Consider the following 57,671-nt stretch of genomic DNA (forward strand, 5'->3'; position numbering starts at 1 on the left):
CGGCATTTTTTTTATTTATATCTTTTAGTAAAATGTCTGTATAGTATTGTTAATCAGAGGTAAAAGTTGCTCTATGGTTTTTTTAGAAAGGGTCATTTTTTTTAGTGCATTAAGCTGAGTCATATTATGCACGTCAGAAGCTACAAAGTCTATTAAACCACTCTCTAGAAGCTCCACGGCCATTTTTGGCACTTCTTTTCCGTAGTATTCACTTAGGGACAACAAATTCATTTGAAACTGTATGCCATTTTCTTTGTATTGATAATATCTTTTTTTTCTGTGATGTAAAAAACCATATCGTTCTGGATGTGCTAAAATGGGAAAAAATCGTTTAGAAGCTGTTTTGATAATAGCATCTTCAAAATTTATGGGCGGCTGTAAATAAGACATTTCCACTAATAAATAGTCTTTTTTCAAAGGCATAACACTTTCGTTATCCAATAAATATTCAAAATTATCATCAATCATATGCTCTGCAGAAGCTTCTACGGAAACATCTTTTAATCCATTTTTAATAAGTGCATTTTTTAATTCATTTAATGCAGTTTCTATAGTCTCTTTTGTATTTGGGTAGTAATTGGACATAATATGCGGGGTAGCAATAAAATGTTTAACTCCAAATTCAGAGAAAGCCTGAATCAGAGCAACAGATTCGTCTACTGTTTTAGCGCCATCATCAATGCCTGGTAATATATGGTTATGGACATCAATAAACCCATCAAGGTAATCGACCAGAAATTTTTTCTTATTGAAAAAGTGAAACATTTAGGTAGGTTTCGTTTATAACTAAAGAAGTATAACGGACAATGCCGGTATTTATGATACTTTGTTTTGTACGCTACAAAGATAAGTTACAACTTAAACAAACAAAACCAATTGGAGATTTTTGCTTTAAACCGAAAATAAAAAAGCGACAATATGATGAATTTTTCATATCGTCGCTATAGTCAAGTGATGTTAACTCTTAAAAATTAACAGATACTTTTCCTCTTAAATAAAACGGGATACCAGGTGTAAAGTGAATCTCTTCAGTAGGTTGCGCTTCATTGAACAATCTACTTTCAGTAGCAAATTGGGTTTCATTCCACTCCGTATCAAATAGGTTTTCAACTATTATACCTAAAGTCCAGTTCTTTATAGAATAGTTTAGGTTTAAATCGGTTACAAAGTAACCTTCAGCTACAATTGAGTTGTCTTCATTTGCAGGTCTGTCTTTTACATATTTGTAATTAATTCCACCAGAGAAATTCTTGACACCTATAAAAGATAGTCCGGCAGAAGATGTTAAATCTGGTGCGAGTGGAATTAAATCTGCTCCATCGGGCTCTTCAGTGCTTCTAGCGTAGGTGTAGTTAATATCTCCGTTGGCATATAACCAATCGTTAATTTGGTAACGCATACCAAAATCTACTCCAAGTCTTTTGGTTTTACCACTGGGCTCTACAATACCCGCATCGCCAACATAAACGAACTCTTGATCCAAGAACAAGGTCCAGAATGCAGCATTGACAACCAATTTATCTGTTGGTCTAATTATGGTTCCTAAATCCGCTCCATAAGCTAATGGTAAGATTTCCTCACCATTATTGGCTGTTACAACTCTAGTATCGTTTGAATGATAACCAATACCGGATTTTGCAAAAAGCTGTATGTCCGGTGTTGCAGCATAAATAACATTAAGCTTTGGGCCTAAAAATAATTTATTTTCACTTTTACTATCATAAGTCTCGGTTAGATTGTCAACATAATCAAACTTAAAATAATCCAATCGCAACCCTGCATTTAATGTCCACTTGTTTTTCTTGTACGTAACGTCAAAAAAGCCGTATGCATTTAATTCATCTACATCTCCGTAGGCGAGGCGTTCTAATAATTCTTGTCTATTTTTTGTACGGGATAACTGAACATCGTTAACATCATCATATCTAAATCCAATTCCAGATTCATATTTAAACTGAGAATCATGGTCGCCAATGTGGACTGAATGCTCATAACTAGTTTCTGCCCCAATAATAGTTCGGTCTTCGTATTGCCTAATCTGGTCTCCATTTATAGGATCTTCCAAGAAAAATGTAAAATTCGAAAAGAGCTCAAAATCATATTTGGTCAAGTAAGCTTTTGATTTCACTTTAGAATGCTCATTCAACTGTTTTGTGTGATTAAGAAGAATGTTGCTTCTACTTGTGTTTCCTCCTTCTGTATCATCAATGGCTCCGAACCGGCTTATTAAACCTGCATCAATAGCACGCTGTGGCACTTGCCCTGATGCGTCCCACTTACTTTGAAAGTGAGAGAGTGTAATACTTAAATCTTGGTCTTCGCGATTATTAAAAGTATATCTCCCCATAATGTTGATTCGATTAAAATTCTGAGAGGATTCAAATGGACCATCGGTTAAAACCAATTCTGAGGCTAAATAGGCATTGCTAAAGTCACTTTCTGCAACTTTAAACATACCTAACGTACGAATGGTGTTGAATTGACCAACTTCCGCTGAAATCAAATTTTTATCGAGCTTTCGCTTCGTTTTAAGATCAATATAACCTGCGGTATTAAAATTACCTTTGTTCGCGTAATACGGACCTTTGCCAAAATCAATATTATCAATGGTTTCAGGAATAATAAAGTGCATGTCCGAGTATCCTTGCCCATGGGCGTGAGAAACCATGTTTACAGGAAGTCCGTCTACATTGATTGCTAAATCCGTTCCGTGGTCAATATCAAACCCTCTTAAAAAAATCTGTTCCGCTTTTCCTCCTCCTGCATGCTGGCCAATAATAAGACCGGGAACCTTTCGTAAAATTTCTTGTGAAGATTTCACAGGATTTGCCTTAACATCTACGTTAACAAAGTTGCTTAAAGCATTTACTTTGGAGACTAGTACTACCTGGTCTAGAGATACGGCAGACTCATTAAGGACAACATTTATCTTGCCGTCCAAAAGGTTTTCAGAAATTGTAATCTGATGGTTTTTATACCCCAAACTATAAAAATAGATGATATCCCCAATTGAAATATCATCAAGTTCAAAATAACCGGATACGTTGGTGTATGTATATCCGCCAGTTGTTTTATTGTAGACGCCAACGCCTTCTAAAGCAATTTGGTCTTCGTTGGTAACTGTACCGCTTAAATCATGAGCTTGTACGCCCATGCAAAAAGCTAACAGTACTATATAAGTAATGTAGTTTTTCATCTTAGAAATATTAATAGTAATTTGAGCATACGAATGCATTTGCCACAAAAGCATAACTGTAAACGTTTGGTGCTAAGTCACTAATTGAAAATGTAGGTATTTAACCTTTTACGGAAATGGGGGAGTTGTCTTTCCGGGGAGGTTCTTCTAAGATGGAAATATAGCCTAGAATTAGGCTGTTTTTAACCGATTTAAAGTTTTGAGAAAGTACATCATAAACTACGAAGGAAACGTTAGCATAGGTAGTAGTAAGATGCTTATCAAATTTAAAGTCCGTTAATACTTTATCTTGCGATGAATTATCGGTATCGGAGTTGTTAAAAATAGCATCTATTATTTTAATGAACTTGTGTTCATGGGCGGTATTTAAACTTAGATGTTCATGGGCAGTATGTACTTTATTCTTTTCGAAAATGGAGCTATGCCCTACAACTGTATCCGGCATCTCTAAAACGTGAGAAACCTCATGAAACAAGGTATTTAACTGTTGATGCAAGGGGTTAAAAATGTAACATACGGCAATTATTAAAGCCAGATACTTAATAAGCCCTGGTTTAATAGAATTACGATTATGTTGTTTCTTTTGTTGCATACGGTTCTACTTACGAAAACAATCCATTGAAGGTTTTATTTTTCTAAAAGAGATGTTAATGTTTTTTCAATATAATTGGAATATTTTGCAATAGTAGGCATTTCAAATATCTTATTTAAGGGAAAACTATATTCTATTTCTTCGTTAATACGGGCGGTAACTCGTATTGCTGCAAGTGAATGTCCTCCAAGCGAAATAAAATCGTCGTGAACCCCAATTTTATTCAACTTTAGAACCTCTGCCCATATTTTTTCTACGAGTCCTTCAATTTCGTTTCTAGGTGCTGTATACGAAGTACTCATAGCTAATTGAGCCGATGAAATGGCCTTCAAACCTTTCTTGTCTACTTTTCCGTTTTTTGTGAGTGGTATTTCATCTACATGTTTAAATACCGATGGAATCATGTAAGAGGGGATTTTCTTTGCTAAGAAATTTTGAATATCGTTTATGGCTATATCTTTATTGCCTGCAAAGTAAGCAACTAATTTTGAGTTACTGTCCCACTCCGGATGAAGTGGTGTGTACCCAATTTCATCCATAATGCGCAATACTTCTTTCTCGTCAATTACCTCGTTGATTTCCTCAAGGCTCTCATCTCTTGTTTTGTGGCCCAACCGCACATCCCAACTATAGGGGAAAGAGTAGTTACTATAGCCCATATCTTTTTTATGTACATAAATACCTACTTGGTTTATAAGACAGTTGGTAGATCTTCCTGTGTCCGTAGGTCTTCTCCAGTCTGCCTTGTCTTTAAGGTATACTAACATTTCCTCTAGGCTAACATCACTAAACCTATAAAAATCCACAAACTCAACTTTTTCAAAAACACTTTCATCTTCAAAAATAGAAACGTCTAGAAGTCTTTTTACAGCATCAGATTCTTTATGATATAATTTTCTTGCTTCTAGGATAGTGTCGTCTATTTTGGTGGTATCTAGGTCATCATCCCAGAAGAGCTCTTCGGTAAGTCGAGTTTCAAAAAATTGTCCTCTGCTTAGACCGGTAACGATAAACGGAATTTTCTTTTCAAGAGCTATTTTAGTACTTAGCGTATAAATAGTTTTAAAACAGCCATTACAAACATTATGGTGTTGCTTTAAGCTATCTACGAATATTTCGTTCATATGAGGGGTTTTCCCATAAACATGGTCTACACCAAGCTTTTTTACAATACGGTCTACATTACCTTTTGCTTGTTCTGATATATAACCGTTATCCATAGTAAAAGCCAAAACTTTTAAGCCCATATTTACTAGTCTTGCTAAAACATAAGTACTATCTTTTCCGCCACTTAATAATGAAATACAGTCGTAAGAAGCATTTTGGTTCCTTTTGGATGATAAAAGGGCTACCAATTGTTCATCGTTCTTGAAATAGCGTTCTGCTTTTTCTTTATAAGTTTCAAACGCTGTGCACAGATGGCATACACCATTCTCATCAAAATCTGCTTTTGGATAGTTGGAAGGTAAACCACATTTGGTACAGTTAACAATTTCGTTTTCTGGAACCGTTTTATTAGAATCAATTAAAACTACGGCACAGTTTTCGATATCTGGATATTCGGTGAGGTTGTTTTCTATCTCAGCTAATTCAATTCGGTGACCTCTTAATTTTACCTGCTCATCCTTTCTGCCTATATACTCAAAATCTCCGGCCTTGTTAATTCTAGCCAAATCTCCCGTACGATATAATCTTATGTCATCCGCAAATGAGTTTTCAATAAACTTCTCCTTAGTAAGCTTAGGGTCATTTATATAGCCATCTGAAAGTCCTATACCACTCAAATAGAGCTCTCCAATAACCCCTTTCGGAACTTTGTTGTTGTAATCATCTAAGATATAAGCGGACATATTTTTAATTGGTAATCCTATAGGTACGGTAGATTTTATATGAATAGCTTCATTGTACTCCGTAACAATACAACCAACTGTGGCCTCGGTAGGGCCATATTCATTGAATATTCTTAGCCCGGAAGAAAATGCTTCTTTTACTGTTTTGCTAAGATTAACTTTCAACTCTTCCCCTCCTACAATTATAGTCCGGATGTAAGATGTCTTAAGATTTTTGCCTTTAAAAAGCGTTAAGTGAGATGGTGTCAACTTAATGCAATTCACCATATTATCATCAATAACTTGCAGTAAGCTTACATCTGGGCCATTTGTAGTTTCCCTATAGATATTCATTCTACCCCCGCTTATTAATGGTAATAGGGTAGTGGTAATTGTTAAATCAAAACCAATTGATGTGAATAAAGGGAAAATCGACTTCTCGTTAGTGCCATAATATTCCTTAGCCCAAAAAATGTAATTAGATAACGATTTATGTGAAATACGGACGCCTTTAGGTTTTCCCGTACTTCCTGAGGTGTAAAGTATGTAAGCCAAGCTATCTGGTTGTTGTTGTATCCCTAAATCTATAGTTGGCTGTTCCTCGATTACACTTTTTTCCTTTTGAATATCCAAAACTCCGATATCTGGAAGGTTTACTTTTGAAATAAGATCTTTTTGACTTAATAAAAGAACACTTCCTGAATTGGATATCACGTACTTTATGCGCTCGGCCGGTTGGTCTGATGCAATAGGAACAAAAGCCGCACCTGTTTTTAATACTGCCAATACACTTACGATATAATCAGAGCTTCTGTAAAAGTGGAGTGTTACTTTACTATTCTCATTGATACCTTTAGCTTTAAGATAATGAGCAAGCTGATTGGACTTTTTGTTTAGTAAGTTATATGTAAGTAATTCATTTCCATAATGTAAAGCAACCGAGTTGGGCTTTCTATCTTTGCAATCATGAAAACCTTTTAAAACTGACTGAAACGAAGGGACAGTTTTTTTTGTTCCTTGCTGCTTTTCCGCTGGCAATGTATTAGAAATTAAACTGGGCTTTTGAATTGGTTGTTCGTAATTCTGTAAGAAGGCATCCAAAAGATTTTGGAAATGAACTGGCATTTCTTCAGCTAATGTTTGGGAAAAAGTATGGGAATTGGTGTCAAAAGCTATTTTGAATTCTCCGCTTTTGTTCATGTCATAAACATGTGTGCGTAAATCATGGTTACTATCCATATGATCAGAATGTAACCATGCTGTATGAGTCGGAAATTCGTTGAAATCTGGAAATTCCGCATGGATATAATTTAAAATAGTATTGAAACTACTGTTCGATTGAGTGGTAGAACTACCCGGACCGGAGTTACGCAAATAGGTGTTGGTCTCTATCTTAACTCGATTAAAAAGACTAATGAAAGTATCTTCCTCATCAATTTCAATCACTAATGGTAATACTTCTATAAAAAGTCCTACTGTTTTTTGAAAAACCCTAGATGGTCTATTATGTGCAGGCGCTCCAACAGCTAATGTTTTTTGACCACTTACTCTGTAGATATATGTAAAATATAAAGTGAGGAATATATTGAAGAGAGTTAAATCTTCTGTCCATCCTTTAAATTCATTACGCTTAGCAATTTCTCTTAGTTGTTGGGATCGTTTGACTCCCAGATTTAAAGTTGTTCTAATTGCCGCCGTCGTATTATTAAGAGCTTCACCATATAATTTAGGTTTTTCCAGAATGTTATTTGTTTTCTCCTTCCAATAGTTTTGTTGGATTATATCTTTCTCCTCACTTTTTTGACTTTGCTCAAGTTGTATGTAATCTTGAAATGACGGGAAATTTCCAGGAATTGAAAAAGTACCTGAGATTTCATTCTGATAAAAGGAGTTCATCCTATTATAAAGAATAACATTGGATATGGCATCGGTTACTAAATGATGCAACTTTAAAAACCAAACATATGTATTAGGTGCGGTTTTTAGAAGAACAATATCAAACACTTGTTTGGAAATATTTATAAGCAACAAAGTGCGTTCATGGAGCCAATCTTTTAATTCTTCATCTTTGCTGTTATGAGTAAAATCAATGAATTCTAAAGAAAAATCTATCGTATCAACAAGGTGTTGACTTGGAATGCCCTGTTCTTCTGAAAAGACAGTTCTAAGGGCATCTGTTGAGTCAATCACTTTTTGAAATGATTTTTCAAATATGATTTTATCAATAGGTCCATTTATAGCAAAAGTATATACCACGTTATGAAGCGGGACATCCGGGTGCAAGCGCTGACCGGCCCAAAGGGCAGATTGACTTTTTGTAAGGGGCAGATATGTATTCTTTTGAACTCCCATTTTTATACTTGCTTCTCTTCTGAATTTTGCTTGCTCGCTATAAATTTTAAAATATGGTCAACGGTCATAAAATTGTTTATTATCATTTCTTCTGGAGCTACTTTTATTTGAGCTTCGGTTTCAATAAATAGAACTAATTGAATCATTCCAATAGAATCTACAAGCCCACTTTCCAAAAGATTTTCATATATATCTAATTCATCAATAGACTCTGTGGCCAAATTGGCTTTTATGTAGTTTAGAATCTTTTTTTTCATAGGTGGTGTTCTTCCAGTAGTTTGCCTAATTCTTTCCGGCTTATTTTACCTGAGCTGGTTCTAGGTAAATCTGCCATAACCTCAATAGTCTTAGGTATTGCATAGTAGGGAAGCTGTACTTTACAGAATTCCATTAGATGGGTAAGTATTATTGAAGCGTCTTTGCCAGGCTTAATAACTGCTGCTAGTTGTTGTGTTTCTTCATCTTTCCCCAAAACTAGTACGGCTACTTCCTCTACATCAGCGTACTTTAATAGGGTAAGTTCAATTTCGTCTAATTCTACGCGATAGCCTCTAAGCTTAATCTGTCTGTCATTTCTCCCTAAAAACAGCAAATCTCCATTACAGTTAAGTTGGGTTAAATCTCCAGTTTTATAATAAACATGATCATAGCCATCCGCAACCGTCACTCTATGAAAAGATTGTTCTGTAAGTGCTTTGTTATTCCAATAGCCCTGCATCATTGTTGCGGACCGTATAGCTAATTGTCCTGTTTCTCCCGGTAGAACATCATTATTATGGTCATCCAGTATTTTATATTCGGTATTGTTCCAAACGTTTCCAATGGGTATGGGTTTATCATTTATGGGAGGTTCGGGTACATGGTAATAGGTACACAAAATAAGCTCGGCAGGACCGTATAAATTACTAAATCTTGCATGAGGCCACTGCTTCATTAAAGCCCTTAAATGTTTGGTGATGAAAACCTCCCCAGCAAAAAGAACCCATCTAAGTGAGCTAAAATCGTTTTTGCCTAATGTACCGCTGTTCAAAAGTTGTATTAACATTAGGGGCACTGAATACCAAACTGTGATTTTTTCTTTTGCAATAAGAGCGCTAAGGCTAGCGGGCATTTTTAAATGGGCATCAGGAATAATTACCGTTGTTGCACCTATTAAAGGGGCTACAAAATATCCAAAAGTAGAGGGGTCGAAATGTAAAGGTGCCGGATTTCCAAATACATCATCTGAATTGAAATCATATGTGCTTGACGCAATCTTGGACAAACTTAGGGCGCTATAATGGGTATGCATAATACCTTTTGGCTTACCCGTAGATCCAGAAGTATATAAAATAAATGCCAAATCTTGTTCTAAAATGGGGGGAGGCACGAAGTCACCTACCCGTGTAGAAAAAATATCATTCCAAGAAACCGACGGGATAGTGCTTTTAATAGTGTCTCCAATTATTATGTTTAAAGAGCTTTGTTCTTTCAGTAGCTGGTTTACCTTTCTCCTTTTAGTTGTTGTGGTAATCAAACATGTAATTTCACAATCTTTGATAATACTAATCGTCTTGACCACCGGTGCCGATGTGTCAAGAGGAACATAGGCCGCTCCTGACTTTAATATTCCATAAACTGCAATACAAGTTTCAAGGCAACGGTTCATAAAAACACCAATACGATCTCCCTTTTTAATGCCGATAGATACTAAGTGAAAAGCTAGTTGGTTACTTTTCTCAAATAGCTCGCCATATGATATAGATTCTTCCAAATAGCGAAAAGCTTCACGGTCAGGTGATAGCCTTGCTACATTATCTATGAGTTGAGGAAGATTATAAGTTGATTTCAAATGAATGGTTTAGTTGATAACATACCACAAACCACAAGTATTTCGGTTGGCCCGAAACCTTCGTATTCATAGCATTGCTAATATATATGATGAAAATGAGCTAATCAAGTAAAAATGCAATCCAATAACAGATTTATAGGTCAGTCATCGAAAATTTGATAATATTTACAATGCTTGATTGAAAATAATGAATTTTAAGTCCTTGTAGATTGCTGTATTTATGACAAGAACAAATTTGGTTTTAGTTTGATATTGTTCCCATTTGTAATGTTAAAATAGTCAATTACGAAGCTCTTTTATACAGGAGAACGAATAAATAAAGTCAACTTTAAAATAATTTTCTATCTTCAACGCGCTATGAAAAAATTAATACTTTCACTTATTTTCGGTCTTTTTCTTTTGGCCCCATTAGTCACCTTTGGTCATCAGCCAAAGCAAAGTTTAATTTACCTCAGAATTTATGAGGAGGCGGGCATAGAAGGACGTTTTGAGGTTAATGCAAATGAACTCATTCATGTTTTTGGATTGGATGTAGGGCTTCATCCAAGTATAGAACAGGTTAGGCCTTATCAAGATAAAATTCAGGCTTATTTGTTGAAAAATGCAAAATTTTCTTCTGAATTGGGCTCTTATAAGATTGTTTTTACTGGGGAAATTACCAAATTGAATTTGAACTACGGAGATTTCATTAACTTCCATTTCCGTCTAGAAAATTCTAAAAACCTTCCGGACAGCCTTACCTTGGATTATAATGCCTTTTTTAATGAGGACCCCACCCATATGTGTCTCGTTGCTATGGAGTATAATTGGAAAGCGGGTCTTATAAATAACGAACATATTGTAGCTTTATATCTTTCGGAAGGAGAAAGAAACGGTACTTTCTCTATTAAGGAAACGTCTCTATGGAAGGGTTTTGTAGCTATGGTGCAGCAAGGAATATGGCATATCTGGATTGGAATGGACCACATTCTGTTTCTGGTAGCTTTAATTCTACCATCAGTGGTTAGAAGGCGTAAAAAAAATCAGGTTACAGGAGGTTTCGTCGAAAAAAGTAAATATAGTTTGTGGGGTTGGGAACCGGTTAAAAAGTTTAGGCCTGCTTTCATGTACATTCTTAAAATCGTCACTTTTTTTACCATTGCCCATACCATTACCCTAAGTCTGGCATCTTTGGAGATAATAAATCTTCCTTCTAGGGTTGTAGAATCTATAATAGCCTTTTCTGTAGGTCTTGCGGCTTACCATAATATTAGACCAATATTTAAAGGCGAGGATTGGGTAATTGCGTTTGTTTTTGGCCTTTTTCATGGTTTTGGTTTTGCTAGTGTTTTAGGAGATTTGGGTTTTAGGGGTGAGTATCTATCATTATCATTAGTAGGTTTTAATGTGGGCGTAGAAATTGGTCAGGTTGTTATTATTGCGGCTATATTTCCGATTTTGTATTTCATAAGGAATAATAGGTTGTACCCAAAGCTAATGGTATGGCTTTCCGTTCTTTTAATAATTATCTCGTCATATTGGCTTATAGAAAGAGCTTTTGATATTGACTTACCATTGGATGAAATGATCAATAGTAATATACTATATCCTATTGCACATTTTGTTGGTTTAAAGTAACTAACTCACAAAATTTAGTACTTGAAAGAAAACACGAAAAATAGTTCGCTGTTAAGCCGATGGAAAAATCGAGAGACTAAGGAATCTACCTCACTACAGATACCTAAGGCGCCTATTGATGCTAACATTCCGTTATCATACGGACAACAGCGTATTTGGTTTTTACAGCAGTTATATAGGGATAATCCTTTTTATAATTACTCGGAAGCAATCACCTTTGGGGGAGAGTTGGATATTGAAATATTAAAGGAAAGTCTTGATTATATTTTTCAGCAAAATCAAGTGCTAAGTACGTACTATCCCACTGTGCATGGGATGCCCGTTATTAAGGTTGATAAAGCCATACCTGTACTTAAAGTGTATGATCTTAGCAATTTTACTGAAATAGAGGCAAAGAAAGAGGCTGAAGTTTTAATGAAAAAACAATCTTCATTACCTTTTAATTTGTCTAAGCCCGGTTTGGTACGCGTATCATTATTCAAATATTCGAAAAGTAGACATATTCTTTTCTTTACAATGCACCATATTGTAATAGATGAATGGTCCATTGACATATTGAAACAACAAATAGCGGAAGCTTATTTAAAATTGCTCGCAGGTGAGCCATTAGTGCCTTCTCTTAAAGCCTTGCAGTATTCTGATTTTGCACATTGGGAACGAAACACTCCATTAGATGCTGAGCAGCTTCGTTATTGGAAGAAAGAACTATCTGGGGACATTCCTATTTTAAACCTACAAACGGATGCTTCCAGACCGGCAAGACCAGCTTTTAAAGGGAAACAACAAGCATTGCAGTTAGATTCAAATTTCTCGGCAAGTGTACTCAGTGCCTCAAAACAAATGGCTACTACTCCGTTTGTTTTTCTGCTCACTACGTACTATGTGTTTTTACATAAATATACGGGGCAATCAGATATTTTGGTAGGAACGCCTATTACAAATCGCGCTACGCAATCACTGGAGAAGGTGCTCGGTTTTTTCATAAATACGGTGGTGTTAAGAAATGCAATTAAGGATGATACTTCTTTTTCTGAATTGATTCTAGAAGTTAAAAAGAATACACTTTCTGCTTTTTCTAATAAAGATGTTCCTTTTGATACTCTTGTAAAGGAATTAAAAGTAGAACGATCATTAGCTGTAAGTCCGTTTTTTCAAGTGATGTTTCTATATCACTCATCTACTGCAACACCTTCATTTGGAGAGAATTTAAAATTGATAGACGAGACTGAGTTTGATACAGAAGTTTCTAAGTTCGATTTAACCCTGTCCATCTCTGAATCAAATGGAGCTTTGTCATTGGCTTTTGAATATGACACGGATTTATTTGAATCCGATACCATTACGCGTTTCTTAGAGCATTACAAAATGTTGTTGAAGGGAATAATTCATAATCCAAAGGAAACGGTTGCCGGTCTTCCCATGATGACTTCCAAAGAAGAAAAGATATTGTTTCCAAAGAAAGCTGTAAATAATAATCGCTTTGCATCTTATAATGGGATTCATCATATAATAGCAGATGTAGCGGAAACATTTCCACAGAACAAAGCATTGACATTTAAAGATCAGGTAATTACTTATGAGGAATTGGATGCGCGTGCCAATAAAATTGCCTTTGTAATTCTTCAAAAAACAAAGAAGCATAATGAAGTCGTAATGCTTTGCATAGATAGGTCAATAGAAATGATGGTAGCGTTGTTGGCCATCTTAAAAGCAGGTTGTGCCTATTTACCCATGGATCCAACATACCCCATGGAAAGGTTAAATTATATTTTAGAAGATGCGAGCTGTAATATCGTTGTTACTCATAGCAATTTGGTTGATGTTTTCAATGAAACAAATAAGACTGTCATCTTAAGTGATAAAGTAGTTGCTACTAAATGGGAAAACGTAAGTCTACCTAATGTTGAGGAGGATGATTTGGCGTATGTTATCTACACTTCGGGCAGTACAGGGAAGCCAAAGGGAGTGCCTATAACTCATAAAAATATTATTAATTCAACGGCAGGAAGATTGGACTTCTATCCTAAGAATCCTAGTGCGTTCTTGTTACTCTCCTCTATTTCATTTGATAGTTCAAAAGCAGGAATATATTGGACGCTGTGCTCGGGAGGGAATCTTATAGTTACTGAGAATAGGGTTGAACAGGATATTACTAAAATAGAGGATATAGTTCAGTCGCATAAGGTGAGTCATACGCTTATGCTCCCTTCTTTATATACGGTTATTCTGGAGCATGGTAATGCGTCCAGGTTAATGAGTCTCAATACGGTAATAGTAGCAGGAGAAGCTTGTAGTAATAATCTAAGAGAACTACATTTTAAAAATCTACCAATGGCATGTCTGTATAATGAATACGGGCCAACGGAGGCTACAGTTTGGTGCATTGCACACCAAGTAGAAATGAGCGATACTTCTGAAGTTGTTCCTATTGGCAAAGCTGTTGCCAATGCAGAAATATATCTTCTTAACTCATCTAAAGGCGCAGTTCCTTTTGGGGCGGTTGGAGAAATTTATATTGGAGGGCCTGGAGTTTCAAAAGGATACATAGGTAAGGAAAAACTTACGAAAAAGGTGTTTTTAGATAACCCGTTTTGGATTGGTTCCAATGATAAGATATATAAAACGGGGGATTTAGGCAGGTACCGAAATGACGGAACTATTGAGTTTTTGGGAAGAGCGGACCACCAAGTAAAAGTGCGCGGCTTTCGTATAGAATTAGATGAGGTTGAAAAAGTTATAGCAGAGCAGAACCCGGTAATTGCAGCTGTGGCCTTGGTTGAAAACAGTAAGCGCTTAATAACTTATGTAAGAGCTGTTGAAAAAGTTGTTGTTGAGGATTTAAAACGTGTTTTGAAAACCAAATTACCAGAATACATGGTGCCCGCTACAATTATTCAAGTAGATGAGTTTCCGCTATTGCCCAATGGTAAGGTAGATAAAGTAAGTTTATTGCAAGTAAAGCCAAAAGAGAAGCAAAGAGTTACGATAGTAGAGCAGCCTTCTTCAGAATTGGAAAAGAAAATGACAAATATTTGGAAAGAAGTCTTGGATTTACCTGCTGTTGGTCTGCACGAGAACTTTTTTGATATTGGGGGAGATTCTATATTGAGTATACAGGTGATATCAAAAGCAAAGGCAGTTAATATAAAATTGTCTCCCAATCAATTATTCGAGAATCAGACAATTTCAGAGCTTACACGTCATATTCAATCCATAGAAATAAAGGAGACTAAGGTTATTGATAAAACAGAATTCAAACACCTCGTTCCCATTCGCCCCAATGGCGCAAAGCCTCCTTTGTTTTGTTTGCATTCCGGAGGAACGCACTTTTTTTATTATAACCAGTTTGCAAATCATTTAAAAGAAGATAGGCCTATATATGCGCTTCAAGCCTCAGGACATGAAGATGAGCTTGTTTTACATAGGAGTGTCAATGAAATGGCAGTCAGCTTTGTTAGGGAAATTAAAAAAGTACAACCGCATGGGCCATATCATTTTATTGCCTATTGCTATAATACGGCAATAGGTATGGAGGTGGTAAGATTATTGGACGAAACTGCGGACAAAGCAAATCTTATCGTAGCGGATACCATGGCCAGTTATCTTAGTTTGTTTGCGGCATCTAGAACCAAAGTGCGGACAGCTGCTTTTTTTGAACGGTTTAAGAAGAAGCCGGTTTATACTTTGAAACGCTTAATTAAGTCAAAACTAGTCTATCCCCTTAAAGAAAAATATAAAACCTTTGCCAGTAGCGGAAGTCAAAAATTGATTAGAATCCTTCATGAAAATCATATTAAAATTTATGAAAAGTATGATTGGAAGCCTATTAGAAGCGATATTCGTTTGCTTTTGACTGAAAAGCCAGGTACCGATTTTAATGGTAAGGTAATTAATTCCTGGAATAAAATGACAACTAAAGATGTGGTGATTGTTCCTGTAGAAGGGCATCATGATAAGCTTTTTGAAGATTTAAAAATGGTGCGTAAAACCGCTATTGCTGTAGATTCTTGTATGACGGAGTTTGAAACTAGTCAGGAAAAAGGTTAATTCATCCCCTATGAAATTAACCGGAAACGACGCACATGTCTGGAGTTTTAAAGTGAGTGATTTTGATGATATTAGCACTTATTTAAAATTGCTATCTCTTGATGAACAAGAAAGGGTAACTCGGTTTAAATTTGAAAAAAATAGAAAAACCTACATTTTAGCGAGAGGGCTGTTAAGAGTCTTGTCTGGACGCTATTTGAACGTTTCGCCAGAAAATATCAGGTTTAAGTATAATGATTACGGAAAACCGGACTATAACCTAGAAACGTCAATTAAGTTTAATGTATCTCATTCGGGAGAACTTATTGTTTTAGCCTTTGTGAAAAATCGTGCGGTTGGTATAGATGTTGAAAAAATCAAAACTGATTTTGACGCATTGAAACTAGCAGAAAATTTTTTCTCGTTTAAGGAAATAGAGATGTTAAATGATGTGCCCAAAAATGATGTATACAAGGCCTTCTATTGTTGCTGGACCAGAAAAGAATCTTTTATCAAGGCAAAGGGTATTGGTCTTTCTTTTCCATTAGCTTCGTTTACAGTTTCTTTGAAGGATGAAAATGCGGAATTGTTACGTACGGATTGGAGTCCTCAAGAAAAGAACAAATGGAAGCTGTTTTCTTTTGGACTGCAGAATGACTATGTGGGTGCTATTACGGTCTCAACGGGAATTCGATCCGTATTGTACTTCAATCTCGAGGCTTTTCTAACAAAAATGAGTTAGAAATTCACCCTGCGATTAGTGCGAGGACTATTTCTGCACCGTTCGTCGTTAAGTACTGTTAGTTAGACGATTATCGTGGTTTATGTCTGCAAAGCGCGAGAAAATATTTTATTTTTATTCTATCCCCCCAACAAATCATTTAAAATTACCAACACGGCTTTTCCCGTACGAGCGAAAGCACCTAAATTATTTTTGCCAGACCAAACCATGAGAAAAATTAGCATCTTTTACCAGAAAGTCCCAATTGTAAAAAAAACTAGTATATACCATTTTCGATTCCGTCATATTATTAATAGTGTATTACTCTTGTTCTTGCTGTTGGGAACAAAAGAGCTAAAAGCTCAACTACCGACCGATTTTCAAAAAGTTGAGCTGTTAACAGGTCTTTCGAATGCAACAACGATGCAGTTTGCACCGGACGGTCGGATTTTTATACTTGATCGTTTCGGTGAGGTTAAAATCTATCATACGGACACGCAGCTATCGGTCACGGCGGGCGTTCTCCCTGTATTTCATGAGTTTGAAGATGGCTTGTTGGGTATCGCTTTCGACCCCAATTTTCTAGACAATGACTATATTTATTTACACTATTCCGTATTTTCCTCTTCTACAAATCGCGTATCCCGCTTTACCATGAATGGTGATATTCTTGATATAGATTCGGAGGTGACATTGTTGGAATGGCCGGTACAGCGTGTATTTAGCTTTCATGCAGGTGGCGATATGGCTTTTGATTCGCAAGGCAATTTATTTATAGCTACCGGAGACAATACGGATCATGGCAATTATGGAGCGTTAAGCGAAACCAACCCTACAAAAAGCGCTGAAAAAAGCTCTTCTAATACCAACGATTACCGTGGAAAAATACTTAGAATAACTCCTCAAACAAACGGAACGTATACCGTACCCAACGGAAACCTTTTTCCAAATGGTGTAGGGGGAAAACCAGAAATTTATGTCATGGGAGCCAGAAATCCATATCGTATTTTTGTAGATAAGACCAATACAGATTGGCTTTTCTGGGGAGAGGTCGGTCCTGATGCAAATTCGTCAAGCTCTTTGGGCCCAGAGGGTATGGATGAGATGAATCTGGTGAAGTCCGCAGGCAATTATGGCTGGCCTTATTTTTCGGGTAAAAACGAAGCGTATCAAATCTCTTATGCGAGTACACCTTATTATAATGATCAGAACGCACCGCAGAACATTTCTACATGGAATACAGGTTCTGTTACTTTGCCTCCTGCCCAGCCATCATGGCTCGAGTTTTTTCACAAAAGTTATTTTGCAGGGCCAAGATACTACTATGATGGTACGTTGAGCGATCCACAAAGGCTTCCAGTCGAGTTTGATGAAGTTTTTTTCTATTACGATTTTAATACCAGTAAGATATGGGCAGTACAAATGGACGCTAACGGTACTATTTTAAGCAATGATCAATTAGCGCCCTCCGTTTTTCCCAACTCTTCAAATGGTTTTATAGATATGGAAATTGGCCCGGACGGTCATATGTACATTTTGGCGTATGGGACAGGCTGTTGCCCTGACAACAGCGGTACCGGAAAGCTTCTGCGCATAGACTATACAGGCGAAGTCTCCAATTCTCCACCGGAGGTAGTTCTCAATGCTAATGTCACGAGCGGTTCTCTACCATTGAGTGTGGAATTTTCCAGTGCCGGCACTGTGGACCCTAATGGAGATTTTCCGTTAGCATATGCCTGGGATTTTCAGTCCGACGGTATAATAGATTCAACTCAAGAAAACCCTACATTCACCTTCACTTCTCCGGGGACTTTCAATGTGCAGCTTAAAGTCGACGATGGAAATGGTGGTATAGGGGTTAAAAATAGTACGATTCATGCAGGTAACAATGCGGCCACATTCACTTTTAATTTACCACCTGACGGCGGATTTATGGCTTGGGACGATGACATCGATTTCGACCTAACCGTAAACGATATAGAAGATGGTAATACATTAAGTGGAATTGCTTGTAGTGATGTGTCTCTAGTTCCCTCCTTAGGGCACCTCAATCATTTTCACGATGGTGTAACAATTAATGGATGCCCCAAAATATTGAATCTAGATCCCGGCTCCCACGATACTAATGGGGAAATGGATATTTTTTACGTGCTGAATGCAAACTATACGGATAAAGGAGGGCTAACTTCTTTTGATCAATTGAAACTCTATCCGAAGCGTATGGAAGCGGAGTTCTTTTCAGAAGCAAGCGATGTACTTAAAATCTCAAATACAGATGCCTCAGGTGGAGGCAGTGAAGCCATTCGTGCTGATCATGGAGGCTATATTGTTTTTGAGGATAGAAATCTTTTAAATATCGATGCAATAAGATATAGAATATCGGCCGCCGCTATTGGAGGTACTATAGAGTTTAGAACAGGTGGCGTTACCGGGCCACTTTTGGCAACCACTAACATACCAGTAACGGGAAGCACCAATAACTGGGTCGACGTTGAATCGACCTTCACCGATCCAGGAGGGAAAAACGATATCTATTTTGTTTTCAAGAACACTCCCGGGCAGCAGAATATTTTTGATATCAACTATATAGAGTTTATAGGTTCTGGGATTTCTATTGACAATTCCCCACCTGAGGTAGTAGGCGTAAATCAGGTTAATGCAACTGAATTAGGTGTTGAATTTTCCGAATATATCACCGAAGGTTCCGCAGAAAATTTGTCCAATTATTCCATAGACAATGGCATTACGGTTACGGATGCTGTATTGCAGGCTGATAATAGAACGGTAATGCTCACTCATTCTCAACTGGGAGCGGGTACGACATATAGTCTTTCAATAGGCAATGTTGAGAATATTGCTGGTTTGGCCGTTGTAACGAATAGTTATCCCATATCCATTTTTGATCCTGTTCGCATCAATGTAGGCGGGCCGCAATTGACTTTTGATGGCAATACTTTTCTAGGGGATCAAAACGCGAATGGTGGGAATCTTTTTAGTAATGACATAGCTATTGCCAATACCTCCAACGATGTGCTCTATCAGACTGAACGTTTCCAAACGTTTTCCTATGATATATCGTTACCTATTTCCGGTACATATGATATTCGTTTGCATTTTGCTGAGCTCTATTTTGGTGTAGGTAGCGTCTCTGGAGGACCAGGGTCAAGGGTTTTTAACGTTACGATAGAAGGCAATCCGGTATTGACCGATTTTGATATTTTGGCCGAGACCACTCCGGCAACAGCATTGATAAAGGATTTTGACAATGTTTCGATTACAGACGGGGTTGCTAATATTCAGTTTCTTTCAGTAATTGAAAATCCTAAAGTTTCTGCCATTGAGATATTACCGGCAGATGCATTTACGATTGCACCAACAATAGTTATTAATTCACCTTCCAATGGTGCATCGGTAAACCAACCGTTCGATATAGCTTTTAACGTACAAAATTGGGAAATTGCTGAAGGAAGTACCCACATGCATTATTATATAGATGATGTGATGGTGGGCCCGCATTACAGTTACGGTCCTATTACCATCAATGACCTAAGCCTTGGTAACCATACCATAAAATTAGAGCTTTATGAGGCCGGTCATGTACCTACGGGTATATTCGACGAGGTTACGGTCAACGTCAGTGATCAAAATGTGTGTGGCAATACACCCTTTCCAGACCAATGGCAGGTACATGAATTGGAAAGCAGCGAACTACCACATCGTTCTGTTTATATCCTTCCACAGGAAGATTTGGACGGCGATGGCCTAAAGGATATTGTGACCGGAGCTTGGTGGTATAAAAATCCGGGTTCTGCCTCAGGTAGTTGGGGTCGGAATACAATTGGAAATTCATTTAATAATGTAGCTCATATCCACGATTTTGACAATGACGGTGATATGGATATGTTGGGTACAACCGGTGCTTACACAGGTTCAGATTTGGTTTGGGCGCAAAATGATGGCACGGGCAATTTTACTATTCATAACAACATTCCCGCAGGAAACACAAATTATAGTGAGCCCTTTTTGGCGGGTATTTCCGGTGGCATTTTTCAAAATGGAGGCCCATATCAGATGGCAATTAACTGGAACGGTGCGGAGTCTACGGGGTCCCCCGTACAAATGTTGAGTGTTCCCTTTGACCCGGTCAATACGACATGGTCACTTGTGGATATTAGTCCCGATTCCCTTGGGGAGGACATACAAAAGGGAGATATTGATGGTGACGGCGACCTCGATCTGTTCCAGTCGAGCAATTGGTTACGTAATGAGGGTAATGGTAACTGGACTACGATTGCTACTGGAATTTCATATGTAACCACACCCGATAGGGCCCAATTGGCCGATTTTGATGGTGATGGTGATTTGGATGCCGTTGTAGGTCAACTGAGTTTGGGAACAAGCTCATCAGAGAAGACTGAGTTCGCTTGGTTTGAAGCACCTGCAGATCCAACACAACCATGGACGAAGCGTATTTTGGCTACGGATATCAACGGAAGTTTGAGTGTCGTAGTTTCCGATATTGACTTTGACGGGGATGAGGATATTGTGGTAGGCGAGTGGAAAGGAAACAACCGATTGCTGACTTTCGAAAATGACCTTTGTAATTCCGGTACTTGGATTACCCATACTATTAATTCCGGGGGTACTGGTTTTGACCATCACGATGGGGCACAAGTAGTAGACATAGACAATGATGGTGATTTGGATATTGTTTCGATAGGATGGGATAATATCGTGCCCAGGATTTTTGAGAACAAAAGTACGGTGACTAATAGTGTGCCAATTGTCAATGCAGGTGATGACCAGGAAATTAACTTGCCTACTTCTGAATTAATCTTGAGCGGTTCGGGCAATGACCCTGATGGTGGGCCGGTTACTTTTCTATGGACCCAACAAAATGGACCCAACACGGCTACATTAACCAATTCTAACTCCATCGATTTAACGGCAACCAATTTGGTGGCTGGCACCTATACCTTTCGATTAACGGTAACGGACGATGAAAACGATAACTCTTTTGATGAAGTGACGGTTACCGTAGTTCCTGAGTCAACTGAAGGAGGGTTCACACTGCGTATCAATACCGGCGGACTTCAGTCCACCTTTAATGGCGAAGAATTTATAGACGACCAATATTTTAATACTGGAAGTACACTTGACAGGCCTCAAACAGGATTATCGCAGCCTTACCGTAGTATACGTTATAGCCGTTCGCAAACTATGAATTACGACCTGCCGGTTCCCAATGGAGCGTACACTGTGAGATTACATTTTGCCGAAACCTGGTTCGGGGCTACGGGAGGTGGTGCAGGAGCAGTAGGAAATAGAGTGTTCGACGTACGTTTGGAAAATGAGTTGGTAGAAGATAACCTGGATGTATTTGCCGAAGTGGGAGCAGAGAAACCTTTAGTAAAGATGCATACCGTATATGTAAACGACGGCATACTTGATATTGACTTTTCTTCGCTAGCTGAAGATGGAGGCAGTCGGCATCCGATAATCAACGCTATTGAAGTTATTGGTAGCGGAAGTCCCTCGGTACCACCTGTGGCGGAGGCAGGAAACAATCAGGCAATTACACTTCCTTCTACTACAAGCGTCACTTTTAATGGTTCGGGACATGATCCTGATGGCGGTCCGGTTACATTTTTATGGACGCAGGTCAGTGGCCCCAACTCAGCAACATTAAGCGATGAAAATACGGCTAACCTTTCCGCAACAGGACTTTTAGCAGGCAAGTACGTATTTCGATTGACAATCACTGACCAAGATAACGAAACAGCATCCGATGAGGTTGCCCTTACAGCAGAATCAAGCGGTGGTGGGCAGTCACCCATTGTCAGTGCAGGAGAGAACCAGAATATCAACTTACCTACCTCTAATATCACCCTGAACGGTTCAGGTAGCGACCCCGATGGTGGTACGGTTACTTTTCAATGGACGCAGCAAAATGGTCCCAACAGCGCTACATTGACCAATGCTAACACAGTCAATCTTCTGGTCACAAATTTAGTGGCGGGAGACTACACCTTCCGTTTAACTGTAATCGACGATGAGAACGATGCAGTTTTTGATGAAGTGAATATTACTGTACAGCCAGAGTCAAGCGAGAGTGATTTCGCACTTCGTATCAATGCGGGTGGTCCACAAGCTACCTATAATGGCAATGAGTTTATCGCAGATGAGTTTTTCGATACGGGTTCTATCCTGAACAGGCCTCAAACGGGTCTGTCTCAGCCTCAAAATAGTTTCCGCTTTAGTAGATCTCAGGTAATGGAATATAATATTCCTGTTGCTGATGGTGAATATACGGTTCTATTACATTTTGCTGAACTGTGGTTCGGAGCCACCGGTGGTGGTTCAGGGGGAATTGGAAGTCGCGTGTTTGATGTTCAGATAGAAGATCAATTGGTAGAGGACAATCTTGATGTCTTTAAAGAAGTAGGGCCCGATGCGATTTTGATAAGGAGCTATAATGTGAACGTAAGCGGCGGAATACTTAATATAGATTTCTCTTCCTTGAGTTCTGTAGGAGGACAAAGGCATCCCATTATAAACGCTATAGAAATATTGGGAGATGGGATAGGTTCCTCAGAAAAACCTATAGTAGACGCGGGGTCGGACCAGATTATTGACCTACCTGTTAACAGTGTTGCATTGAACGGTACGGGTAGTGATCCTGACGGTGGAGCGGTTACCTTTGAATGGAGTCAGCAAAGTGGACCAAGTATGGCAACCTTATCCGGTAGTTCTATGGTAAACCTTAACGCTACCGACCTCATAGCAGGTAGTTACGTATTTCGGTTGACCGTTACTGATGACGAGGGTCTATCTGATTTTGATGAGGTAAGTGTTACAGTACTACCGCAATCACAGAGTAATACCGATGAAATATGGCTTGAAGCCGAATGTGCCGTTGTTGGTTCAAATTGGTCTGTTTTGAACGATGTATCTACCTCGGGCGGGCAGTATGTACAATCACCTTCAGGAAATAATTTTAATTCGGCACCCAATGATGTTTCATCGCATGTAAGCTTTGATTTATCAGTAGAAGCGGGTATCTATAAGCTATATGCCCTAGTGGATACACCCACAGGAGATAATGATAGTTTTTGGGTTCGAGCGAATAACGGACCTTGGTTAAAATGGAATTATATTTTAGGCGGAAATGGTTTTAATTGGAGACAGTTACATGACAAGGAACGTAGGTCGGTTTTTATAACTTTCAATTTGGTTGAAGGAAATAATACCATAGATTTTGCTCATAGAGAGCAGGGTGCTAGACTGGATAAAATATACGTAACCAAAAACGGAACTTCTCCATCAGGTTTTGGGCAAACGGATTTTAGTTGTTCACAGAGCAGTAAAAATTCTACGGAACAAGTATTAGTGGGAGAGGGGTCCAACAACACGGAGTCAGGTACAACTTTAGATATGGGTCTAAGAGCTAAGCAAAGTGTAAGTAAGGTAAGTTTATATCCGAACCCTGCGCAGACTGAAGTTCATATTTCTCTTGAGGAAGGTCAAAACGAGGTGGATTATATTTCGATTTATACCATGGATGGAATGTTGGTTAAAATGGAAAAAGCCGATGCTATCCAAGTTGAACAGAAACTTTACAAACTAGATGTAAGTATTTTAAAACCGGGAATGTATGTTGTTCACGTAGTAACTGGTGATGGGGAATCAACAATCCATAAAATGCTTATTTCAAATTAGAAAATCATTGAGTAACATTCAATAGTTTATGTCTTTTTATGGGTTATAAAAAGGTGATGGTTTAGATTTAATCCATAACGAATTTTACCCCTGCCGTAATGATCGATGAGCTAAATGTGGTGTCCCTGTCGTACTGATAAAACTTCAGGTCAATACTTTTTAGTCCATATTTAGAGATATGAAGCTTCGTGAAAATGTCCGTATAGGATATTCCAAATCCAAATTGATTGGCAGAATACTTAGATAAATCATAATCTGAAGTATAATATTCTTCCGTTGATAAATGAGATTCATAAGGAGCGAAATAATCAGCGGCAGATTGATTGTAAAACCGGTAAGACGGGTACAAGGTGAACTTGTCGCTCAACTTTACAGAAGCCTCAAGGCTTGCTGTGTGCGAGTTTGTACCCCAATCATCAAAATAATAACGGTAATACGTTCTAAGCGACACGATTTCATTCAAGTACCAGTTTAAGCGGCCTCCAACAGCAAATTTCAATCTTCCGTCAGGTAGTTGTTCTATGTCATCTGCTAGCTGAAAATTATCTATAAAAGAATCGGCAACATCAGAGAAGTAAACGCGTTGAAACGGTGTTGAAAGTAGCCCTTGTTGATTTATAACATCAAATGATATTAACCCTTGTACATTTTTGTGTAGAATCTGCGATAGACCTAGCCCTAATGAATAAGAATTTCGTTTGGTTTGGTCCAGTTCGGAAAAGTTTGGATTGTAATTGGTGTTTCCGGTAATTTCCTCAGGTCTAAAAAATCCTATTCCATTTTCTGCAAAAGGACGGAGCTCAAAAGGGTAGAGAGTGGTCCACTTGTCCAAATACACATTGGCGTTAATACTGGCCTCCGTATTATTTTCATTGAAGAGTTTAGTGTAGCTGCCTCCAAAACCCAGAGAAAAATAATCATACTCTGAGGAAACGGAGAACTTCGCTGACCATAAGTCATTCCTATCATCGGAACTGTGACTGTAAGTTCCAGTTAAATTTACCCAAGTATCCGATTGTGATGCACCGGAGCTTGCAACAAATGGGTCCGCTTCGCCCTTATCAAAAGGGTCTACATTACTTGAAGAAGCAGAGGTATAAGCAGAAACGCCTGCATCTATCGTAAGTACATCATCATCGTTCAAAGGAATAGAAACGATAATAGTTCCCGTAACATCCGTCAATTCTTCCGTACCTTTTCCGCCGGTAACAGCAGCGTTATCACCATCCTGTGAGTAATAACTTGTCAAGAAATCTACTTCTGTAGTTTCAAGCACACGTTTTTTGTAGGTCTGCTCTTCATCCTGTGACCAGGCTTGCTGCACGCCTAGTATTAAGATAATGAGAAGTGTATTTTTAATTGAAATCATAATTCCTCTATGTGTTATCACTTAACTTAATTACAGCCGCAACCGCCTCCCGTTTTTCCTCCATTGGCACCAACTGCTGCCTCGCGATAAGAATGAGCGATGGTAACATTACGGTCGCACTTTTTGTCGGACAAAGCCATATCAGGGTCGCTAAGGTTTACTTTTTCGTATTCTTTAACTACCACGCAGCTATTCATTGCTATGGTAAGACCTATTGCTATTAAAAACCTTTTTATCATAGTTTTTCTATTTCTATATTCTTGGATGTGAATATATTTCCTTTGTCATCAATAATGATACATTCAATATGTGGCATTTGGTTAACTCTATTTAAGCCAACCTCTTTGCCCATTACAAAAACAGAAGTAGCCAAAGCATCTGCCAATTCGGCTTTTGGAGCAAAAACTGTAACACTTATGATGCCTGTGGATGGAAATCCGGTACGCGGATCAATAATATGTGTGTACCTTTTTCCGTCTAGGTTCACGAATCTTTCATAATCACCAGAGGTAACAACCGCACCTTGTGTAATAGGAAGCAAGGCAAAAACCTTATTCTTATCCATAGGGTTGGTTATAGCAACTTTCCAAGCTTCGCCATTAGGTTGTTTGCCCCAGGTGTTCATATCACCGGAAGCATTTATTATGCCTGCAGCAACACCTTTTTTCATTAGCAGTGCTTTGGCTTTGTCGGCAGCGTATCCTTTTCCGATACCACCAAAACCAATCTTCATCCCGTTCTTCTTTAGAAAAACAGTATTATCTTCTATATCTAAAATAATATTTTTAAAACCGACTTTCGCCACGGACGATTGAATGGCTTCCGCACTTGGCATTTGGGTCATACTGCCATCAAATACCCAGATTTTATCCATTGAAGCATAGCTAATATCAAAAGCACCATCAGTGAGTTCGGAAAGTCGGATAGCCCTTTCGATAAGGTTAAAAAGTTCTTTAGAGACCTGAACAGGTTTCTTACCGGCATTTACATTAATTAAGGACGTCTCTGAAGTAGTCTGCCAGGAAGAGATTAGAGTTTCAATCCGCGAGATTTCTTGTGCTGCCAATTTTATAGTGGAATTTCCCTCAACGGAATCTTTGGCAACTACGGTTATATCAAACCTGCTTCCCATTAACTTTAAAGTCTTTGTAAAGGTATGTTGTGCGCTAACCGATAATGAAAGAAATAATAATATGTAAGACAGGGTGTTTTTCAAATTCCGAGTTTTGTTAAAACGCACATAGTCCAATAGGTTCAAAACAAAAGTTTTATAGAAACAATTGGCTATTAATAGTATGTGGTAAAAGAACCTATTATTAAAACAAATGATATAGTGATGTGTAAAATTTTTGCGCAAATTTGCGCATTATTAATGTGATATATTATCAATTTATTCCTTATTATTGTATGATTTAGTTCTCATTTATATTGAATAAACAAGATTATCAAAATAATGCGCAAACTTTGCACAATTAAATTTTGGTATTTAACTGTTTAATTTCACAATAAATTTTAACTATTACAACAACTTAGTATAATGAACTTAAATCCTATATATCAAAGGTACTGGTTATCACCAAAACAATCAAGAAATTGTCTCGTATAGGCAATCAATATCTCAACATCAACAAACAGAAAAAAGAACACTAATGAAACATCAAAAATGGAAGTTAATTTCAAAGAGCTACTTCTTAATTGCTTTGTCTTTAAGTTTTTTTCAGACGCAAGCAAATCAATCCAAAAGTAATACAGAACAAAACGGTACGGTAGTAGTGGAAGCTGAGGATTTCTATGAACAAAGCCATTCGGATAAGCGCAAGTGGTATGTTATAGATGCGGCTTACAGCGGGAGTTTAAATAGTTCCGGACATGATTTACATTTCAAGGGTGCTAATGGTGAAAAATACATTGAAATTTTACCGGATACACGTACCAATCATGATGATAAATTGATAGTTGGTGAAAATTTCTCCAATGAAGCTGGTAAAATGGGCATTTTACATTATAAAATTAATTTTTCTGAGGCCGGAAGATACTATGTTTGGGTTCGTGCATATAGTACAGGATCTGAAGATAACGGTGTTCATGTTGGTGTTGATGGTAATTGGCCGGAAAGTGGTCAGCGTATGCAGTGGTGCGAAGGAAAGGACGCCTGGACGTGGGGCAACAGTCAGCGTACCGAAGAAAGACATTGTGGTGTTCCGGGGTTTATTTACATAGATATCAATAAAGCTGGTGAGCATGATATTCAATTTAGTATGCGTGAGGATGGTTTTGAAATGGACCAATTTATATTTACTAAGGACACTAAGTATCATCCTGAGCTTACAAATGAATCTGCTACCGATGGTAACCAAGATTTATTAGCTATGGTTAAAGAAGTAAGACCAAGCGCTAAAATTTACCCAGCACAAACATTTAAGAACACGAAGAATGCTTTTTATAATGATAAAAAATGGTTGGCTATAAACCCAGAGGAGCATGAGGAGGCAGAAGCTTCCCTTTCTTTTGATGGGGCAGAAGGCGAATATGACGTGGTGTTATTTACGGTTGGAGAAAACGATGGTCGTTCTGTATACACGTTAAAAAAGAATGCTGAAACCTTTAAGGATTTTAGAACTCCATTAAGCAGTAACATGTTTGAGGAAGGTTTAGAGTATGTAAAAGTATACGCTAATATTAAGCTGAATGCAAATGATGAAATAGGGGTAAAGGCAGTTCCAAAGAGCAGGGATGGTAAAGAGTTTAGCCGCGCCCGATGGAGTGGTTTGGTAGTTGTTGAAGCAGGAACGGGTAAAAAATTGTTAGAAGAGTTACAGCATAAAATGGCGGCTCTGACTAATATGCAAATTACAGGAGAACTAAAAAAATGGCATAAAGTAACGCTAACTTTTGATGGCCCAAGCACTTCTGAGGAAGCGGATTACAACCCGTTTATGAACTATCGCTTTAATGTGACATTTTCGCATAAACAAAGTGGTAAATCATTTATGGTGCCAGGTTACTATGCAGCAGATGGTGATGCCGGACAGTCATCTTCTGAGCAAGGAAATAAGTGGCGTGTACATTTTGCTCCAGATGAAATAGGAGAGTGGACGTATGATGTTGACTTTAGAAAAGGAAATTATTCGGCAGTAAGTACAAAACCTGATACAGGTTTAAGCGCAGGTTATATGGATGGTGCTTCTGGCTCATTCAGTATAGATAAAACAGATAAGACCGGAAACGATTTTAGAGCAAAAGGAAGGCTGCAATATGTAGGCGAGCGTTACTTGAAATTTGCCGAAACAGGTGAGTATTTCTTAAAACAAGGTCCTGATGCTCCAGAAAATTTTCTTTCGTACGTAGATTTAGACGGTACTTTTAAGGACGATGGGCATAAAGATGAGATGGTCAAAACCTGGTCAGCTCATTTACAAGATTATAAGCAAAATGACCCTACTTGGAAAAACGGTAAGGGTAAGGCCATTATTGGTGCCTTAAATTATTTGGCTTCAAAAGGACTGAACTCGGTTTCATTCTTGACCAATAATATAGCAGGAGATGACCAGAATGTATTTCCGTATACGGATTATGACACCTATGATAGAATAGATGTTTCAAAAATGGACCAATGGGAAATTATATTCGAACATGCTCAGGAACTCGGTCTTTTTCTTCATTTTAAAATGTTTGAAGTAGAGAATCAAGGGCTTTTAGATAACGGAGGAGTAGGAGCATATACCAAATTATACTACCGTGAACTAATGGCTCGTTTTGGGCACCATTTAGCCTTGAACTGGAATCTTTGCGAAGAAAATGGGGAATGGGTAACTAATCCAACAACACCTCCACAAGAAGAGGAACAGCGTTTGGCAATGACAACGTACTTTAAAAAGAACGACCCGTATCACCATCATTTGGTTATCCACAATGGTGTTGAGTTTGAGGATTTGTTAGGACCTGAAAGCGGACTTACAGGACCATCGGTTCAGACAAATAAAGAAGATTTTAGTCGAGTGCATGGACAAGTATTGCGTTGGTTGAATGCTTCTAAAGAAGCAGGTTTCCAATGGGCCGTTGCGGTAGATGAGCCGGGTGATGCGCAACATTCGCTAATTACGGATGCAGAAAACCCTGATCACGATAATGCGCGTAGAAATGCCTTATGGGGTACTTTTATGGCAGGCGGATGGGGTAATGAATGGTATTTTGGATATGCACATCCTCATTCAGACCTTTCTTGTGAAGATTACCGTTCAAGAGACCTGTTTTGGGACCAAGCCATACACGCTATGGATTTCTTTAAAAAGAATGATGTTCCGTTTTGGGAAACTGAAAATAGAAATGACCTTGTTGGTAATACGAAGAATAAAAATACAGTGTACTGCTTGGCAAAAGAAAACGAAGTATATGTAGTGTATCTGAATTCTGTTGCTACGTCTACACTAGATTTATCAAATGCTTCAGGTGAATTTGAAGTGCTTTGGTTTAATCCAAAAAAAGGAGGAGACCTAAGAAAATCTAAAGTCAAAAAAGTATCTGGTGGGGCAATTGTAGATTTAGGGAAGTCTCCAGATAAAAAACAGCAAGACTGGGCTATCTTAATTAGAAGAGCAAAATAACCATTAAACTAAGAGTGCAGAGAATTGCATTCCTCTTTAAAACTAACGTGATAGGAATAATTATACTATCACGTTTTTTTTAGCTCAAAACAGTTTATCAGTAACAGCTTTACAAATATATACTCATAAGAATAGTTGACTCTTAAGGTTTAATACTTGGTCTTATCATGTTTAGCTGCCCAATTATTAAAGACTTCAACAGCTTCGGTTTGTAGCATTTGTTTAAAGTGAATTTGTCTGTCTTTCATTTCCACCTCTAATTCATCATAAATGAACTGATCATCAAAATCAATAGCTTTTGCATCTGCTTTATCGCAACCGTAATACACAGCTTTTGGTCTTGCCCAATAAATGGCACCAAAGCACATAGGGCAAGGCTCACAAGAGGTGTAAATAATGCAGTCCGTAAGTTGAAAATCATTTAGTTTTTTACAGGCATCCCTAATCACTACCATTTCTGCATGAGCAGTTGGGTCGTTCGTAGAGGTAACTTTATTATGGCCTTCGGCAATTATTTCACCATCTTTTACAACTACGGCACCAAAAGGGCCACCTGCATTAGAGTTCATTCCCTTTGCTGCCATTTCAATGGCGCGGCGCATAAAAACTTCATGTTCTTTCGTCATATATATAAAATTCTAATTGTATGTATTCATTATTTGGGGGTGCAAATTACGCCTTTTATATAGAATTCTATACACATGTTATTTTGAAAGAAAATGCTCTTTTTAGATAATTGTTAAAATAATTATGAAAGATTTAGATCTTAATTCGACTTAGTATAGAACCAACCAATTATAAAAAAAATAGAAAAACTATTTATCAAAGTATTTTTTGCATTTATAACTACTAAAATCTACTCAACTGTCGTCTAAAGTAACTCTGTGAGTTTTATAGTTTTTGCATACTGTTGATAATCAGTAATATTGGTTTTTATTAAAAATAGATATTGAAAGCAATTACGAAATACTGGTTCTTAGAAGGATTTAGCCTTTTTCAAAAATTAGGAATGCCTTCTATGATGAAACTTTGTGATTTTCTAGAGATGGATCATGTAGACAAAGGCAGCATCATTGAGATAGGGGCAAGAGATAAAAAATGCATTTTCTTTTTAAAAAATGGTTCTGTTAAAATCATGGACTCTGAAAATGACATTGTAAAGTACGTCGTTAAAAAGGGTAATATTTTTGGTGAGCTATCTATTTATGATAAGGATAACTCGTCTAAAGAAGTAGCCCTTGCTTTAGAAGACGTGGTAATCTGTTATATCGAATCTGACATGATGGAAGGCTTAATGGAAGAATATAAGTCTTTAAAAAATGGTCTGTTAAAAATATATGGTCTTCGTATCAGAAAATTAGAAACAAGACTACAAGACCTTTTATATAAGGACAGTAAAACGAGAATCTCTGAATTTATAAAAGCTTTTATAGAGGAGTTTGGTGAAATAGAAAATGATAGGGTAGTGGCAAAAAACCTACTCTCTCATAAAGACATTGCCAACTTGACCAATACCTCTAGGCAGACAGTAAATAATGTATTAAGCATAATGCGAAAAGATAAGGTCATTGACTACGATTCTAAATGTATATCATATTCTAAGAAATTCATATAACTAAATAAAGACACGTTTAAATAAACCAACTATAATGAAAAAGTTCTCCCGTTTTCTCCTAATATTTTCTTTAGGATTATTTACAAGTACCGTTTTTTCTCAAGAAATAGAGCAGTCTATTTTTATTACTGGTAACACTTGGGATACTACAAATACAGAGGTTCTTTCTGAGATTTCAAAAGAATCGCAGTTAGCTAAGAAACCTACAGTTTTGTTATTAGGAAATGCAGCACCGAAGACTGAAGTAGAAAAGTCATTAGATAAGCAGTTGTCAATTATGTCTAAACTGGGTAATGATGTCATTTTCATATCTGGTAATAAAGAATGGACAAAAGGTCATAAAGGTGTTTCTGATATTGAAAAATATATACAGAAAAACAGTAAAGCAAAATTTTCTCCTGATGACGCTGAACCTATTAAGCATCAAGATTTGGGAGAAAACGTAGAATTGATTACGGTAGATTCTCAATGGTTCTTAGAAAACTGGGACAATCATATTTATATCAATGAAGATTCTGAGATTCAAAATAGGAACTTGTTCTTTTTAGAATTTGAAAATCGAATTAAAAAAGCACAAGGTAAAATCGTATTTGTTGCATTATATCACCCCATAAAAACAAATAGTAGGCAGGGTTTTTTTAGTAGTATCGGTGGCTTCTCTACTCAAGAATTTCAAAACAAGCAGTACAGAACGCTTAGAAACAGGTTGAAAACAATAGCTAGAGGTGCAGACAACGTTATTTTCTTGTCGGGTCAAGGTAAAAATTTGCAATATATTAATGGTAGTGTTCCTCAAATTACAAGCGGTGCTGCGGGTAAAATCGAATCCGTTAAACATGGTGAACCAGATGATTTTTCTATTGCCAAAAAAGGTTATGTTCGCCTAGATGTTACTACCGCCGGCAGTGTAAAGGCAAATTATTACGCTTTAGATAATGGTTCTTTTAATGAAGTTTTTAAGACTACTGTACTAAAAAGCGAAACTGAAGATTTACAAGTATACAACTTCGATAAAAATCTAGGAGCTAAAAAATCAGCGGCTATTTATTCGAAAGAAGCTGCAACAAAAAGCGGATTCTATAAAGCGCTTTGGGGTGATCATTACAGAGAATTCTATGGTAAAGAAGTTAACGTACCAGTAGTTTTCTTAGATACTTTAATGGGAGGTTTAACCCCGTTGAAGCGAGGAGGCGGACAACAATCAAAATCACTTAGATTAGAAGATAAAGAAGGTAAGCAGTATGTTATGCGTGCCTTAAAAAAGAGTACCATAAAGTTTCTACAAGCGAATGCTTTTCAAGAAACTTATATTGGAGATGTTTTAGATGGTACAACCGTAGATAAATTTTTAGCCGATTTTTATACGACTTCAAATCCATATACTCCTTTTGTTGTAGGTGGGTTATCTAATGCAGTTGGTGTCAATCATACCAATCCTATTTTATACTACATTCCTAAACAAGAAACATTAGGCGTTTATAATGATGAGTTTGGTGGTGAATTGTATATGATTGAAGAGCATGTAGGCGATACTCAAGTAGAAGCTGAAAGTTTTGGAAAACCGTTGAAAATATTAAGTACTGCAGATGTTTTACAAGAAATAAACAGATCGGGAAAATCTGTAGTAGATGAGTCTTCTTATATCCGTGCAAGAATATTCGATATGCTTCTGGGAGATTGGGACAGACATGAAGACCAATGGCGTTGGGCGCTTTATAAAAATGAAGACGGTACGGAGTATTGTAGTCCAATACCAAGAGATCGTGACCAAGCATTTTCAAAGTACGACGGTACTTTAATCAGTTTTCTGACAAGAGTAATACCAGGGCTACGTAAAATGCAAACTTATGATGAAGACCTTAGAAGTGTAAAATGGTTTGCATCATCTCCTTATCATTTAGATTTAACTTTTATTCATGCTTCTGGTTGGGAAGAGTGGGAAAAGCAAACCAATCATATTCAAAGCCAGTTATCAGATGCTGATATTGAAAATGCTTTTGAAGCAATTCCTGATGAGATAAAAGGACCGATCATAGATGATATTAAACAGAAATTAAAAGGTAGAAGAGATAATCTTAAAAAAATAACAAAAGCATATTATCTCTATTTGAACAAGTTTCAAGTTGTTACGGGAACACAAAAAGCAGATGATTTTACCATAACTAGATTAGCGGATGGTAAGACTACGGTAAAAATAGACCGTAAAGATTTAGGTCTTTTAAATCATACATTTTCCAATGATATTACCAAAGAAATTTGGCTATTTGGGTTGGATGGAAAAGATACGTTCACGGTAGAAGGTGAGGGAGACCATCCTATAAAAATTAAAATAGTAGGTGGAAAGAAAAATGATACATACGACTTTAAAAACACACGAAAGGTAAAACTTTATGATTACAAGGATAAGGAGAATACCATTGTGAATAAAAGATCTAAAAAATGGTTGGTAAATGACTATGAATTAAATAATTACGATCATAAAAAAGTAAAATATAATTTTAATCAATTGTTACCTATAATAGCATTCAATCCAGATGACGGAGTGAAATTAGGAGTGATTAGTAATCATACTTCATATAGTTTACAACGTAATCCATTTACTTATAAGCATAGCATTAATGCTGCATATTATACTAGTACATCAGGTTTTGATTTGTCGTACAAAGGGGAGTTTTCGAATATTTTTCATAACTGGAATTTTGGTTTAGAAGGTTTGTATACGAGTCCTAGTTTTTCAGAAAATTTCTTTGGCTTTGGTAATGAAACACTTTATGACGCTGATGAGGTCGATTTAGATTTTAATAGAATTAGAATTAGTAAATTTAAAGCAGCAGTGTCATTACAATGGGAAGGTATTAACGGAGGTTCTTTCTATTTTAAACCTTTAATAGAATCTTTTGAGGTTGATAATACCGAAGATCGTTTTCTAGCTCAACTACCAGAAACCAGTACAATTTTTGATAGACAAACCTATGCAGGTATTGAAACTGCTTATAATTTCAAGAATAAGAATAGTGCCGCTTTTCCAACCTTGGGGTTAGATGCAGGGCTGACCATAGGTTATAAAACGAATATAGATAATACCGAAGCAGATAATAGTTTTGCGTACATACAACCACAATTGATCATAGATCACAAATTAACTAAAAGCGGTAGTATCGTTTTTGCAACCAAGATTGCAGGTGAAGCATTGATCGGTGATGATTTTGAATTTTACCATGCAGCAACTATTGGCGGTATCAAGAGCTTAAGAGGATTTAGAAATGAAAGATTTACTGGAAAACAATCTTTTTATCAGAATACAGATTTAAGGTTTCCTTTAGGAGGGTTAAGAACCAGCCTTGTACCTTTTAGATTCGGACTTACCGGTAGTTTCGATTATGGTAGGGTTTGGGTTGAAAATGACACTTCAAATAAATGGCATAATTCAGTAGGTGCATCAGCTTGGCTTATAGGAGCTGAAGCTTTTACGGCTAACATAGGATATTTTAATAGTTTAGATGGTGGGCGTGTTGTCTTCGCACTAGGCTTTTCTTTTTAATTAAAAAATTACTACCAATGAAAAAACCAATTGCAATTGCCCAAGTAGACACTTTAGAAAACAAAAAACCAGAACACGCATTAGTCAATGGTTTGGATTTAGTAATCGTAAAATTTGATGATGATATTTCTGTATTGTATGGTAGATGTCTACATAGAGGGGCATTAATGTCAGACGGTCATGTAGATGGTCATAACCTTATTTGTGGTGTTCACGGTTGGGATTATAGAGTAGATACCGGAGTTTCAGAATACAATAACGCTGAGGTATTACATAAGTTTACTACTAAAATAGAGGGTGGTAGTCTTTTTGTAGATGAAGAAGAGATAGATGCTTATTTAGTAGACAGTCCGCAACCTTTTAATAGAGATGCTTATTTGGGCGCTTACGCAGATACACACCCTGAAGAGACAGAACCATATACCGGGTATATAAAAGAATTAGCTACCAACGGACTTAAAAATTTAGGGCATCACGGATTTTCGGCATCCATGGGAGTGGATAGAAATACATTGCCAAAATGGAGCGATATTCAATTTTTGCCTGCCCAATTGGCTAGTAGACCGTTGCTTGATGAAGATGCGGTGGCTACAAAGGTGGTAATTGGACCTAAAGCCAAAAAGCCTTTACATTTAGATATTCCCCTTTTTGTAAGTGATATGAGTTTTGGTGCTTTGTCACGCGAAGCAAAAATAGCGTTGTCTAAAGGTGCAGAACTGGCAGGTACGGGTATTTGTTCAGGAGAAGGTGGTATGTTGCCTCAAGAGCAAGAAAATAATAGCAAGTATTTTTACGAATTGGCTTCGGCAAAGTTCGGCTTTACTTGGGATAAGTTAGATAATGTACAGGCATTTCATTTTAAAGGCGGGCAAGGAGCAAAAACAGGTACCGGCGGTCATTTGCCAGGTGCTAAAGTAAGTAAGGAAATTGCAGAGGTAAGAGGTTTAAAAGAAGGTGAGACGGCAATTTCACCAGCCACTTTTCCAGATTTTCATGGTGTAGATGACTTCAAATCTTTCGCAGCTCAGGTAAGAGAACGTACAGGAGGTATACCGATCGGATTCAAAATTGCAGCAAGTCATATAGAAAAAGATATTCAGTTTGCATTAGATGTGGGTGTCGATTATATCATTTTAGATGGTAGAGGTGGGGGAACAGGTTCCGCACCAACTATATTAAGAGATAATATAAATGTACCTACAATTCCTGCTTTGGCAAGAGCAAGAAAATATTTAGATAAAGTTGGTGCTACAGATGTCACCTTGGTAATTACCGGAGGTTTAAGAGTTGCTGAAGATTTTGGTAAAGCCCTTATGTTAGGTGCCGATGCTATTGCCGTATCTAATTCGGCCTTGCAGGCAATTGGCTGTTTAGGTATGCGTGCTTGCGGAAGTAACAACTGCCCTGTGGGTATTGCAACGCAAAAAGAATCATTGCGTAGTAGGTTGATTATTGATTCTTCGGCGAAACAATTGCATAACTATTTTGATGCCACAAATAACCTTATCAAGGTTATAGCAAGAGCTTGTGGGCATGATGATATTTCAAAATTCAATTTTGATGACCTATCTACTTTTAATCATGACATGCATCGTTTAACAGGAATTAATTACGGCGGTGTTAACGCTTAAAAAAAATATAAAGATGGATAAAATGATGCATTTAGCGGCACAGTATTTAGCTGCTGCAGGAATAAGTTTTGTAGAGAAGAAAGCAGATGATAGTCATACCAATCTTGGTTGGTCAACTGATAAGCAACGTTTAGAAACACACCCATTATCAAGAGAAGGAGATGTTCTTGCTTTAAACTATAATACCTTTTCTTTAGAGTGGAATTCCCCTAAGAACAATGCTTCTTTTGCTTTAGATGGTAAAACGCATCAACAAGCATTGGAATGGTTAACGAATTCTGTGAATACATTTTTGGGTAAGACATATACCTATGATTTTCATTACGACCTACCGTATTCAATTGATGATGCTTTCACCTTTGTACTAGATGCATCTAAATTAAAGGAACTTGCCGATTTAAGAAGTTTGACGCAATCTGGTCTAGAAAGAACACTTGAGGTAAATGGTTTGGAATCGGACATTCGTATTTGGCCCCATCATTTTGATTCAGGTGCTTATGTTATTATTTCTGATGATTTGTCTATTGGCTTTGGTTTAGCTGTACCTGATACGATGATTAATGAACACTATTTTTATATCAGCGGATACAAAGGGCATAACGGTTTAGATACTTCTAAGTTTGATGCTCTTTCATTAGGTGAATGGAAAAACGACGGATTTAAAGGAGCGGTTTTACCTGCTACAAAAATTAAAGAAGAACAAGCGGTACAGTTTTTCACGGAAGCTATCAATACCTATAAAAAGTAAATATGCAAGTGACCAGTCTTTCATTAGAAGCCTTTAAAGAAATGGATTATTGGGCGGTTGAAAAATACAATCTGTCCATTGAATTGATGATGGAAAATGCGGGGCTTCAACTAGCAAGATTAATCGCCAAAAAGGCAACTGCGACCTCTGTTATCACTATTGGCGTTGGTAATGGAAACAATGGTGGTGGCGGTTTAGTAGCTGCTCGAAGACTTGCTGCTTGGGGGTTTAATGTGAATTTAGATTTGGTAGTTCCTATTACCAAAGACCTGCCAAAAGCACAGTTAGAAAGAGCGTTGTTATTTGGAGCTAAAGAAGGTATTCCAGAAACAACGGATATTTGGGTAGATGCCTATTTAGGATTCTCTCAAAGATTACCGTTGTCAGATGCTTTTGTAAAAAGTATTGCATTAGCAAACGCATCAACGGCATTTAGAATATCATTGGACATTCCCATTGGTATTTCTAAAGATGGTGAATTATCAGGGTTTAAAGCAAACCAAGTAATGACCTTGGCAGCTCCTAAAATTCTTTTAGAAAAATTACCGAGCTCAGTAGAAGTGTATATGGCTGATTTGGGAATTCCAAAATCGGTTTATGAGCATTTCAATATTCAAATGCCTGATTTTAAAGAATACCAATTGATAAAAATTAAATAACCAGAAAAAAACCGACCCATGGAAAAGAAAGTAGTGTGGCATAAAGTGTTAGATAATAAAAAGAGATTGGCAGAAGGTCGTGTAATGACTGTTACTGCTGCTCATAAAGGTATTTGCTTAACACATTTTAAGGGCAAATTTTCTGCTCTAGATAATAAGTGTCCACACCAAGGTGGACCTCTAGGCGAAGGTTCTATTGAAAACGGATTGTTACGTTGCCCGTGGCATGGTTGGGATTTTGACCCTTGTACCGGTGTGCCGCCAGGTGGTTATGATGATGGTATTGAAACTTTTCCAACAAAGGAAGAGGGCGATGAAATTTTTGTGGGTATTGAAGAGGAAGAGAAACACGCAGAAACAATCTCTGATGTCATGATAGAGACCATGGTTAATTGGGGTGTTGATACTGGTTTTGGCATGGTTGGTCACTCAAACCTAGGGGTTGCCGATGCCATGATGCGTCAAGAAGAAAAAGGAAATTTCAAGTTTTTCGGAATACGTCATGAAGGTGCTGCGGCATTTGCGGCATCTGCTTATGGTAAATTAATGGGGAAACCTGCAGTTTGCTTTGGTATTGCAGGTCCGGGTTCTACCAATATGTTTACAGGTATGTGGGATGCTAAAGTAGACCGTTCACCAATGTTGGCACTTTCTGGTCAGGTAAATACACAAGTATTGGGAACAGGTGCCTTTCAAGAAGTAGATTTGGTAGGTGCTTTTCAAACCGTAGCCAATTTTAACCATAGTGTGCAACAAAACTCTAAGCATAGTGAATTAATGAGCTTGGCGATTAAAAGCGCATTAATAAATAGAGATGTATCTCATATTACTTTCCCAGATGAGGTTGCCTTTATGCCAAAGCCAGATAACCAAAAGGCACAGACTCCAGAAGATAGAATTACACCTTTTAATATTTCACCGCCAAGACAAATGGTAGCGAAAGCGGTGGGTATGATTACAGACTCAGAACGACCTGCAATAATCGTAGGGCATGGCGCTCGTTTTCAAATGGATGCTATAATCGCATTTGCAGAAAAATTAAACTGTCCGGTAATCACCACCTTTAAAGGAAAAGGACAAATTTCTGACCATCATGAATTAGGTTGTGGAGTACTAGGAAGAAGCGGAACGCCCATAGCTTCATGGTTTATGAACGAGAGTGATTTATTGATTGTTTTTGGAGCATCGTTTTCTAATCATACAGGTATTACGCCTAAAAAACCTATTATACAGGTAGATTATGACCCAGCAGCTTTAAGTAAATTTCATAAAGTTGATGCTGCCCTATGGGGAGAGATTTCTGAAACCTTGACCATTATAGAAGAACAAACCGAAGGAAAAATAAATACGGTAGATAGACGTCCGGAAATTGCAAAACGATGGGAGATATGGCAAGAAGAAAAAGCAAGTAGGCTCCAAGATGAAAGTACAGTTGGTCTAAGTTCAATTGCAGTATTTGATGCAATGAACAAAGTAGTGCCAGACAATGCGGTTATTGCCGTAGATGTTGGTAACAACACCTATTCTTTTGGTCGTTATTTTGAACCTAAAAATCAATCTGTATTGATGTCGGGTTACTTGGGTTCTATAGGTTTTGCATTACCTGCAGCAATGGGGGCTTGGGCTGCTCAAGGTAACGAAAGACCTATTTGGTCCGTTTCCGGTGATGGTGGCTTTGGTCAATATTTAGGTGAGATGATGACTTTGGTGAAATACAATATGAACATTAAGCATGTGCTTTTAAACAACTCGGAAATCGGTAAAATTTCAAAGGAGCAAAAAGCGGCTGAATTGGATGTTTGGAAAACTTCTTTACACAATGCTAATTTTTCAAAGTATGCAGAGAATTGTGGAGCACTTGGTATTAGAGTTACCAAAATAGAAGAATTAATACCTGCTTTAGAAAAACTAAAAGCACATGATGGTCCGGCATTACTGGAAATAATCACTGACGCTAGTTTGATTTAAATAAGAAAACATGTTTCAATCATTTAGTATCATATTCTTAATTGCCGCCTTTTTTAGTTACGTCAACTATAAGTGGTTAAAGTTGCCATCAACCATTGGGTTAATGATTTTAGCTTTGTCAACGGTCGTTTTAATTACATTGACTCAAAATATATTTCCTGCATTTTATCTTTACTTCTGCGATGTGGTAATCAATACAGATTTTAGAAGTCTGTTAATGGACGGTATGTTGAGTTTCTTGCTTTTTGCAGGATCTTTACATGTTAATATCGATGACCTAAAAAAAGAGCGGAAATCTATACTATTGTTTGCAACGTTCGGGGTGCTTATTTCTACTACTATTGTCGGGTTTTTAACCTATTATCTTGCTCAATCTTTAAGTATAGAATTACCTCTTATACATGCTTTGCTTTTTGGAGCATTAATTTCGCCAACAGACCCCATAGCGGTAATGTCAATTTTGAAAAAGGCAAATATTCAGAAAAGTTTGGGAGTAAAAATTGAAGGCGAATCATTGTTTAATGATGGTATTGGTGTTGTAGTATTTTCTGGTTTGTTGATTGTAGCACGCTTAGATGAAAATAGCAATGAATCCGTAAGTAGTGCAATTGGCGAGCTATTTTTAATGGAAGCCGTTGGTGGAATTGTCTACGGTTTGATTTTAGGTTATATAGGATATAGAGTTATCAAATCTATTAATGAAAATCCGCAATTAGCGGTTTTAATAAGTTTAGCCATTGTCATAGGTGGTTATGCAATAGCTTCGTTACTTCATGTATCCGGACCGTTGGCTATGGTAGTTTCGGGTATGGTCATTGGAAATAAAATTAATATAGCATCAAATAAAGGAATGACTCGCAAAATGCTGAATAATATTTGGGAAGTTCTAGATGATGTATTTAATGCTATTCTATTCGTTCTAATAGGGTTGTCAATACACCTGCTTAAATTTGATTCGTTATACCTTACTTTAGGTGTCTTGTCTGTATTCGTGGTGCTTTTAGCTCGTTTTATATCGGTGTTATTACCGTATAGTTTACTAAAACATGAAGAAAGTAAACCTATAAAAACAGTGGCTATTTTAACCTGGGGAGGCTTACGCGGTGGTATATCCATAGCATTGGCACTTAGTTTGTCAGAAGACCTTTCTGCGGAAATCATATTATATATAACCTATGTTGTGGTACTGGTGTCGGTACTTGTACAAGGGTTGAGTGTTGGTAAAGTAGCAAAGAAAATATATAGCTAGTAAAATTATTTAATGATGGAAGAATCAGAAAAAGTAATAAAAAAGCAAGAAAAAGCGATTGATAAGCAATTGATTGCCGAATTGGGTATTGATAAAGAGAAACTAAAAGAACTGAAGAAGAAACTTTCAAAAGTTGAACCTCGTTCAGAACGTGGTGCAGAAACTTTGTTTCGTTTGGTATCTAAAAATCAGTATACTTTGAACGCGATGATCGATAGAAAATCGAATATTCTTATTTCCATCAACGCACTTATTCTATCTATAATTTTGGGTACCGTATTAAGTCAGTTAGATAAGGATCCACATCTTATATATCCGGCAATTATTATGCTTGTCACCAATCTTATATCTATTGCATATGCCGTATTTGCAACTAGACCAGAGCTTACACATGGTGATAGGAGTACCAATAATCTTTTGTTCTATGGTAATTTTAATACTATGAACGAAGAAGAATATACAGAAGAACTTACTGGTTTAATGTACAAGGGCGACGAACTTTATAAGACCATTGCAAGGGATACGTTTCACTTAGGGAAGACAATTGATAGAAAGTTTAAACTACTTAGAACTTCTTTTCATGTATTCTTAGTAGGTATTATTTTAGCGGTGGTAGGGTTTATTGCTTGCCATATTATGTTCGCTATGTAATCTTAATTTAATGCAGCGTTTGTTTTAATTCTAAAACAGCGCTCTTCTCCTAAATAAAGCGGATTTCCATGCTTTTCAGACCAAAATCCGTCTAAAATATCTTTGCTGATACATTGATAAACAGCAACACCTTTATAAATATTACGGTCTTCACCAGTGTATCTAAAGTTGATAACTAGAATATTGTTTTTAAAAAATCCAGTGCCTGTTTGTTGTTGATTAGTGCCTATAGTCCAGTTGGCATTTATTCTGGTATTATCATCTACAGTCAAAATCAGTTTTCCTTTGTAAGAATGCTGTTCGGCATCTTGGTTGCCTCCTAAGATATTGTATTCTCCAACTAAATCTTCAATGGTCATTTAATGCGCTATTATGGCGAAAATATCAAAAAAACTAGGGATATGTATAAAAAAGTAGCAAGCCCTTGGAAAAGGGCTTGCTTTTAAAGTTTAGAGAACATAAGGTTTACTTTAGGAGAACCTTATAATTAAATTAATTATGGTTGGTAAGAAGGTAACTCAACTACATAGGATTCCACTGATTTTCCGTCATCGCTACCACTCCAGTCAGATCCAAAAAGCACACGGGTTCCTGTAGGGCTAATTACGGCATGAGGCTCTCCCCAATAACCAAACTCATCGGAATCGGATCTATGGTGTCCAATTCTGTATACTTGTATGTTTTCTGGTTCAACTCTTGCTATCACCAATTCTTGATCTAAAAGCGTTTGTCCGTCTAATTGAAACCCCATCATAGAAGCTGCAATCCATCCCGGATTTTTATGAGCTACAGCAGAAATATGCGTACCGCTTTTTGGATAATCATATCCTAAATCTTCAGAGATAACAGGTAAACAATCGCCTGTGTTTAGGTCATAAGCAACAATATTCCCTAAACATCCACCATTGGGACCACCGTTAAATGTTACCGTAAAATCGGCATCGGTTCCGTTCGCCATTTTACCTAAAGAAGAATGTTCTGGTTTCTGTTTGTTAAGTCTAGTTACAAGGTTACCGTTGGTATCGTATGAAGATACATTATGGTAAAAAAGTTGACCGCTTGGGGCAGGCATAGCCGCTGTATAGTTTACGTCATCAATATTGAAAGTAGTTAACTTTTGAGTTGAAAAACGATAAGCGTAGGCTGTATTGTTCTCACAACGAAATCCTATTATATCATTGTCCCAAGATGGCATTTGAACATCGTTGCCCATACTTAGGCCACCTGTACAACCGGTTATTTCCCTAAGGTTCACCAAAATCTCTTTGTTACCAGATGATACGGTGTATTTGGTATAATCATCCGTTCTTTTATCAAGGTAATAAAGAATGTCAGCTTCTTTAAAATCCCAATATAATTGTTCTATATCATCTGGTAGAATATCGTCTAGGTTTCTAATAAAAGCATAGGTCTTACCATCTAATAATTGATGTACACCATTAGTTTGGTCGTACAAAATCATTCGGGTTTCATCTGCGTTCCATGCTTGAACGGTACTATACATTGGTTTTGTAACGGTACCATCGCCACCATTAGAAATTCTACGGATAATTGTTCCGAATGAAGGATCTACAATGGTTTCCAAATACCCAGGTTTCGCAATATCTTGCATGGGGTGTGGCTCTAAATCGTTTGCGGTAAGTTCTGTAGCGATATCTACAGTAACTACATCTTCATCGGGGGTTGCTTCCTCCTCCTCGGTGTTCTCTTCTTCGGGAGTTTCGGATTCCTGTTCTTCAGAATCGTCATCTGGAATTAAATTTAAGTTGTCACTGGTACAGCTCATAATGCTGAATCCAACACAAAAAAACAATAAGTACATTTTCACTTTGTTCATAAGATTTAAATTTCGGGGTTTAAAGATGTACGAATAAACTGAGGATGTGGTTGTTGTATTCTTTAATTTTAACAAGTTTGTTTATGAATAAGTAGCTTTTATTCTATTATCTGTAAATCATCCAGTAGTGTAGAATAGTACTGATACTAGGTGAAAGGAATTTTTTTTGAAGTGAAATTCTGCGTTTAAAAAAAATTTAAGAAAATTTAAGAAATACGCTTAAATTTTAAAAAAATGTTCTCGAAGAAAAAAAATATCAATTAATGAATCATTCTAAATGAAAAAATAGGATGCCTAAAATTACTGTTGAATAATATCTTTTTTTAATGATTTCAAAAAGGTAATTTATGTAGAGCACCATTTAAATAATAAATCAAAAGCAAATGTTTATTTGAGGAATTCAGAAGTTTTAAAGAACAAATCATCTTCAACCTTTAATTACTTTTAATAGCCACTTATTTTATCGTTCAAATTTAATTAAAACAACAACAAAAAGCCCCATCATTTCTGGCAGGGCTTCTTTAATTACAATATTTAAAGATTTCATCACAACTATATTTAAGACGCTAAATTCTCTTCAGGTATTTCAACTTCTTCGGTTAACAATGATAAGAAAATTCGGGACTCCTTTAACTGTTGCGTCGCAAGGTTATAATAGGGGAGTGCCTTATTTTTTTTTGCCTCAAATAGATTTTTATAATACCCAATACCTTCCATTAAATTACTGCTAAATGACAGTAATTGTTTTCTACGTTTAGCGGTAGGCATCATTTTAGATTCCGAAATTTGTTCTTTATAATATTCTAAATAGATGTGAAGTTCTTTTATGAACATATTTGGGCGATTTGGATGTGACATTACATTCTTCTTGCCATAGATATGCCTCATCATTTCATCTAACGTAGATACTTTTGAAAAATAAGCCATATTAGGTCCTGGGCAAACAGATACGCCTTCACCTTCAATTTTTGTATCTAGATTATAAGCGAGTAGTGCAGATGTCCCTAAACCTACGCAGGTACAGGATTTTTCCGTAATCTTATGAAAATGATAATCGTATTCGGTTTGTGAGAGGTCTTTGCTTTTGAGTTCTTTTAACTTCTTGTTTTGGTATTGTCTAGATGCCGTACAAAGTCCTTTTTCACTAAAATCTTTGTTTAGCGCTACAAATTTTTTCGGACATGGACTACCAGGTTTGCCGTCAGAAATGCGGGCCGCTTTTTCAACATCTTTGGTATTCCCTTTTAAACTGTGAAAAGGAATACCCAATGGCGAAATATTACTCAAATACAAGTCTTCTTCTTTGGCTTTGACCAATCTGTCTAAAGTGCCTTTATCTACTGTGGTCGCCTCAGGAACTAAAAGAAAAGCGGAACCCCAACCAACAGAGTCTACGTTGTATTCATCTATAAGAAATTGATGTTCTGCAGCAGTACCAACACCGCCTTGAGCAGTGATTTTTAAAGACAATGGCTGGTTTGGAGTTGTACGTTCTTTAAGTTGAAGAGAACTGATTAAAAGGTCATAAACCGTATCTATCAATTCTTGTTTATTTTCTTTGAACTGATGTAATATAGGACCCATTAAGTGGCCATCCGTGGCAAATGCATGTCCACCACAATTAAGTCCAGATTCTATACGGTATTCTGAAACCCAAATACCTTTTTTGGCTAGAAATTTTCCCTGTATCATAGCTGACCGGTAATCACTTACCTTAAGAACAATCTTCTTTTTAATGTTCCCGTTGGCCTCCGGATAAAAATCATCAAACTGTTCTAAATAGCTATATAAACGAGGGTTCATTCCTGCAGAAAGAACTACGGAAGAGTTCAGCTTACTATTTGCAAACCCTCTAAGAGCAGCATGCGCATCATTAAATTCAGATGAAAGTTTTTCTTTTTTAATGTAGTTATCCTTATCAACCTTCGTCATGATGTTTACATCAATACTCCCCATGGGCATTCGCTCTTTAACCCAGTCTTTAATTTCAGTAAAATTAAAAGAGTGTTCAGAGAGTTGAAAAAACTCTTTTTTAAAGGTTGATGAATCGGGTAGGGAGTTGAAATAAGACCGGATGCCGTCAGCAGTTTCGGTAGTGGTATTTTTGAAATTATCAAATTTTTCTTGAGCAAGATCTTGAATCATGTCAAGATAAGAAGTTATGCGTTTGGCCCTAAAATCTTCTATATTATCTGTAATTTCCTGATAAGGGAGGTCATATTTGCCAGAGTACATCTTGCGAAGCTTTTCCAATAGAATATCATCTACTAGCGAAATAACGGAGTCAATACCAAATTGTGAAACTTTTAAAGGAGAGTCAATTGTAAAGCCAATGCCCATAACTGGAATGTGAAAGGAATGTGCTTGCGTCATATACTATGTTTTTGTGATGGTTAAACCTAAATGAACAGTCTTGATTCAAGGTTTGCAACTGTAGCTCACAAAAATGCAGTGTCTAGGTTTTTTATAATATGATTTTGATCAGGTTTTGAAGATATTTCCTACTAATTATCCTTTGAGCCGAGTATATCTTTTATAATTTATTATTAATAATTTGGAAGCCAAAAAAAGCAAACGCATTAGAATACCGTGTAGTCTAATGCGTTTGTAAAAAAATCGAGTATGATTAATCTACTTAATGGTTAAAAGTACGGATAGCTGTGTCATAAGGCGTTATCCATTATATCTTGAACGCATTCTGGATTTAGAAGCGTACTCGTATCGCCAAGGTTACTCGTGTCCTTACTGGCAATTTTTCTTAGTATACGTCGCATGATTTTGCCGGAACGCGTTTTAGGTAAACCTGTCGTAAATTGAATTTTATCCAACTTGGAAATGGGTCCAATCCGATCAGAAATCAACTGATTTATTTCTTTGCGAAGATTTTCGTGATTTCTACTTTCACCGGCGTCTTTTAAAGTAATGTAGCCGTACAGAGCACTGCCTTTAATATCATGAGGGAAACCAACAATTGCACTCTCTGAAATTGCGGGGTGCTCGTTTATAGCATCTTCGATTGGTGCAGTACCTAAATTATGACCTGACACAATTATAACATCATCTACACGGCCTGTTATCCTGTAATAGCCAACTTCGTCCCGTAAAGCACCATCACCGGTAAAATACATATTGTCATATGCGGAGAAATAGGTTTCTTTATAACGTTGATGATTGCCCCAAATAGTGCGGGCAATACTTGGCCAAGGAAATTTTATACATAAACGACCATCAACTTGATTACCTTTTAATTGCTTTCCTTCTTCATCCATTAAACAGGGTTGAATACCTATAAAGGGGAGTGTGGCATACGTTGGTTTTGTTGGTGTTACATAAGGAATAGGGGTAATCATAATACCTCCGGTCTCAGTTTGCCACCATGAGTCTATAATAGGGCTTTTGCTCTTTCCAACATTGTCATTATACCAGTGCCAAGCCTCTTCATTTATAGGTTCACCTACACTACCTAAGACTTTTAATGAAGAAAGGTCATATTTCTGTATTAATTCAACACCTTGCTTTGCCAAGGCACGAATTGCTGTTGGTGCGGTGTAAAATTGATTTACTTTGTGTTTATCTACAATGTCCCAAAAACGTCCAAAATCAGGATAGCTGGGTACACCCTCAAATAGAACGGTGGTAGCCCCATTGGCCAGTGGTCCGTAAACTATGTAACTATGGCCTGTAATCCAACCAATATCAGCAGTACACCAATACACATCGTTCTCTTTGTACTGAAAGGCATTTTTAAAGGTATATGCGGTGTATACCATGTAGCCACCCGTAGTATGCACCATGCCTTTGGGTTTTCCTGTGGAGCCAGAGGTATATAGAATGAACAAAGGATCTTCTGCATTCATTATTTCTGCTTTACATTTATAAGAAGCTTTATCTAACAGGGGTTGAAGCCACTTATCCCTTCCTGCTTTCATAGTAATTTCAGAATTAATTCGTTTTGCTACTAAAACAGTTTGCACACCTTTACAGCTTTTTAGGGCTTCATCTACAATACCTTTTAAATCTATGGTTTTAGAGCCTCGGTATGATCCGTCTGCGGTAATAACCATTTTGCAGTCGCTATCGTTAATTCTAGTTGCTAACGCTTTAGAAGAAAATCCCGCAAAAACTACGGAGTGAATAGCACCTATTCTGGCACACGCTAAAAGAGAAATAGCCAACTCTGGTATCATGGGTACATAAATACATACTCTATCTCCTCTTTTTACACCCTGTTCCTTTAAAACATTTGCAAATTGGTTCACCCTTTTATGTAGTTGACCGTAAGTGATATGTTCCGCTTCCTCATTTGGGTCATTGGGTTCGAATAAAATAGCAGTTTGGTCAGATTTGGTGGTTAAATGTCTGTCAATACAATTCTCGGTAATATTTAACTGTGCACCTTCAAACCATTTGATTTCCGGTTTTTTAAAATCCCAATCTAGCACTTTGTCCCATTTTTTTCGCCATAAAAAATGTTCGCCTGCAATTTCCTCCCAAAAATTTTCTGGATCTCTAATTGATTTTCTGTAAACTTGATAATATTCTTCTAGGTGTTTAATATGATAATTACTCATTACTTAATAGTTTATAATTCATTAATTCCCCAATATTTGGGTTTTACTTTGTTGCCATTGTATGTGCTTTTGTTGAAAATAATATGACTTATTTTTTCTATTATTTTCATTCTATATTGAATATACTTTTCATCTAATGACCTGTGGTATGGTAGGAAATCATAAAATCCTTTACTTTAAAAACCAAACGAACACAAACCCACTCTAAAAAGATAAGAAGGGTTAAAAGGGTGTTTTTTAGTTTTGTTTAATTGAAACTTAGATATTAAGTAACCACTCAATTCAAGCAGAAGCTTAAGTGTGGTTTGATAAATATGTTTTAAGTGATTTTCAGGATATAAAAGTCTCGGTAGAAGACAGGTCATAGAATTAAAGCCCATTGCTGCTTTCCGTTCTCATTACTAAAAAACTAATTATTTGGGGCTTTTAGCATTGAACAAACCAAACCAATTGGGGTTGAATACCTTAAGTTTAATAAGTACCCAAAGAATTACAACAAAACAAATACCCATAGCTATAGACAGCGTAGGACTCGTTTCGGTCTGGCTTTCGAATTTAAATCTCAGATATAAGGTACCAATAATGTACGCAGTAATTATAATATCTGACGCCAACGGATTAATGCGAAATTTCATGTCTTTAAAATTTAATTAAACATAGTTTGCTTGCACACAAAACCAATTTAAAAAAGTCTTAAAAGACTGTTATTCCAACAGTTCCAATATTTCTGAAACTATTTTTTTTACTGAAAAAGGTTTTACTAAATATTTATCAGCTCCAAGTTTTAAACCCTTTTCAATATCTGAAGCTCTATTTTTTGCGGTTAGAAAAGCTATTTTTGTAGCCTCTAAACTCTTGTTGTTCTTTATTTGTTTTAAGGTTTGATAACCATCTACATTTGGCATCATGATATCCAGTAAAATAATGTCCGGAACATTGTTTTCAACAGTACTTAACACCTCACTGCCATCTCTTGCTATGAATACCTCAAACCCTTTTTTTTTAAAGGCATACTCTAGAGACATTACAATATTTGGCTCATCATCAACAATTAAAATTTTGTACTTCATAAATCGTTCTACAATTTAACTAATAGGCAGCGTAAAAACAAACTTTGCGCCGGTTTTTACAGTCTTGTCTACCCATATTCTTCCATTATGCTTTTCTATAATTTGTTTAGTGATAGCCAGTCCTAACCCGCTTCCTTGAGGTTTAATGGTATTTTGATGTTGAGATTGATAAAATTTGTCAAAAACATAGTCTATATCTTCTACAGGAATACCTTTTCCATTATCCGCAACAAATATTTCAAGGACTTCATTCCCAAGCTTATAATCTATTTCAATATACCCGGATTGCGCTTCGCAAAACTTTATAGCATTAGAAATTAGGTTAGTAAATACTTGTAGAATCCTATCCTCATCATAATCAATCTTAAAATTGCGTACATTTTTTGTTTGTATAACAATTCCTTTTTTAGCAGCTATATGCTTGGTGTTGGCAACTGCCTTTTTTATTGTTTCTTGAATATCAAGAGAACGAACATCTAGGCTGAGTCTTCCTGTTTCCAGTTTTTCAAAATCCAAGATGTTGTTAATGAGCCGTCCTAATCTATCCGAATCTTGAAGTATATTGGTAAGAAACTGTTTTTTAAGGGTTTTGGGCATATCATCATCTTCATCCATCAGAAGTTCAGTTGCAGCCCTTATTCCGGTAATAGGCGTTTTTAGTTCATGGGCAACCGTATCTAAAAACTCATCCTTTTGTTTGTCCTTATTAACCAGTTCTTCATTTGCATCTTTCAATTGTGACGTAAGTTGAGATAGCTCATCAGATTTTTCAAGAAGCATTTTATTGCTCACGATGTTTTCTTTTGATTCCTCTAATATCCTAAGGACTTCAGGAAGGCTGATCTGTTCTTCCTTAACTACGCTGTCTATTAGTATTTTTGCGGAAGCACTACCAATGCTTCCGGTTAGAAGTTTTTCAGAAAAGTTTATAAGTCGCGCGTCCGCCAATTGTGTGTCTAACGGTAATTTATATTTTGTAAAAAAGAGCCGTAATGCCCTAGTGGCTTTTTTTTCTCCCAAAAATCGGATGAGCATATTCTTGATGTCCGCCACATATGCTTCTCCTTTCCAAACAAGCGCACTGTCCTGCAAGGCGGAAAAATTTTTACTGTCCACAAACATTTCTGCATAATTACGCTCTCTATAATTACCTTTTGAAACAAGTGAAAACACTAAATAAGCTAGCAGATTAAAAAAGATGCTCCAAAAAAAAGCGTGAGCAGGTGGACTCAAAAAGTCAATGCCGAATAAAGCATATGGCTTTAATGCTTCAATACCATAAAGGCCATGTTGGGTAAAATCATCCGTACCACTGTAGGCGGCCAGAGTAAATGGAAGTACAAGGGTATAAACCGTAATAAAAAAACCGATTATAATACCAGTTATAGCTCCTTTTGATGAACCTCGATTCCAAAAAAGACCAATAAAAAAAGAAGGGGCAAGTTGACTAATAATGGTAAACGATATTAAACCTATGGCGTATAACGACAATTCTCTTGAGAATGAAACATAAAAAAGATAGGCTATGATAATTATAGAAAAAATAGAAATACGGCGTATGTTCTTAATATATCTTTCATTTAGTTCTGTATGGCTTCTAATGAATTTTTCCAAAAAGCCATATGGAATAATTAAGTTGTTGCTTACCATGGTTGATAAGGCTAAAGTTGACACCACAACCATAGATATTACCGCAGAAAACCCTCCTAGAAAAACCAAGGTAGCCAGAAAAGAATTCCCATGTTCCAGTGGTAGGTGTAAGGTGTAATATTCCGCATTTACATTGTCTCCAAAAGTTAACTTACCGGCCCAAGCAATAAAAATCACAAAAACATTGAATGCTAAAAGATAGAGAGGAAACAACCAAATAGCTTTCTTTAAATACTTTTCCCTATTATTTTCCAAAACGGAAACCTGAAATTGACGGGGCAATAGAAAGATAGCCATGAAAGCCAGTGCAATTGTAAAAAACCAGTTAAAACCATCCTCTAGCCCAGAAAGGCTGGTCAGTTCCTTCATATTGCCCAAAGCGGACATCTGTTCGTAAATATCCACTGTTCCGTCAAACAAGTAGAACGTGGTGTATAATCCAACTACTAAAAAAAATACTAACTTCAATATAGATTCAAACGCTACCGATGCAATTATTCCGGTGTGTTTTTCAGACGCATCTGCATTTTGTGTTCCAAAGAAAGTTGCAAATATGGCCAAGAGCAAGGCTACATAGAAGGTAGAGTCATGAAAAGTGTTACTTAAAATGTAGCTAGTGTTGTCAGACATTATTTCAAACGTTTCGGATACCGCTTTTAGCTGTAAAGAAATATAAGGTATGGTGCCAAAGAGGCAAACCACCGTAACTAGTGCACCTAAGAATCTATGGTTTCCATAACGTAGGGAAATGAAATCCGCAATAGATGAAATTTTATTTTGATTAGAAATCCGTATAACTTTTCTAAGCACAAGAATCCATAAGGGAGCTGCTATAACAGGGCCTAAATAAATAGGTAAAAAATCAATTCCTGAGTTGGCGGCAATTCCAATACTGCCATAATAGGTCCAAGCAGAGCAATAGACAGCTAGAGATAGAGTGTATACATAGGGATTATTTACCCATTTGCTTTTCTTTTTCTTTTCCGCCAGGTAAGCTATGAAGAAAAGTACCGCCAAATAAGTAATGATTATAACTATGATTACATAATTACTCATAATGTCGTTTTAAAACGATTCCTGAAATAATTATGGAAAGCAACCAAATTGAAAAAATAGAAAAGTAAAATGTAGGAACGCCTAGTATTGCCCCTTCAAAATTAAAAATTAGGACAAAAGGAATGTTGAACAGTAAGAACAAAGCAAAGGAAAGAACTATTAATTTTTGTTCGTGGCGTTTCTTCATTTAGAATAAGTATTGATGGTTGCAACTAATAGGTTTTACTAATTTATGAAATATAAAGCCTCTTTTCACTAATAAAATCAGCATCACCATATTTGGCAATGCTGATTTAGCTAATTAAAATTGAAACAAATCTATAATTCCAAATAAAATGGAATAATGAGATACTTTATTAATGATCGGAAGCTTCTCCTGCACCTGATGGTATTCTTATACTCTCTACCATTTCCTGTACGTTGATCGGAGGGGCCGGAGTCATTCTTGAAACTACCATAGAGATGACAATGTTTACACACATGGCAATGGTGCCGAATCCTTCCGGTGATGTTCCAAACCACCAGTCTGCACTGGTGCCGCCGCCAAACATATCTAGTTTAAACTTCATCATATAGAAAAGCATTAGAACAATACCAACTACCATACCTGAAATTGCACCTTGACTATTCATGCGTTTGTCAAATATTCCTAAGATTATTGCTGGGAAAAACGAAGCTGCGGCTAGTCCAAATGCCAACGCAACGACCGCGGCTACGAACCCTGGGGGGTTTATTCCAAAGTATCCTGCAATTAAGATGGCTACAAATATTGAGATTCTTGCAGCAGTTAATTCTCCTTTGTCCGAGATGTCCGGCTTCAATTGTTTTTTGATTAAATCATGAGATATAGAAGTAGAGATTACCAAAAGCAACCCAGCAGCAGTAGATAGGGCAGCGGCAAGACCACCTGCAGCAACTAGTCCTATGACCCAGTTGGGAAGATTTGCTATTTCTGGATTAGCTAGTACCATAATATCACGATCCACATAAAGCTCGTTTTCGGCATCACTTGGGTTGGAAATCATCCGCTGACCGTGTGTTCCCCTGGCTTCAGTATAGATAGGTTTTTTATCAGCTAAAGCACTTCCGGCAACGTATTGAATTTTGCCATCGCCATTTTTATCGGACCAAGCTATCAGACCTGTGTTTTCCCAGTTTCTGAACCATTCCGGAATTTCTTTGTACTCCTTATTACTTACCGTTTCAATTAAATTCGTTCTGGAAAATACGGCAATTGCTGGAGCAGTAGTGTATAAAATAGCAATAAGTAATAAAGCATACCCTGCGGATTTACGGGCATCTTTTACTTTGGGTACTGTAAAGAAACGTACAATTACGTGTGGCAGCCCAGCTGTTCCCGTCATAAGCGCTAAGGTAATAGCAAAAACATCCCATGTACTTTTCGTACCGCTTGTGTACTCGTTAAAACCAAGTTCTGTGTGCAATTTATCTAATTTATCCAAAAGAAATTCTCCGCCTTCTACCGTACCTCCCATTCCTATTTGAGGAATAATATTTCCGGTCATTTGCAATGAGATAAAAAATGCTGGTACCATGAAAGCAAAAATCAGTACACAGTATTGTGCTACCTGAGTGTATGTTATTCCCTTCATCCCCCCTAAAAGGGCAAACGTTAGAACAACCGTCATTCCAATGATTACACCTACATTAATATCAACCTGTAGAAATTGGGAAAAAACAATACCTACACCTCTCATCTGACCTGCAACATAGGTAAACGAAACGATTAAAGCACAGATTACAGCAACCGTTCTTGCCGTGTTCGAGTAGTATCTGTCACCAATAAAATCTGGCACGGTAAATTTTCCGAACTTTCGTAAATATGGGGCTAGGAGTAGGGCCAATAGCACATATCCACCTGTCCAGCCCATAAGGTAAACGGACCCGTCGTAACCTGCAAAGGAAATAATACCCGCCATACTTATGAAAGATGCGGCACTCATCCAATCTGCTGCTGTGGCCATACCATTTGCCCAAGGGGAAACGCCACCACCTGCTACGTAAAATTCTTTAGTTGAGCCGGCTCTAGCCCAAATCGCTATTCCAAAATAAAGGGCAAAAGTAAGCCCAACTAGTAGCCATGTCCATGTTTGTACACTCATAATGTTCTATTTAAGGTTTGGTTATGGTTAATCATCAAAACCGTATTTTTTATCTAATTTGTTCATTAATCTTACGTAGACGAAAATCAGCACAACGAATACATAGATAGATCCTTGTTGCGCAAACCAGAAGCCCAGTTTAAAGCCGCCAAGTCTGATCTCGTTTAACTCTTCTCTAAATAATATTCCACATCCAAAGGATACAACAAACCATATGACAAGTAGTACAATTAAATACTTGAGGTTCTCTTTCCAATAGGCCGTGGCTTTTTCTTGTTTTTCAGACATAATTGTGTTTTTATAAATAAATCATTGCTTGAAGTGATATGATATTTGAGTCAAAAGCACCGAATTTCTGGTTCTTATACTCTAAGGTCAATTTTGAATTGTGGCCGCTCATATATGCGTTAACCCCAATACCCAGGGTATTTCTATTATCATCTACGGCATCATATGTATGGGTGCCATAACTTAAATAGGGTTGATATCTAGTCTTGGTGACATCACCTTTAAAAACATAACCTACATGACCGTACATCATATTTCCAGTACCATATGCGCTAAACAAGTAATCCTTTCCATAATCACTAGATTGAAAAACAGCGTAAGCAGTTAATGCACTACCATCTTCACCTATTGGCGTGTCATAAAAAGCATCTACGGCAAAAATTGAAACATTTTCACCGTCTAGTGTGGGGGCAATATCAGAACCTGTATTGATTACAGCTCCTTTTGGGTGTAAAAAGAACCCGGCTCCAACATTGAAGATTTTTTTCCCTCCTAGGTAAGAACCCACCTTGTAAGGTAAAAAATTAGATTCCTCATCAAGAAAATGATAGTCAAAATACCCTGCATACGTTTTACCGGCATCTTTAGAGCCTAGTAAAGCGCGACCATTGTATACGGCATCTCCGCCAGCTTCGGCAACACGACTATCTAAAGTTGTTGTTGCGGCGTCATTTATGGCTAAACGATATTGAAGTCTATCAAATTTACCTTTTACAAAAATCCCTAAATGACGGGCAAATTGATCAGAAAGACCAATGGTGGCCCAGGACTGCCGGTTGTTGTCTAACGTCATCATATTTAAGGTACTTTGATTGTTTAACCTTGAAATACCGTTAAAATAATGAAGACCACCACCCACGGTATGGTTAACTCCCAAGTTGTACTGAGCCCAAACGCCGTGAAAGAATATTTGGGACCCATCTCCTTTACCCGTGGGACTTAATGTTGAGCTGTTTAAGCTATTGAGGCCAAAATGAGTTAGGATTAGAAAGTCCTTATTAATTTGGGCAAACATTAGAATACGTGCTCTTCTTAAATTAAAATTTAATGGGCTGTTCTCATTTCCATTACCATCAAAAGTTTCATCTAAACTATAATTAGCTTGTACCTGCGCCCAAGAAATAACTCTCAGATACTTTGAGCCATCTTCATTAAATTTAAGTTTTAAACCTCCGGTATAATCAGGCGATCCTTGGGCAATCATAAATTGGGAGGACAATAAAAAAAGTCCAATCAGTAATAGAGTTTGTTTACTCATGATTAAAGAGGTTTAGTTAGTGAACAATTGATTTTGTGTGCACCGCTAAACTCTTAAAAACAATTTGTTAATTGTTTATCAATATATTTTTATGTTAAATTGATATAGTTATTCTTTAAATCGCTCCCATTTAATGAGCATAAACTTATCTCCTAGCTCTGTTACTATAACTCCTGCTCCTTTTATGTTGTCTGTATTTCTGAAGTAATCAGCAAGTTCTGAGGCGTTTAAAATTTTATAGGTTGGGTGATAATCAGAATTGTAAGGCCGTTTAATGTTGTATTTTTTTACCCAATTCATAATACTTACATGAGAAACGCCTAAAATACGTTCAATCTCCCTATAGGTAAGGCCCTCCAAATATAATTGTAGAGATTTGTTGACATAATAGACATCTATTTTCTTGCCGATTTTATTTACTGAAAAGAAATAATTACACTTTTTACATTTAAAACGTTGTCTATTATTAACTATTCCGCTTTTAATGTAACTGTCAGAACTGCAATTTGGGCATAGTTCAATTTTCATGTATATTAATTTTGCATAAATATATCAATTTAGCAATATAATATTTTAAAAATTGCTAAATATTTATTTAAAACCAATTTATTTATGAATTTAAGTAAGATAAGTTCGGGATATTTATAAAAGGGCAAGTTAACTTTCATAGTGCTGTAAAGATTTGGGGTTTATAAATTTTTTTAATTTCGGATTCTTATTTTTACGGAAACAAGAGCCCATGCTTCATTTAAAACTAGCAACAGACCCGCGTTGGGTTAATATTGTTGAAAAAAATATAGAGGAAATACTTACAGACCATGCATGGTGCGAACAAAAAGCCGCTACTAACGCTATCACTATAATTACCCTTAATTCTGAGTATCCGGATTTAGTTACCGATTTGCTTCTTTTAGCACAAGAAGAACTGGAACATTTTCAAATGGTCCATGATATCATTAAAAAACGAGGTTACACTTTAGGGAGAGAACGTAAGGACAGTTATGTTAACGAGCTTTACAAGTTTATGAATAAAGGAGGAAGTAGGGTTAAATCTATGGTAGATAGACTCTTGTTTTCTGCTATGATCGAAGCTAGGAGTTGTGAGCGTTTTAAACTGCTTTCAGCAGAAATAAAAGACTCGGAACTTTCTAAATTTTATCATGATTTAATGATCAGTGAAGCAGGCCACTATACTACTTTTATTGGTTTCGCTCGTAAATACGGTCAAGATGTAGATGTAGACAAACGCTGGCAGGAGCTAGTTGCTTTTGAGGCCGAAGTAATTAAAAACTACGGTAAGGATGAAACCATACATGGTTGAAACATGGACACTAAGTTTAAAAATTAGTTGTTTCTAACTGTTGGATTAGAAGGTTTTTGATTAATTTTTATTTGTAAGTAATTTAAAAATTGAAAGAGATACTGTTATTATTTAAGAGCATAAACAGTATCGCATATTTTGTACAATATGATCAGCTTTCAAATCGTAATCTAGTTTCTTTTATTAACAGATGAATTAAACAGATTCGTAATATGTCCCATCTAAACATTTTCAAAAATTTTATCCTTGCTATTTCAGTTCTTGTTTTTGCTATTTCTTGTAGTAAAGACAATGCAGATCGGAACTCAATCGTAGTGGATGAAGAAACTACTACAGAAAATACTATAACCGAAGAAACTGGAGAAGACGAGAATACAGAGGAAGAAGAGGAGGTTGTAGAAGAGGAGGAAGAGATAATAGAAGGTCCTCAAGACGACCCTTATGATGAAAGTGCTTTTATAATTACATGGGAAGCTGCTTATGATCAAGATTATATCTGGATCAGAACAAATCCGGATGTAGATACTCCTTATAACTTTACAGTAAACTGGGGTGATGGAACCATAGACACCGGATTAA

The 57,671-nt window shown here is 36.9% G+C and carries 37 protein-coding genes (1 of these 37 cut by a window edge); 15 read left to right on the forward strand and 22 right to left on the reverse strand.

The features are described from left to right. Window positions 1-24: 24 nt before the first annotated feature. From KO521_RS03035 to KO521_RS03060, 6 genes are all read right to left on the reverse strand, one after another. Complete coding sequence (locus KO521_RS03035; RefSeq protein WP_215938421.1) at window positions 25-765, reverse strand: tyrosine-protein phosphatase; 741 nt, start codon at window positions 763-765, stop codon at window positions 25-27. A 199-nt stretch (window positions 766-964) separates the two neighbouring features. Continuing rightward, window positions 965-3,196, reverse strand: a complete 2,232-nt coding sequence (locus KO521_RS03040; protein ID WP_215938422.1) for a TonB-dependent receptor — start codon at window positions 3,194-3,196, stop codon at window positions 965-967. Window positions 3,197-3,296: 100 nt separating this feature from the next. Beyond that, entirely contained in the window at window positions 3,297-3,788 is a 492-nt protein-coding gene (locus KO521_RS03045) for a hypothetical protein (protein WP_215938423.1), read from the reverse strand. 35 nt (window positions 3,789-3,823) lie between these two features. Beyond that, entirely contained in the window at window positions 3,824-7,969 is a 4,146-nt protein-coding gene (locus KO521_RS03050; protein WP_215938424.1) for a non-ribosomal peptide synthetase, read from the reverse strand. A gap of 2 nt (window positions 7,970-7,971) precedes the next feature. Next, window positions 7,972-8,226, reverse strand: coding sequence for a hypothetical protein (locus KO521_RS03055; RefSeq protein ID WP_215938425.1), 255 nt, complete (start codon window positions 8,224-8,226; stop codon window positions 7,972-7,974). After that, entirely contained in the window at window positions 8,223-9,800 is a 1,578-nt protein-coding gene (locus KO521_RS03060) for an amino acid adenylation domain-containing protein (protein WP_215938426.1), read from the reverse strand. Before KO521_RS03060 ends, KO521_RS03055 begins: the two co-directional genes overlap by 4 nt. Before the next feature lie 357 nt (window positions 9,801-10,157). Between KO521_RS03060 and KO521_RS03065 the strand changes: the two genes are divergently transcribed. From KO521_RS03065 to KO521_RS03080, 4 genes are all read left to right on the forward strand, one after another. Next, window positions 10,158-11,417 carry a HupE/UreJ family protein gene (locus KO521_RS03065; RefSeq protein WP_215938427.1) on the forward strand — a complete coding sequence of 420 codons (1,260 nt, stop codon included), beginning with the start codon at window positions 10,158-10,160 and terminating at the stop codon, window positions 11,415-11,417. A gap of 21 nt (window positions 11,418-11,438) precedes the next feature. Next, window positions 11,439-15,464 carry a non-ribosomal peptide synthetase gene (locus KO521_RS03070; protein WP_215938428.1) on the forward strand — a complete coding sequence of 1,342 codons (4,026 nt, stop codon included), beginning with the start codon at window positions 11,439-11,441 and terminating at the stop codon, window positions 15,462-15,464. Between the two features lie 10 nt (window positions 15,465-15,474). Next, complete coding sequence (locus KO521_RS03075) at window positions 15,475-16,185, forward strand: 4'-phosphopantetheinyl transferase family protein (RefSeq protein ID WP_215938429.1); 711 nt, start codon at window positions 15,475-15,477, stop codon at window positions 16,183-16,185. A 207-nt stretch (window positions 16,186-16,392) separates the two neighbouring features. Continuing rightward, the gene (locus tag KO521_RS03080; RefSeq protein WP_215938430.1) at window positions 16,393-23,883 is read left to right on the forward strand and encodes a PKD domain-containing protein; all 7,491 of its coding nucleotides are present in this window, start codon (window positions 16,393-16,395) and stop codon (window positions 23,881-23,883) included. A 67-nt stretch (window positions 23,884-23,950) separates the two neighbouring features. Here the strand turns inward: KO521_RS03080 and KO521_RS03085 are convergent, their stop codons facing one another. The 3 genes from KO521_RS03085 to KO521_RS03095 are packed head-to-tail and all read right to left on the reverse strand — an operon-like array spanning window position 23,951 to window position 26,468. Continuing rightward, entirely contained in the window at window positions 23,951-25,252 is a 1,302-nt protein-coding gene (locus KO521_RS03085; RefSeq protein WP_215938431.1) for a DUF3570 domain-containing protein, read from the reverse strand. 26 nt (window positions 25,253-25,278) lie between these two features. Beyond that, window positions 25,279-25,491, reverse strand: a complete 213-nt coding sequence (locus tag KO521_RS03090; protein WP_215938432.1) for a DUF4266 domain-containing protein — start codon at window positions 25,489-25,491, stop codon at window positions 25,279-25,281. Further along, window positions 25,488-26,468, reverse strand: a complete 981-nt coding sequence (locus tag KO521_RS03095) for an FAD:protein FMN transferase (protein WP_252729834.1) — start codon at window positions 26,466-26,468, stop codon at window positions 25,488-25,490. The genes KO521_RS03090 and KO521_RS03095 overlap by 4 nt, the downstream gene beginning before the upstream one ends. 433 nt (window positions 26,469-26,901) lie before the next feature. Here KO521_RS03095 and KO521_RS03100 point away from each other — a divergent pair, with 433 nt between their 5' ends. Continuing rightward, on the forward strand, window positions 26,902-29,856 hold the full coding sequence (locus KO521_RS03100; protein ID WP_215938433.1) for a DUF5060 domain-containing protein: 2,955 nt from the start codon (window positions 26,902-26,904) through the stop codon (window positions 29,854-29,856). A 149-nt stretch (window positions 29,857-30,005) separates the two neighbouring features. Here the strand turns inward: KO521_RS03100 and KO521_RS03105 are convergent, their stop codons facing one another. Further along, complete coding sequence (locus tag KO521_RS03105) at window positions 30,006-30,482, reverse strand: nucleoside deaminase (protein ID WP_215938434.1); 477 nt, start codon at window positions 30,480-30,482, stop codon at window positions 30,006-30,008. Window positions 30,483-30,805: 323 nt separating this feature from the next. Here KO521_RS03105 and KO521_RS03110 point away from each other — a divergent pair, with 323 nt between their 5' ends. Genes KO521_RS03110 through KO521_RS03145 form a run of 8 tightly spaced genes read left to right on the forward strand, consistent with a single transcriptional unit; the run spans window position 30,806 to window position 41,918 of the window. Beyond that, a complete protein-coding gene (locus KO521_RS03110) occupies window positions 30,806-31,471 on the forward strand; it encodes a Crp/Fnr family transcriptional regulator (protein WP_215938435.1) in 666 nt (221 codons plus the stop codon). Between the two features lie 34 nt (window positions 31,472-31,505). Beyond that, on the forward strand, window positions 31,506-35,012 hold the full coding sequence (locus tag KO521_RS03115; RefSeq protein ID WP_215938436.1) for an outer membrane protein assembly factor: 3,507 nt from the start codon (window positions 31,506-31,508) through the stop codon (window positions 35,010-35,012). 17 nt (window positions 35,013-35,029) lie between these two features. Then, the gene (locus tag KO521_RS03120; protein WP_215938437.1) at window positions 35,030-36,643 is read left to right on the forward strand and encodes a glutamate synthase-related protein; all 1,614 of its coding nucleotides are present in this window, start codon (window positions 35,030-35,032) and stop codon (window positions 36,641-36,643) included. Between the two features lie 13 nt (window positions 36,644-36,656). Continuing rightward, window positions 36,657-37,391 (forward strand): hypothetical protein, encoded by a 735-nt coding sequence (locus KO521_RS03125; RefSeq protein ID WP_215938438.1) that lies wholly within the window; start codon window positions 36,657-36,659, stop codon window positions 37,389-37,391. Window positions 37,392-37,393: 2 nt separating this feature from the next. Then, the gene (locus KO521_RS03130) at window positions 37,394-38,050 is read left to right on the forward strand and encodes an NAD(P)H-hydrate epimerase (RefSeq protein ID WP_215938439.1); all 657 of its coding nucleotides are present in this window, start codon (window positions 37,394-37,396) and stop codon (window positions 38,048-38,050) included. 18 nt (window positions 38,051-38,068) lie between these two features. Then, window positions 38,069-40,018: a thiamine pyrophosphate-dependent enzyme gene (locus KO521_RS03135; protein ID WP_215938440.1), complete on the forward strand. Its 1,950-nt coding sequence runs from the start codon at window positions 38,069-38,071 to the stop codon at window positions 40,016-40,018. A 10-nt stretch (window positions 40,019-40,028) separates the two neighbouring features. Then, complete coding sequence (locus KO521_RS03140) at window positions 40,029-41,267, forward strand: cation:proton antiporter (protein WP_215938441.1); 1,239 nt, start codon at window positions 40,029-40,031, stop codon at window positions 41,265-41,267. 12 nt (window positions 41,268-41,279) lie between these two features. Further along, window positions 41,280-41,918 carry a Pycsar system effector family protein gene (locus tag KO521_RS03145; protein WP_215938442.1) on the forward strand — a complete coding sequence of 213 codons (639 nt, stop codon included), beginning with the start codon at window positions 41,280-41,282 and terminating at the stop codon, window positions 41,916-41,918. A 2-nt stretch (window positions 41,919-41,920) separates the two neighbouring features. Here KO521_RS03145 and KO521_RS03150 read toward each other — a convergent pair whose 3' ends face one another. The 12 genes from KO521_RS03150 to KO521_RS03205 all read right to left on the reverse strand — a co-directional run bounded on the left by KO521_RS03150 (window position 41,921) and on the right by KO521_RS03205 (window position 56,299). Continuing rightward, window positions 41,921-42,277 carry a hypothetical protein gene (locus KO521_RS03150; protein WP_215938443.1) on the reverse strand — a complete coding sequence of 119 codons (357 nt, stop codon included), beginning with the start codon at window positions 42,275-42,277 and terminating at the stop codon, window positions 41,921-41,923. A 137-nt stretch (window positions 42,278-42,414) separates the two neighbouring features. Further along, a complete protein-coding gene (locus KO521_RS03155) occupies window positions 42,415-43,755 on the reverse strand; it encodes a hypothetical protein (protein ID WP_215938444.1) in 1,341 nt (446 codons plus the stop codon). A 558-nt stretch (window positions 43,756-44,313) separates the two neighbouring features. After that, complete coding sequence (locus tag KO521_RS03160; RefSeq protein ID WP_215938445.1) at window positions 44,314-46,128, reverse strand: hypothetical protein; 1,815 nt, start codon at window positions 46,126-46,128, stop codon at window positions 44,314-44,316. A gap of 290 nt (window positions 46,129-46,418) precedes the next feature. Beyond that, window positions 46,419-48,326 carry an acetate--CoA ligase gene (acs, locus tag KO521_RS03165; protein WP_215938446.1) on the reverse strand — a complete coding sequence of 636 codons (1,908 nt, stop codon included), beginning with the start codon at window positions 48,324-48,326 and terminating at the stop codon, window positions 46,419-46,421. 413 nt (window positions 48,327-48,739) lie between these two features. Further along, on the reverse strand, window positions 48,740-48,961 hold the full coding sequence (locus KO521_RS03170; protein WP_215938447.1) for a hypothetical protein: 222 nt from the start codon (window positions 48,959-48,961) through the stop codon (window positions 48,740-48,742). 69 nt (window positions 48,962-49,030) lie between these two features. Further along, complete coding sequence (locus tag KO521_RS03175) at window positions 49,031-49,396, reverse strand: response regulator transcription factor (RefSeq protein WP_215938448.1); 366 nt, start codon at window positions 49,394-49,396, stop codon at window positions 49,031-49,033. 15 nt (window positions 49,397-49,411) lie between these two features. Continuing rightward, window positions 49,412-52,102: a sodium:solute symporter family transporter gene (locus tag KO521_RS03180; protein WP_215938449.1), complete on the reverse strand. Its 2,691-nt coding sequence runs from the start codon at window positions 52,100-52,102 to the stop codon at window positions 49,412-49,414. Then, a complete protein-coding gene (locus tag KO521_RS03185; protein WP_215938450.1) occupies window positions 52,095-52,289 on the reverse strand; it encodes a hypothetical protein in 195 nt (64 codons plus the stop codon). Before KO521_RS03185 ends, KO521_RS03180 begins: the two co-directional genes overlap by 8 nt. Before the next feature lie 169 nt (window positions 52,290-52,458). Continuing rightward, on the reverse strand, window positions 52,459-54,225 hold the full coding sequence (locus KO521_RS03190) for a sodium:solute symporter family protein (RefSeq protein WP_215938451.1): 1,767 nt from the start codon (window positions 54,223-54,225) through the stop codon (window positions 52,459-52,461). Between the two features lie 27 nt (window positions 54,226-54,252). Further along, window positions 54,253-54,513 carry a DUF4212 domain-containing protein gene (locus KO521_RS03195; protein ID WP_215938452.1) on the reverse strand — a complete coding sequence of 87 codons (261 nt, stop codon included), beginning with the start codon at window positions 54,511-54,513 and terminating at the stop codon, window positions 54,253-54,255. 10 nt (window positions 54,514-54,523) lie between these two features. After that, a complete protein-coding gene (locus tag KO521_RS03200) occupies window positions 54,524-55,771 on the reverse strand; it encodes a hypothetical protein (protein WP_215938453.1) in 1,248 nt (415 codons plus the stop codon). Between the two features lie 108 nt (window positions 55,772-55,879). Beyond that, a complete protein-coding gene (locus KO521_RS03205; RefSeq protein ID WP_215938454.1) occupies window positions 55,880-56,299 on the reverse strand; it encodes a transposase-like zinc-binding domain-containing protein in 420 nt (139 codons plus the stop codon). 211 nt (window positions 56,300-56,510) lie between these two features. On the opposite strand from KO521_RS03205, the gene KO521_RS03210 reads away from it, so the two are divergent. Further along, a complete protein-coding gene (locus KO521_RS03210; protein ID WP_215938455.1) occupies window positions 56,511-57,092 on the forward strand; it encodes a tRNA-(ms[2]io[6]A)-hydroxylase in 582 nt (193 codons plus the stop codon). 212 nt (window positions 57,093-57,304) lie between these two features. After that, window positions 57,305-57,671: the 5' portion of a PKD domain-containing protein gene (locus KO521_RS03215; RefSeq protein WP_215938456.1), read on the forward strand. Its footprint extends 266 nt past the window's final position; only the first 367 of its 633 coding nucleotides appear in the window; its start codon is at window positions 57,305-57,307; the stop codon falls past the right edge of the window.

It is taken from the genome of Zobellia uliginosa, from assembly GCF_018860745.1.
Classification (GTDB): Bacteria; Bacteroidota; Bacteroidia; order Flavobacteriales; family Flavobacteriaceae; genus Zobellia; species Zobellia uliginosa_B.

Coding starts and splice junctions, on each gene's coding strand:
- KO521_RS03145 (WP_215938442.1), top strand. CDS start 41,280: ATGATGGAAGAATCAGAAAAAGTAATAAAAAAGCAAGAAAAAGCGATT.
- KO521_RS03175 (WP_215938448.1), bottom strand. CDS start 49,396: ATGAAGTACAAAATTTTAATTGTTGATGATGAGCCAAATATTGTAATG.
- KO521_RS03055 (WP_215938425.1), bottom strand. CDS start 8,226: ATGAAAAAAAAGATTCTAAACTACATAAAAGCCAATTTGGCCACAGAG.
- acs (WP_215938446.1), bottom strand. CDS start 48,326: ATGAGTAATTATCATATTAAACACCTAGAAGAATATTATCAAGTTTAC.
- KO521_RS03170 (WP_215938447.1), bottom strand. CDS start 48,961: ATGAAATTTCGCATTAATCCGTTGGCGTCAGATATTATAATTACTGCG.
- KO521_RS03065 (WP_215938427.1), top strand. CDS start 10,158: ATGAAAAAATTAATACTTTCACTTATTTTCGGTCTTTTTCTTTTGGCC.
- KO521_RS03155 (WP_215938444.1), bottom strand. CDS start 43,755: ATGAACAAAGTGAAAATGTACTTATTGTTTTTTTGTGTTGGATTCAGC.
- KO521_RS03160 (WP_215938445.1), bottom strand. CDS start 46,128: ATGACGCAAGCACATTCCTTTCACATTCCAGTTATGGGCATTGGCTTT.
- KO521_RS03200 (WP_215938453.1), bottom strand. CDS start 55,771: ATGAGTAAACAAACTCTATTACTGATTGGACTTTTTTTATTGTCCTCC.
- KO521_RS03080 (WP_215938430.1), top strand. CDS start 16,393: ATGAGAAAAATTAGCATCTTTTACCAGAAAGTCCCAATTGTAAAAAAA.
- KO521_RS03075 (WP_215938429.1), top strand. CDS start 15,475: ATGAAATTAACCGGAAACGACGCACATGTCTGGAGTTTTAAAGTGAGT.
- KO521_RS03085 (WP_215938431.1), bottom strand. CDS start 25,252: ATGATTTCAATTAAAAATACACTTCTCATTATCTTAATACTAGGCGTG.
- KO521_RS03140 (WP_215938441.1), top strand. CDS start 40,029: ATGTTTCAATCATTTAGTATCATATTCTTAATTGCCGCCTTTTTTAGT.
- KO521_RS03180 (WP_215938449.1), bottom strand. CDS start 52,102: ATGAGTAATTATGTAATCATAGTTATAATCATTACTTATTTGGCGGTA.
- KO521_RS03190 (WP_215938451.1), bottom strand. CDS start 54,225: ATGAGTGTACAAACATGGACATGGCTACTAGTTGGGCTTACTTTTGCC.
- KO521_RS03150 (WP_215938443.1), bottom strand. CDS start 42,277: ATGACCATTGAAGATTTAGTTGGAGAATACAATATCTTAGGAGGCAAC.
- KO521_RS03135 (WP_215938440.1), top strand. CDS start 38,069: ATGGAAAAGAAAGTAGTGTGGCATAAAGTGTTAGATAATAAAAAGAGA.
- KO521_RS03185 (WP_215938450.1), bottom strand. CDS start 52,289: ATGAAGAAACGCCACGAACAAAAATTAATAGTTCTTTCCTTTGCTTTG.
- KO521_RS03210 (WP_215938455.1), top strand. CDS start 56,511: ATGCTTCATTTAAAACTAGCAACAGACCCGCGTTGGGTTAATATTGTT.
- KO521_RS03040 (WP_215938422.1), bottom strand. CDS start 3,196: ATGAAAAACTACATTACTTATATAGTACTGTTAGCTTTTTGCATGGGC.
- KO521_RS03195 (WP_215938452.1), bottom strand. CDS start 54,513: ATGTCTGAAAAACAAGAAAAAGCCACGGCCTATTGGAAAGAGAACCTC.
- KO521_RS03120 (WP_215938437.1), top strand. CDS start 35,030: ATGAAAAAACCAATTGCAATTGCCCAAGTAGACACTTTAGAAAACAAA.
- KO521_RS03050 (WP_215938424.1), bottom strand. CDS start 7,969: ATGGGAGTTCAAAAGAATACATATCTGCCCCTTACAAAAAGTCAATCT.
- KO521_RS03100 (WP_215938433.1), top strand. CDS start 26,902: ATGAAACATCAAAAATGGAAGTTAATTTCAAAGAGCTACTTCTTAATT.
- KO521_RS03090 (WP_215938432.1), bottom strand. CDS start 25,491: ATGATAAAAAGGTTTTTAATAGCAATAGGTCTTACCATAGCAATGAAT.
- KO521_RS03130 (WP_215938439.1), top strand. CDS start 37,394: ATGCAAGTGACCAGTCTTTCATTAGAAGCCTTTAAAGAAATGGATTAT.
- KO521_RS03205 (WP_215938454.1), bottom strand. CDS start 56,299: ATGAAAATTGAACTATGCCCAAATTGCAGTTCTGACAGTTACATTAAA.
- KO521_RS03105 (WP_215938434.1), bottom strand. CDS start 30,482: ATGACGAAAGAACATGAAGTTTTTATGCGCCGCGCCATTGAAATGGCA.
- KO521_RS03035 (WP_215938421.1), bottom strand. CDS start 765: ATGTTTCACTTTTTCAATAAGAAAAAATTTCTGGTCGATTACCTTGAT.
- KO521_RS03125 (WP_215938438.1), top strand. CDS start 36,657: ATGGATAAAATGATGCATTTAGCGGCACAGTATTTAGCTGCTGCAGGA.
- KO521_RS03045 (WP_215938423.1), bottom strand. CDS start 3,788: ATGCAACAAAAGAAACAACATAATCGTAATTCTATTAAACCAGGGCTT.
- KO521_RS03115 (WP_215938436.1), top strand. CDS start 31,506: ATGAAAAAGTTCTCCCGTTTTCTCCTAATATTTTCTTTAGGATTATTT.